The organism is Winogradskyella sp. (assembly GCF_028282165.1).
Lineage (GTDB): Bacteria > Bacteroidota > Bacteroidia > Flavobacteriales > Flavobacteriaceae > Winogradskyella.
In genome coordinates, this window is record NZ_JANQIM010000006.1 from 57,672 (window position 1) to 115,342 (window position 57,671).

Consider the following 57,671-nt stretch of genomic DNA (forward strand, 5'->3'; position numbering starts at 1 on the left):
TGTTCTTTTAAATGGATATAATCCTGAGGCATATGGAAATTCTCCTGGAACATTTTCTTGCAAGCTCCATCTTAAAATATCTCCCCAAGCTTGATACTTTGGTAAAGCTACTTTTGGAATATCCGAATGTGATAATGACTTTGTATGGGTTTCAATCTTAATCTCTTTGTCCCTTACTTTAAACGAATAGATCGGTGCTTTATATCGATTGACTTTTTCCTCCCATCCTGTAATAATTTCCCAATTATAAGGATCTAAATTGAGTTTAACACGGTCGAATTCGGCTATCAGTAATTTTATAAAATCTTTTTTATCATCCTGAACTAGATTCAGGATCTCATCTTGCTCAAGACCTTGTTTTCCTAAAAAAGACCTTTCGACTGCGCTCAAGGTGACATCTCCCACAGAACATATCGTTTTAAAAATGCCATAAAGCTTTTGAGCTACTTCAACTTGTGCATTGACCGTCTTATCATAGGCACGATTATTCTCTGATATTTCAGATAAATAGCGCACACGTGCTGGCGGGATAACAAAAATCTTTTCGCTCATTTCCTTAGAAATCTCAAAAGTCGATTGTAAATCCGCCTCTGTCTTCTCTACAATTTTATCCATAATAGCTTTGTAGAGCGTATTCATTCCTGGATCATTAAATTGTGATGCAATAGTCCCAAAAACGGGCATCGTATCTGGATCGGCATGCCATAGATTATGGTTGCGCATATACTGTTTCTTTACATCACGCAAAGCATCTAAAGCGCCTCGCTTATCAAACTTGTTAATGGCTACCAAATCCGCAAAATCGAGCATATCGATTTTCTCTAATTGCGTAGCTGCACCAAATTCTGGTGTCATCACATAAAGTGACACATCACTGTGCTCCAAAATTTCGGTATCGGATTGTCCAATACCAGATGTTTCCAAAATGATTAAGTCGTATTCCGCAGCTTTTAGAACCTCAACGGCCTCGTTGACATATTTAGACAATGCCAAATTAGACTGTCGGGTTGCCAAACTGCGCATGTAAACCCTGGGTGAATTGATTGCATTCATTCTAATACGATCGCCTAACAATGCGCCGCCCGTTTTTCGTTTGGATGGGTCTACGGAAATCAATCCGACTGTTTTCTCCGGAAAATCAATTAAGAATCGTCTCACCAATTCATCAACTAAAGACGATTTCCCAGCGCCTCCAGTTCCTGTAATTCCTAAGACTGGTGTATTTGAGTTTTTACTTTTTGAGTGTATGGTCTCTAAAGCTTCTTTGGCAATCTCTGGAAAATTCTCGGCAGCAGAGATGACCCTGGCAATAGACTTTGGGTTTTTTTCGTGGAGGACTTTTACCTCGCCATTGAGTTGGTCACCAATCGCAAAATCAGATTTTTGTACTAAATCATTAATCATACCCTGTAGCCCCATTTCCCTACCATCATCTGGAGAGTAAATTCTTGTGATGCCATAATCCATTAAAGTCTTTATCTCTTCGGGAAGAATAACGCCGCCGCCGCCGCCAAAAATTTTGATATGACCAGCCCCTTTTTCCTGCAACAAATCATACATGTATTTAAAATACTCATTATGACCGCCTTGATATGACGTCATAGCTATTGCATTCGCATCTTCTTGAATGGCAGTGTTTACAACTTCTTCAACACTTCTATCGTGACCCAAATGAATGACCTCTACTCCGGTAGCTTGAATAATTCTACGCATAATATTGATAGCAGCATCGTGTCCATCAAAAAGAGATGCCGCTGTAACGATTCTTACTTTATGCTTTGGTTTATAGGGCGCAACTTGTTCCATTCGTAAAAATATGACTTAATTTGATGGCAAATTTACGGAATATTCAAAAAAGTATAACAATAATTAACAATTATCTAAAACTTTCACAAAGTCCATGCCGCAAGGTATTTTGATTAAATTTATCAGCTCAATTAAGCTCAGTTGTTATGAATAAAATTACCTTATTAATTCACTGTGATGACCAGCCAAATATTATTGCTTCCGTAACCAATTTTATGGCTTTAAATAATGGTAATATTGTTTACATTGACCAACATGTTGATAGGGAACAAAATATTTTTTTTATGCGTTTGGAATGTGAATTTGCTTCTAACGCCTTCTCCATTGAAAGTTTTAAAGAATTATTTCAGAATGCACTAGTCGACAAGTTTGGATTTGAATGGCGCATGTACTCCGCCGAGAAAAAACCAAAGATGGCCCTGTTTGTGTCTAAGTACGACCATTGCCTGTATGATATTTTGGGGCGTTACAATTCTGGGGAACTCAACCTCGAAATTCCTTTTATTCTAAGTAATCATGATGACTTAAAATCAATTGCAGACAGTTTTAAAATTCCGTTTTATCACATACCTGTGACAAAAGAGACCAAAAAAGAGGCTGAATTGAAACAATTAGAACTTTTAAAGTCCCATAACATTGATTTTATAGTCTTGGCTAGATACATGCAAATTGTCTCTAACCTGCTTATCGATAAATATCCTAATAAGATTATTAATATCCATCATTCGTTCTTACCCGCTTTTGTTGGTGCCAAACCTTATCATTCCGCCTATAAAAGAGGGGTTAAAATAATCGGAGCAACGAGCCATTACATCACAGAAGAGCTAGATGCCGGACCAATCATAGAACAAGACGTGGCGCATGTGTCACACTCCTACTCGATTAAGGATTTGATTGCCAAAGGTCGTGATTTGGAAAAAATTGTACTCTCTAATGCCATAAAGCTACACGCCAACCGAAAAGTAATGGTATTTGATAACAAGACCGTAATATTTTCATAATCAATTAAATACATTGTATTTATTCTAACACAGCAGCGTACACTTTTAATCTTAAGAGTGACTTTTTTAATTCTTATGTTTCATAAGGAATAGATGCAAGAAAATTTCTTGTAATGCTATAACCATTAACTATTTATTTTTATGAAACAAAAACTATTAGTATTAGTTTGCTTTGCTGCTGGGATAGGATTTTCCCAAGCACAAGGCCTACCAACAAATCCCGAGCCAGGGAAATGTTATGTAAAATGTATTACCAAAGATGAGTTCAAGGATGTTGAGGAAACCATTCAAACATATCCTGCTTACAGTACTCTAAAGGTTATTCCTGCAACGTACAAAACAGTAGAAGAACGTGTTTTAGTAAAAGAAGCAACAAAAAAGTTTGTTTATGTACCAGCTACCTACGAAACCGTTGATGTGCCCTACGTTAAGCAAGAGAGTCGTACTGACTTAAAAGTTGTTCCTGCAACTTTTGGAAAAGACTCTAAAACATTCGAGATCTATCCAAAAACATCAGGATGGGAATATAAAGTATTAGAAGACTGCCCATCTGTAAACAAAGACGATTGTGTTGCTGCTTGTTTTGTTGAATATCCTGCACAACAAAGGGATGTTAGCTTTACAACCCTATCATCTGATGCAAGTACTAATTCTATCCCAGTACCTGAGGAAAAGGCTACTTACAAAAAACGGGTTATTAAAACCCCTGCCAGAATGGACGAAATAGAAATTCCTGCCGAATACAAAACAATTAAAAGACGTGTTGTAGATACACCAGCTAGAACCGAAACAACTACAATTCCAGCTCAGTACCAAACTGTAACACGTACTGTATTAGATAAAAAAGGAGGTATCACCACTTGGGAAGAAGTAGATTGTGAGTTATTAGATCCAAACGTATTACCTATATTTTATGAGCTAGGCAGTGCTAGATTAACGCCTGCTTCTAAGAAAACCATTGACGATACTTTATTACCTATCTTAAATGGTTCTAATGTAAATATCGAGATCATGTCTCATACGGACTCAAGAGGTAACGATGACTTTAACCAATCTTTATCTCAGCAAAGAGCAAACTCTGTAGTTAACTATTTGGTATCCAAAGGAATCTCTAGAAGTCGATTGACCGCAAGAGGTTTTGGAGAATCTCGTTTAACAAACAGATGTTCTAATGGCGTAGATTGTTCTGAAGCACAACATCAGAGAAATAGACGTACTGAGTTTAGAGTAATCAATAACTAGTACTAACCATACTTGTTATAAATTGAAACCTGCAAAAAGCTCCTTTAGGGAGCTTTTTTTTGTATGTGATATACTGGAAATGTTACTTTTTTCTTTTCGACTTTAATACCATAGTTATCTTCGAGATCTGTTTGCATCAACTGGAAGAATTTGTAATGAAAGTCCCAATCATGTAATTCTAGATTTAGTTGGCTATCCTCTGATAATATTACAGGCATATCAAGAATATGGGCCAACTGGTATGCAATTTCTTTTAAGGACACATTGTCTGCTTTAATCTGAGCGTCTCCAATTAAATACTTGGGATTATTTTTCCCCCAATTTATTTGATTAGTATCCCAAAATTTGGGATTTTCTATGGCTAGACTAATACCCTCTCCTACATCAGATTTTCTATCTATTGTAAGGCCCATTTCCATAATAAGCTGAAAAGCCAGATTTTTATTTGGCTGAAATGGTTTTTTTAAAAACACTTCATAACTAGTATCTAATCCCTGTTCTAGAACAATTTGCTTTTTGTAAACCTTTGCTAAATATCCCAAAATCGACCTTAAAGAACCTGTTAACTTCAAATAACTCTCACCATCTACTACATCTAAGGTTTCAAAATAATCAGCGATAGGTTTTATTTCTAGTGGCTTGGATGGTATGTATTCGACCGTACTTACTTCTGCTGAGCTTATTAAATCAAAAAAAGAACTCAAAGTAGCACTAGTAGTCTGTTGATTCAAAAATCTCGAGACTGCTTTCTTTTTTAAATCTGGTGCTCCACCTCTCCAAAGTATTTCTCCATTAGCATTAAATAATATGCCGTCAGGAAGGGTTTTTACACTAAATGCTTTAAATGTTTCTTTGTTATAATCTATAGCGACAGCTAGATCGTTTGGCTTTTTCTCTAAGAATCGTTCAACTTTAAGAGGATTTTCGCTAGATAAGGATACCACATAGAACTCGTCTGGAAACTGATTCTGCAACACTTTTAAATGTTCTTTTGCCGTTATGCATGGTATACACCAAGTAGCCCAAAAATCCACAAAAAATAACTTGTTACCTTCTGAGGAAGCTATTTTAGATTCTTGAATAAACTCCGAAACTTTTATTTGACTATAAGAATAAGTTGCCGTTAGGATGCAAATTATAATTAATGAAAAGTGTTTCTTATTAAAACATTTCATGTTGAATTATATAATTTACTAATGGTTTATCAAATACTGTGCTAAAAATAGTAATTTTAACCTACAATAACTTCTCTATTACTTTTAAAGCATATCTTTGTTAGAAATAAAAACCTAAATCCATGATTAAGAGATTTTTTGCCCTACTTATTGTATGCAATCTCACTGCTTGTGCAGAGTTACAAAATGTTATTAACGATTTACCACAAGGTGGAGGGCTCAGCAATGCCGATATGGCTGCAGGATTACGTCAAGCTTTGGATTTTGGAATTGACAAACAAGTCACAAAACTCACTCAAAGAGATGGTTTCTATAAAAATGAGCTTGTTAAAATTTTACTTCCCGAAGAGCTACAAAAGGTTGATAATGCCTTACGAAAAATAGGTTTGAGCAGTTTAGCCGATGAGGGTTTAAAAGCACTTAACAGAGCTGCGGAAGATGCCGTTAAGGAAGCTACACCCATTTTTGTAAATGCTGTTAAGGATATTACATTTGATGATGCCAAAAACATTCTCTTGGGCGAAGATAATGCGGCTACGAATTATTTAACATCAAAAACCCAAACGGCGCTTTACAATAAGTTTAAGCCAGTTATCAGCAATTCATTCAGTAAAGTTGGTGCTGACCAAATTTGGACCAACCTTATTACAAAATACAACAACCTTCCTCTTACCAATAATGTTAATCCTGATTTAACGGATTATGTTACGACAGAAGCTTTGGAAGGCGTCTATACCATGATCGCTGTAGAGGAAAAGGAAATTAGAAATAAAGTATCCTCACGGACCACGGATCTATTAAAAAAGGTATTTGCTCTTCAAGATTAAAAATTCTATTGTTCTAATTTTTTAATAAATTTTCAAACAACTTGTTAATTTGTATTTGAATATTTATTAATTTAACATCATTAACTTATAATTTTTTGTCGTGTCTAATTCAGAAAAGTTGCATCAAAAAAGAACCAAACTAAAGCAGCAATACCTACAACTTATTGAAGATGCCTACAATCTTAGGCAGACGGATCACGCCCTCAGTGATATTTCTGAATTTAGAGCCACTAAAGTACTCCATGAGATTAACAAGCTTAAGTTCATTATTGGCGATTCGCAAATCCAAGCCAACTAATTCTTCTTCTTATACAAGCCATCAAAAGCAACCGTAACCTCTTTATCCTCGGTAATGGTTTCCCATAATTGCCTTACGGTTCCATCTTCGTTATCTGTCCAAGTAACGCGATGAAAAAACGTTTTTCCTTCTGCATTGGTTTCGTCATCAGTTCTCAAAATCATTTGGTTTCCGACTTTATTACCTTTAAGGTGTAGACTCTGCCCTTGGTTATCGATCCAAATTTGCTCCCATTGACTGGTCTTATAATTATAGAAGTTATTACTGGTTCCTGTATAACCTGGTGTAGCGCTTGTCCAATTTTCGCGTAGAATACAATTATCTTGCACTTTTTCAATAACGTTGACTCCTGCTTTTGTACCATTTGGGTTCGTTACATCCCAAGTACCAATCCAAAAATCAAATTCAGAATGTTTTTCTGTGCAACAATTACAAGGCTTGTTCTGAGCAAATAAAAATACAGCAAATAATAGGGCTAGCATAAGGAAAACGGATTTTTTCATGACTGATATCGTTTCTAATAAAGTTATTAAACTACATTTAATTATATGCTAATATTAACATAACATTTAAACCACAGAAAGTCAGCATCTTTGCAATGCAAAAGAGATTAAGTCTTAAAAGAGATTAGAACAGTTAGTTAGATTAAAGTCGGTATTTTAGTTAGGTACCGACTTTTTTTATTCACTCATATATAGGGATTCGAAGTATCTGTACGACTTCTGCAATCGACTTCCATACCAAGAAAATAACTCGCCATCGACAATCTCGATATTCTTTTTTGGAAACTGGGCCTTTAATTCTAAAACATGCTTTTGCTTAAAAGGGTAAGGTTCACTTGATAAGAAAATGCTATCTACATCATTCAATTCAGGGCAATTTAAATCGATTTCTGGATAGCGTTTTTCGCTTTGAAATACATTTATGTAACCCGCATCATGGATCATGTAATCTATAAAAGTATCAGAAGCAGCTACCATCCAAGGCTTTTTCCATATGAAATACGCCACTTTATATTTCTCATAACTAGTTATCTTATTATGGAATAGCTTCCGCTCTTTTAGAATACCATTAATAATTTCTGAAGCTTTTGCCGACACTTCAAACAACTCACCATACCTTTCAATAAGATTGAAACAATCATCAAGATTATTTATATCACTGATATGAACGGGAGCGATTAAGTCCAATTCTCCTATCATGTCTTTTGTATTCTCTTCTTTGTTACAAAGAATGATATCTGGATGAAGCGCTTCTATTTTTTGAATATTGACTTGCTTAGTGCCGCCTACAACTGTTTTTTCTTTTCTAAGATGCTGTGGATGGACACAAAATTTGGTAACACCAACAACCAAATCTTCCAAGCCCAAATCCACTAACAATTCCGTTTGGGATGGCACTAAAGAAATGATTCGCTTAGGGGTTTTCTTAAGTCGGAGTTTACGATTAAGTTGGTCTACAAATATCATTATCAAGAAAATTTGTGTTCTGCTATAATCTCATTTTTAAAGAGATTACTTCATCATCCTTCATCATAATACCTCAATAGTTCTGTCTTCATCTGCATCTGAAGTCCTCTAGCTGTCTCAGCAGCAGCTTCAGCAAAATCGTCATTTTGTGATGCATAGATGATTCCTCTTGAAGAATTAATCAACAAACCAACGGAGTCATTCATCCCAAACTTACACACATCTTGCAAATTTCCACCTTGTGCGCCAACACCAGGCACTAGCAGGAAACTTTCGGGAATAATTTTACGTATATCTACCAGGTACTCAGCTTTGGTAGCACCAACCACATACATTAAGTTTTCTGAATTATCCCAGGTTTTCGAAGTCTCTAAAACTTGCTTGTATAATTCTATGCCACTAAGAGTCTTGGTCTGAAAATCGAACGCGCCTTGATTAGAAGTCAATGCTAAGAGTATGGTATGTTTGTCCTTAAAGGCCAAAAAGGGTTCTACAGAGTCTTTTCCCATATAAGGTGCGACCGTTACACTATCAAATCCTAAATCCTCAAAAAATGCTTTAGCATACATGGAACTTGTATTACCAATATCACCACGTTTAGCATCTGCAATGGTAAAAATCTCTGGATAATTATTATTAAGGTATTTGATGGTCTTTTCTAATGCTAACCAACCTTTAATACCATAAGCCTCATAAAATGCTGTATTGGGCTTATATGCCACACAAAAATGATGTGTCTTATCGATAATCGCTTTATTAAACGCAAAGATTGGATCTTCTTCTTCTAGTAAGTGCTTCGGAATTTTATTCAAATCGACGTCTAAGCCTATACAGAGGAAAGACTTCTTTTTATGGATTTGTTCTATGAGTTGATTTGTTGTCATATTTGTCATTCCTGCGAAAGCAGGAATCTAATTAAAGAATAGCAATCAGTTTGAATGTGAGATTCCTGCTTTCGCAGGAATGACAGCTCTAAATTATATCTCCACTAGCTTTTAAGAGTTCAGTATTTTCAGCCAGCATTAATTCGTCTATGATTTTTTGGATATCACCGTTAATGATATTCTGTAAGTCGTAAAGGGTCAATCCTATTCTATGGTCTGTAACACGCCCCTGAGGATAGTTATAGGTCCTAATCTTTGCGCTTCTATCACCTGAACTCACCATACTTTTACGTTTCTCTGAGTCAGCTTCTTGGCGCTTTCGCATTTCTTCTTCATACAATCTAGAACGCAATACTTTAAGGGCTTTTTCTAAGTTTTTGTGAGACGACTTCTGATCTTGACAACTAACAATCATTCCCGTGGGTTCGTGGTGTAATTTAATTGCCGAATATGTTGTATTAACGGACTGACCACCTGGCCCTGTAGAGGTTGTACGTTCAATACGTACTTCAGTCATATCGAGTTCAAAATCGAACTCTTCAGCTTCTGGCAAAACAATTACAGTTGCAGCACTTGTGTGTACGCGACCCTGTGTTTCGGTCTGTGGCACACGTTGTACACGGTGCACTCCTGCTTCAAACTTCATGGTACCATAGACATCTTCGCCAGTAACCTCGAATATAATCTCTTTAAAACCACCCGAGGTGCCTTCATTCATACTTACTACACTAGTACTCCAGCCTTTATCACTGCAGTATTTAGAATACATTCTGTAAAGATCACCTGCAAAAATGCTGGCTTCGTCACCACCTGTTCCGGCTCTTACTTCGACCACAACATTTTTTGCATCATCTGGATCTTTAGGGATTAACAAAAACCTAATTTCTTCTTCAAGATTTGGTAATGCTTCTTTGGCTTCGTCAAGTTGCATTTTGGCCATCTCTACCATTTCTGCATCAGACCCATCTGCAATAATCTCTTCAGCCTCAGCTATATTATCCATAAGCGTTTTATACGCCTCTCCTTTGTCAACAATCTGCTTAAGGTCTTTGTACTCTTTATTCAACTGAATATAACGCTTCTGGTCGGCTATAATATCTGGTTGTATAATAAGGTCGTTAACCTCATCGAACCGTTGTTTTACAATCTGTAATTTCTCTAACATCGCTCTTCAAAAAATTGAAGTCAAAAGTACAATTTTTTACGGATTTCAAAGAAAATGAAATTTGTCTGCTCATCAGAAAAATATTTTTGAATGGTCTGACGTTGTATGTATATGCTAAGGCAATTCACCTCTATACTAAACTACTACAAGCCTTTAGCGCTATGGTCTTTTTTAGTAACCATAGCGATTACGGTTATTAATCCAGAACTTATACTGGCACTCTGTACAAAGTTGTTCTTGGTCTTTTTGTTATGGATAATGATCAGCGATAGAAGACTTAGACAGCGCTTAAAGTTTTATAAAATAAGAGGTGTCTCTAACCTCAAGTTTTTTAGTACTATATTTATTTTCGATGGCTTATTAACCTGTATTTTCTTATCGCTTATTAAAGGATTTATATAAGCTAATATTCAAAAGTACCATATTTGCTTTTTATGGTAAGTTTCTTTGTTTCTGAAGCTTCAACCCTCCCAATTACCTGAGCATCTACATTAAATGATTTTGATATTGAGATAATATCCTCAGCTACTTTGGGTTTAACGTAAAGTTCCATTCTGTGACCACAGTTAAAGACTTGGTACATCTCCTTCCAATCTGTTTTTGATTGCTCTTGTATTAATTTGAATAAAGGAGGAATCTCAAACATATTATCTTTTATAATATGTAGATCATCAATAAAATGAAGAATTTTAGTTTGCGCTCCACCACTACAATGTACCATACCATGAATAGAGTTACTATTATATTTATTCAATATCTCCTTAATAATTGGAGCATAGGTTCTGGTTGGCGAAAGCACTAATTTACCTGCATCTATGGGTGAATTATCTACATTATCCGTCAATTTTGTGTTACCTGAATACACTAATTCTTCAGGAACAGCAGCATCAAAGCTTTCTGGATATTTTTTTGCTAAATATTTTGAAAACACATCATGCCTAGCAGATGTTAAACCATTACTGCCCATACCACCGTTGTATTCGGTTTCGTAGGACGCATGCCCAAAGGATGCAAGTCCAACAATGACATCGCCAGCCAAGATATTAGCATTGTCGATGACGTCAGTACGTTTCATGCGTGCTGTTACCGTGGAGTCTACTATAATGGTCCGCACCAAATCTCCAACATCTGCAGTTTCTCCTCCTGTGGAATGAATGGTGACTCCGAAGTTTTCCAAGTCTTTAATTAACTCCTCTGTACCATTAATTATAGCAGAAATAACCTCTCCTGGTATTAAATTCTTATTCCTTCCTATGGTCGAAGACAACATAATATTATTCGTTGCTCCTACACATAAAAGATCATCGATATTCATTATTAATGCATCTTGGGCTATACCTTTCCAAACTGAGATATCTCCAGTTTCCTTCCAGTACATATAAGCCAAAGACGATTTAGTCCCTGCGCCATCGGCGTGCATTATAAGACAATATGCATCATCATTAGTTAGGTAATCTGGAACTATTTTGCAAAAAGCCCTAGGGAATAAACCTTTATCAATATTTTTTATAGCATTATGGACATCTTCCTTTGAGGCAGAAACTCCTCTTTGGGCGTATCTTTTACTAACCGAATTACTCATTGAAACTAATTATGACATTGGTCTTGCAAAAGTAAGAATAGAATTGGATTATTTAATCAAATTGGAATTTATTACCGTCTTCACATTCTCTAACAAGCGTTCTCTTTTTTTATTCCCTCCAAAATATACATTAATACCAAAGGCAACTCTAATGAACGACTCGTCAGTGTTTGGAGCTATAAGACCTTCTAACTCGTTAGAGAGTGTATAATTGTAATCTCCAAAAAGCTTAACTCCAACCCCATCTACAACAATATACTCTAAACCTACTCCTACTTGTAATTTAGTTTGGGTATTCTCAAAATCATTTGATGCATTGTAGCCATAGCCACCAAATATGAAAGGAGAGAATTCATCATATGGTAATATGAGACACTCTAAATTTAAATCGAAAGACATATAGCCTTCATTAAAAGTATCGTTAAAAGCTAAGTTATACTTATTGTATGTTAAGCCAACATTTAAGTATTCTGTAATGTATTGTTTAAAACCAATTCTAAAATAGAAATCAAATTCAGGTTCTGGATAATCGCTAGTGATTAAAGATGTACCAAAACCAGTATCGACTGCACTGGTTCCTCGTAAATCATAAAATCCTAACTTTTGGTAAAGACTCTTATTGTCTTGCAGATCTTTTTCATCTTGGGCATATCCAATTTGACTAAAAATAGTTAGAATAACTATTAGCAATTGATTTTTAGATATGGCAATCATATAACCTTAATTAGCAAATAAGCTTATGTCATTTAAGATTATGGAGCTTCACAATATAGAAAAATAATATTCAATTCATCTTAAAATATAAGATTAACGGTAATAAAAATAGGATAAAACCAAAATAATGGTTTTATCCTATGAAATCTAAACAGGCCTGAAAGCCTTATAATAATGTCTTTAATTTTAAGATTCTGTCTGTAGCTCAGATTGTATATTGACAACCTCTTCTTTTACAACATCTTTGATATCTTCGGAATTATCCTGAGAAAGAATTAAAGTCGCACACACAAGAATAGCTACACTTAATAGTAACTTCTTCATTTTAAACAAATATTGATTAATAGCACTACAAACATACTAAATAAACTCCTTGAGAAAATGTCTTCAACCGCTTTTTTAAGAACAATTAACAGGGTTTTCGATAACGCGACAATTGTCATCGACAAACGACATAAAAAATAATTTTAGATTTTATTTTGTACGTATAAATACTTACATAGCCTTTAACGGAAAGTAGTCCTTTGTTTAATTAATTTAAATTATTTGGTAAACAAAAGCTCTCTATATTTAGTGAGTGGCCAGAGTTCATCGTCTATCATAAGCTCAAGCTTATCACAGTGGTACCTAATATTATCAAAAAAAGGTTTTACTTTTTGGCAATAACCATTTGCTTTTTTTTCTAAATCTTTTTGCTTATTAATTTGTTTGCGCACATCTATCATTTTAGTCACCGAAGAATTTATAGCTTCTATGTGCTTTGAAATCTGCTCGATTAAATTCAATTGCTCTTGAGCCAAATCTTCAAATTTAGTACCATAAATAGTCTTTAAACCAGTAACATTTTCTATAAGCATGTTTTGATATCTCACTGCTGTTGGCACAACATGATTACGAGCTATATCGCCAATAACTCTACTTTCTATCTGAATATGAAGAATATATTCTTCCATTTCAATTTCATAACGCGCTTGCGCTTCAACTTGGTTCATTACCCCAAGATTCTCAAAAAGCGCGATAGACTGTTTAGAAACCTTTACTTTTAAAGCTTCTGGTGTCGTTTTATTGTTGCTCAACCCTCTTTTTCCTGCTTCCTTTTCCCATTCAGCGCTATACCCATTTCCTTCAAAAAGGATTGCTTTTGATGTCTTTATATATTCTCTTAAAACGTTAAAAATGGCATCGTCCTTTTTCATTGATTTCCCATCTATCAAATGATCTACTTCTGCTTTAAAATCCATCAATTGTTTGGCGACTATCGTGTTTAAAACTGTCATTGGATTTGCACAATTCGCCTTAGATCCGACCGCTCTAAATTCAAATTTGTTTCCTGTAAATGCAAAAGGTGATGTTCTGTTTCTGTCTGTATTATCGAGAAGTATTTCGGGAATCTTACCCACAACATTAAGCTTTAAGTCCGTTTTTTCCTGTGGTGACAGTTTTCCTTTGGTAACGCCTTCTAACTCTTCTAATACCTTAGATAATTGCGCTCCAATAAACACTGAAATAATTGCTGGAGGCGCTTCGTTTGCACCCAAGCGATGATCATTACTTGCAGAAGTTATAGCAGCTCTAAGCAATTCTTCATAAGTTAAAACGGCCTTAATTGTATTAATAAAAAATGTTAGAAACTGAAGATTACTCATTGGTGTTTTTCCTGGTGACAAAAGGTTAATACCTGTATCGGTACTTAAACTCCAATTATTATGCTTGCCAGAACCATTAACCCCTGCAAATGGCTTTTCGTGTAACAGCACCTTAAAATCGTGGCGTCTAGCAACTTTTTGCATAACGTCCATAAGCAAGGAGTTATGATCAACTGCTAAATTGGCCTCTTCATATATGGGAGCCAACTCAAACTGATTAGGCGCCACCTCGTTATGCCTAGTTTTTACTGGAATACCCAATAGCATACATTCATTCTCTAAATCGCGCATGTAGGCCATTGCCCTTGCCGGAATCGTTCCAAAATAATGATCGTCTAGTTGTTGTCCTTTTGCTGGCGAATGCCCTAGTAAAGTTCTACCTGTTAGTACTAGATCTGGTCTCGATACTGCTAGAGCATTATCGATTAAGAAATACTCTTGTTCCCAACCCAGTGAGGCACTTACTTTTTTAACATTTTTGTCAAAGTATTTACAGACTGCCACCGCTGCTTTATCTACAGCATGGAGTGCTCTTAATAAAGGTGTCTTATAATCTAGGGCTTCGCCCGTATAGGATACAAAAACAGTAGGAATGCACAATGTTGTACCATATATAAATGCGGGCGATGTAGGATCCCAAGCTGTATATCCTCTGGCTTCAAAGGTATTTCTTATACCACCATGTGGAAAACTAGACGCGTCCGGTTCTTGTTGCACCAATTGGCTACCTCCAAATTTTTCAATGGCTAATCCGTTTCCAATAGTTTCAAAAAATGCATCGTGCTTTTCTGCAGTAGCTCCTGTTAATGGCTGAAACCAATGGGTATAATGTGTAGCACCTTTTGAAATTGCCCATTCTTTCATCGCTGTAGAAATATGATCTGCTAAAAGCCTATCAATCTTAGAACCTTTTTCTATAGCAGCCATGATACTTATTAGAGCATCCTTAGTTAAATACTGACGCATAGCAGTCTCGTTAAAGACATTTGCTCCAAAAACTTCTGAACGTCTCTTTATTTCTTCAATATCTATTGGTGTTCTTTTTAAGGACTCTTTTACGGCATGAAATCTTAATGTTGACATATTCACAAAATTTTGGTTCAAAAATACGAATTTATTAAAATCGTACATTTAACCCTCCAAAAAATAGGGTTATCAACAACTATTAATAACATTTTATCTAAAAGACCCTGTATTTTTTGACCAATTAAAAAAAAAGACAATCTTTGCATGGTCAAATTATAAACTATATAATGATGAGTAAATCTAAATTAGAGTACATATGGCTAGATGGTTATAAGCCGACTCAAAACATGAGAAGTAAAACTAAAATTGAGGAGAATTTTAGTGGTAAATTAGAGGATTGTCCGATTTGGTCTTTTGATGGTTCTTCAACTAGACAGGCTACTGGTGATTCTTCTGATTGTTTATTAAAGCCTGTGGCTATTTATCCAGATCCTGCGAGAAAAGATGGTTATCTAGTAATGACTGAGGTTTTAAACGCTGACGGAACTCCGCATGAGTCTAACGGAAGAGCAACTATAGATGATGATGATAATGATTTCTGGTTTGGTTTTGAGCAAGAGTACTTTATAATGGATAGAAAAACTCAATTGCCTTTAGGTTTCCCTGTAGGTGGTTATCCTGCTCCTCAAGGCTTGTATTATTGTTCTGTTGGTGGACGCAACACTCATGGTAGAGAACTTGTTGAACGCCATGCCGATTATTGTATAGCTGCTGGGCTAAACTTTGAAGGTATTAACCAAGAAGTAGCTTCTGGTCAGTGGGAATTTCAATTATTTGCCAAAGGTGCTAAAAAAGCTGGTGATGAAATTTGGATTGCACGTTACTTGTTAGACCGTTTAACCGAAGAATATGGTTACTACATAGAATACCATCCTAAGCCATTAGGAAAAGATATGGACTGGAATGGTTCTGGTATGCATGCCAACTTCTCTAACACTACATTAAGAACTTGTGGAAGCCAAGAAGTTTATGAAAAAATTTGTGAAGCATTTAGACCTGTAGTTAAAGATCACATTGCAGTATATGGTGAATTTAACGACCAACGTTTAACTGGTGATCATGAAACCCAATCTATCGATGAGTTTAGTTATGGAATTTCAGATAGAGGTGCTTCTATACGCATCCCTATTATTACTGTAGAAAAAGGATGGAAAGGATGGTTAGAAGATCGCCGTCCAGCATCTAATGCAGATCCTTATAAAGTTGCAGGAAGAATCGTGAAGACCGTAAAAAGTGCAGATGTTTAGTTTATTTGCAGTTAATATTATATAAGAAAGTCCGCGATTGCGGGCTTTTTTATTTTAGAGCTAAAACGATAAAAATAACGTAAGCGCCAAATAAAAGAAAACCTTTCAGTCGATTAATCTGAAAGCGTCGGGGTATAAGAATCAAAGGCACTAAAACTGCTGCAAAAGCGATCATCCAAAAAATATTAGTTGATAATATTTCTGGTGTATTCGGATTAACTTCTATAGGTTTTATAATGGCCGTTAAACCTAAAACAGAAGCTATATTAAAGATGTTAGAACCTATCAAATTACCTAAGGAAATAGCTTTTTCTTTCTTAAGTGCAGCAATCACGGAAGCTGCCAATTCTGGAACACTAGTGCCTATAGCAATCACTGTAACAGAAATAGCATAATCACTTACGCCCACTGCTTTAGCCAATTGTTTTGCGCCTTCAACTAGCCATTCTGAACCAAAATATAAACCAGCCGCTCCGATTAATAGCCAGACTACTATCTTGAAATTTGAAACCACAGCCAAGGTATCATCGACATCTTCCAAATTGGCCTTTATCGACTTCCTTGAACTTCTGATTAGTATAAAGAGAAACAGAGTTAGGGCAATAAATAAAACAGCCCCTTCTAAAGGAGACAACAACTCATCGTTTTTTAAAAAAAAGTAAAGTGCAAAAGAGACCAACATCATCATTGGCCAGTTGAGCTTATAAAAATCCCTATCTACGGCCAAAGGCGAAATGATTGCTGTAATTGCTAACACCAACCCGATATTTGCAATATTTGATCCTATAACATTTCCCAGGGCAATATCAGTAACACCATCAAAAGCAGCCTGTAAACTTACAAGTAGTTCTGGAGCCGAAGTAGCAAATGATACAACGGTCATACCGATAACCAATTTAGAAATTTTGAGCTTAAAAGATAGTCCGACAGATGCCCTCACCAAAAAATCACCACCGACAACTAGAGCCACCAAACCAATAATAACAAGAAATACACTCATCTATCAATCAAATATTTAATCGCTTTTTTAATTAAATGGCGAAGATAGCATTTCATTTTTAAAGCAACGAAAAACTAAAATTTTCGTTAAATAACTATTATTTTAGTTTTATAACTATAAAATTAGTTATATTTGAATTCTAAAGCATAAATTTTAGTATCAAAATGCAAAAGTTAACAAATAAAGAAGAAGAAATAATGCATATTCTATGGAAGCTCGAAAAAGCTTTTGTAAAAGATGTCTTAGCTGAGATTAAAACTGAAAAACCACATTACAATACCTTATCTACTATTATTAGGAATTTAGAAGATAAAGGATACGTAAGCTATAATGCATTTGGGAAGACACATCAGTATTATCCTATCGTTTCAAAGGAAGATTACAAAAAACGCTTTATGAACACTGCCATCGAGAATTATTTTAATAACTCTTACAAGAATGTTGTTTCTTTTTTTGCTAAGGAAGAAAAGATAAGCGTTGATGAGCTTAAAGAAATTATTTCATTAATTGAAAACAAGAAATAGCTATGGAATATTTATTAAAAGCATCGGCCGTAATTGCTATATTTTATATGTTATATAAATTGTTTTTACAACGCGAAACTTTCTTTCAAACCAACAGAGGCTATTTACTAGTTGGCCTATTGGCTTCTGTTTTAATTCCATTGATTGTTATACCAATTTATATTGAATACACACCGATAGTTTTAGAAGGCTCTTTATTATATATGAACTCACCCGAAGCATTAGAAAATTCTAACGAAGTAGTGTTTGACTGGTTTGTATTGGCATCAATAATTTATACTGTAGGTGCTATCTTCTTTTTAGGTAAATTGCTCATTGAATTTGCCTCTCTTAAATTTTTATTTAAAAAACATAAGTTTTTCAAAAAAGGATCCTACATTTTTGTTGAAACCGAGAATGATATCGCGCCTTTTTCATTTTTTAATTGGATTGTCTACAATCCAAAGAAATATGCACCAGAAGAATTACAGCACATTCTTAATCATGAAAAAGTACATGCAAGCGAATTGCATTCCATTGATGTCATTTTAACTCAACTAGCTTGTGTGTTGCTTTGGTTTAATCCACTAGTATGGTTATACAAAAAAGAGATACATCAAAATTTAGAATTCATAGCTGACAAAAAGGCTCAGGACTTTTCTTCTTGTGAAAAAAGCTATCAGCTTATTCTACTGAAAGCAAGTGTCCCTCAGCATAAGTTTTTAATCACCAACAACTTTTATAATTCACAAATCAAAAAAAGAATAATTATGTTACACAAATCAAAATCAAAAAAAGTAAATGTCTGGAAGTACGGCTTAGTATTACCAATCCTTGCACTTTTTTTAATGAGCTTTAATACCAAAGAAATTTTCATTGAAAAAGAACGACCAAAGGATTTTAGCAATGCGCCACAAACTGAAGCCTCAAATGCGTTAAACAACTTGTATAATGCCGTAGAGTCTGATGACATCTCAGGTAAAACAGTAAAAGAGAAAGACAATAATCTAAAAGTTAACACTACTGAAAAAAGTCAGTTAAATAATAAAATAATTGCCACAAACCAAAATAGTTTATCTAACAAGCTTAGTGATATTTCAATTACAGTAATTGATAAAAACACTACTGACTCAGAACTCGATAAGATTAAAGACGATCTAAAGAAAGAAGGCTTGACTATAAAAATCAAAGGCGTTAAACGCAATAACAAAGGAGAAATCACAGCTATTAAAATTGATGCAAAATCTAAAAACTCTAACGCAAATTACAACGTTAGTTCTGATGAAGCTATAAGCCCTGTAACAATTATTTATGAAATCGAAAATGAAAGTATCTCTATAGGCAATGGACATTCGAGACGTGGCAAAGACACATTTTTTTATGAAATTCATGAAGATGGAGACTATAAAATTCACAAATCTAAAAAAGGCAATAATGTATATGTTATCACCGAGGAGCATGATAGTGATATGGATGTAGTACATGAGTCTAGAGTCGTTGTTAAGAAAAACGGAAAAAGGGAAAAAGCAAAAACTATCAGAAGATCAAAGAATGTCGAAGTTATCTCTGATGATGACGATATAGTTGAAATTATTGTTGAAGAATTAGACAATGACAATGATGAAACCATAATAATTGAAAGCGAAGAAGATGTAAATGTGAAAGCAGATATTATTATAAAAGAAAAAGGGAGAAATGTTTGGGTTAGTGATGACGATGAACCTAAAAATACCTTAGTTATTGGGGATGAAGATGACAGTATTTACATCTCCGGCCTCGAAGGAGAAGATCCATTGTATATATTAGATGGCAAAGAGGTCTCGAAAGAGCAATTCACCAAATTAAATAAAAAAAGAATTAAATCTGTAACTGTGCTTAAAGATGAAAGCGCCATCGAGAAATATGGTGATAAAGGAAAAAATGGTGTAGTTATCGTAACAACAAAAAAGAATTAGTCTTTAATTTCATCAATCAATCAAACGGAAAAGCCAAATTCTACTATGAAATGAATTTGGCTTCTTATTTTAAGATAAAACTTTACTTCACCACCAATTTTTGCACAAATGATTCTCCTTTGTCAATCATCTTGATGATATACAAGCCAGAACTCAAATTAAGATCAATAAAGGTAGTAAAACCAGTAAATCGTCTTAAGAGTTGACCTTGCAAAGCGTAGACTTCTACTGTAGCAACAGAGCTACTGTCTAAGTAAACACGTCCATTAGTAGGGTTTGGATACAATGTAACATCAGAGTGTTTGTTTTCCTCTAAACTCAATGATTGATTCCAAATATCACCAACATTGTTTCCCCATATATATTCCACCAAGAGCGGCTGGTCTATGAAAGGATTCCTATTTCTTTGCCAATTATAGATAATATTGTTTCTATTCATTTCAAAATCGTCTGGAGGGTCGTTTCTATGCCAATCTAAAAGTGTAGTTAAATCTCCCAATTGACCAACTGTATCTGGAAACCCATCAACCACTTGCAAACCATTATATCTAATTTCCATATACAAAACACTTCGAGCTACATCACCTCTAAAACTTCCTAAAGTACCATTTGGACCTATGTATTGTCCATAATGTTGATTTCCTCTTGAGCTGTTCTCAGCAGCATCAGCAGCTCTTAATGCATGTGCATCTGAGTTTCCATGCCTAAGCGAATCTGCTTTAGTAGTCCAAAAAACATCAATACCATCCGCTATTTCGTCGGCTTCAATATCATTAAATCCACCTCTCGATCTTGGATAGGTATGCTCCCTATTCCATTTGCCTATATTACTGCTACCAGTCTGCAAATCTAGCTTTGCTCGTCCCTCTTCGGTATACAATAACCAAACTTGATTACTGTTTTCAGGATTTTGATCGGCTTCTTTTAATATATCAATAATATCTGCGTAGGTTTGAGCCCTTACAGTATTTGGATCTGCAATAATATCTTGCAATGCTTGTCTTAAAGCCGCATCAGCTAAACCATCTAAAGTATCATAATACCCCATAGGTTGTGTACTTTGTACAATTCCTGTTGTAGGATTTACAGGAGTTCCCCAAGCAGCAACAGTAAAATCATTATCCACTACCCTAACCTCTATATTATTATTTGATGCTACAATAGGTTCAACCAAGTTTATAAACCGAATTTCCATCACCTCATCGCCCTCATCATCTGCATCGTCAAGGATCGTTATCGTTGTGCTCGTCGTATTTTGACCATTGGCAATTGTAAGATTAACATTCCCAGTATAATCCATTGTATCGAATGTAAAATTATCTAAGCTAATGGTGAAGTTTAAGTCTGAAGTTACATTGCTCTCCGCTGTGAAAGTGATTTCAAAAGTAGCTCCTTCATCAAATTGAGTATCATTTACTGAAATCGAAACCGGATTTATGGGGTTACCAGAGCCGTCATTCTCACGTCTTGGCGTAGGCGTAGCCGTGGTATAAGATTCATTATCCATGACATCCACAAATCGCTGAATAGACCTTGGGTTGGCTGTTGTGCCATTATCATTATACTGTATCGTTTCCCCCAGTAAACCTAAAAGCACAGTATCGTCAGGATCATTAGTACCATAGACCATAGCATCTACCAGATTGTCTTGAGTAGCTAGAGTTCCTTCAGGAAAATCATTAACGCTGGCTTGATATATGCCTACAGCATCTGCACCGTTCTGTATAACATTTTCTGATATAAGAATCTGAGGAAAAGGGGATACTCCTTCACTACCAACAACCAACAATCCATTGTCATCGGTCTCATAACCCTCTAGATCTATGACCATATAACTAGAATCAGCACCACTAGTGGAGCCATTAAAAAAGACCAGTATAAAACCATCAGTAGAAAAATTTGGTATCTGAGACTTCAGTTCAATAAATTCTGCCGTGTCTGTACTTGGGGAATCAGGATCAAACTCATTAATGACCAAAACTTGTGACCAAGAAAAACTTGACATTAACAAAATAAGAACGGTAAAAATTTTATTCATTTTTTTCATTTTCCACAAAGATAGCTGTAAATGCTGCTTTTAAGGTTATGTAAAAATTATTTACAGAAATTGAATTAAAAAACTATGATAATTATTTAGTAAAACCAAATTGAAAAAAGACGAAAAGTCCGAAAATCGATATTTTAAAGATGAAATGGCTCTACGTTTTCAAAAACCAGTTCAAAAACCTCCTATAAATATGATAAAATAAAACATTATAATGCTTTTTCAATTATAATTAAAAACTAAAATAAAGATAAGTCACAAATTATAGTAATCATAATCATTTTTTTGCTTATAAATTTAAATGCAAATTTGTCGATTTTTACAAAAATGCTTGGAAGATTATTTGTTGCCGATATATATTGAAAACTCAATCAAGAATTTAAAGCAAATTATTAACCTCTAAACCAAAAAATTATGATGACATTAGCAAAGTTGATTATTGATATTATATTTTCAATATTTTAAACAACAACCAATCAGACAATCAATCAAAAAAATGTAAAACTTAGTTCTAGAATAAGTTTTACTATTTTTGCTCCCAATTACAATCTACAAAAAACTATTATTTTCTTTTGGCATCGATTAAAGCATGAAGAAAACCATTTTTAAGATTATTGCAAAAATCAATAAAGCTATTCTTCCCAGCTACACAAAAAGAAGATTAGACCTAAGCAAAGCCACAAAACTGCAGCTAGCAATAATTGGTTGGCGTGCCTATATCACCAAAAATGCTCTGGATGATTTCTAATGGTGAAATATCATCAATGGAAGAATCAGATTCTTACTAATTTTTGTTTTACTAGAATCACTAAACAACCGTTCAAAAAAGCCTTTGAATTGACCTACCAAGGTAATTATACCAGCGTCTTTTGACAAGCTTTCATCCACTAAAATATTAGATAGCGGAACATTGGACACGGTTTTATACGTAAACTTATTTTCGTTTATAAGTTCTAGCAATAACTCTCTATCGAGGTTGATCTTAGATTGGATGTTATTATCTGATGAAATAAACCTTACTACATTAATACTAGCGCCTAAGTTCCGTATAAGTTCCATAATATCTACAACTGTTTTATGGTCTGCATAGTCATCGGTATCCAAAGCTAATAGAATCTTGTCAGGCTTTTTATATTGGTAACCCTCTGGCACCACCAAAGTATTACAATCAATATATCTTAATATTTTAAGAGCGTTGCTACCCATAATAGCCTCACTTAGATTAGAAGCGCCATTGGTTCCCATAACTACATACCCAATATCCTCCTTAGCTACTGTTTGCTTTACCGCATCTACAAACACATCGTAATCTATGATAGATTTAAATGTATGCAGTCTATCATTAGCATTTAGTTTTAGATGATTTACTATGCGCTTTAATTTATTCTTATTCTCTAAAATCAAAACCTCATAAAGACTTTCGCCAGATTTACTTGTTATTAAATCATCGGATGTGTAGCTCAACGAATCCTGAACATTGAGAACAAAAAAATCGCAAAAGTCATTATAGAACAATTTCAAGGCATAATTCATTGCATTAATAGAGTTCTCTGAAAAATCGGTTAAAAGAAGTATTCTTTTCATCGTATTCTACTTTCTATCAATTTAAAAAAACAATATGAATAAGCCCATGACAATTATCAGTAAATAATTTGCCACACAATTTTCTTTACAAAACTGATTTATATCATTAAAAAGTAGTGTTTTAGTTGGTATCTTTTGGCTTAAATACTCTACTCATGATTAAAAGTTTAGACAACAAAAGATGCTCAGATCTATTGAAAAGTAACTATATAGGCTATCTATCATACATAAGTAATAATAGACCTTATACAATTCCTATTACTTTTTTCTTCAATGATAAGGAGGATTATATTATCTGCTATTCGGGTAATGGCCATAAGATCGATGCCATGCGAAGGCAACCTAATGTTGCTCTTGCAATAGCAGACATAGCTACAAACAATCAATGGCAATCGGTTTTGGTTCATGGTCAATACAATGAAATTGATGGGGGTACAGCCAAATTATATCTACATGAGTTTTCCTTAGGTATAAAAGAGATCGTTCTAAAAAAGGAGCGCAAAGACCTAGACTATATCAGCGAATTTTCAAATAGAGTTTATAATCAAGATACGCCTATTGTTTTTCTTATTAAAGTGGAACATATGACTGGAAAAAGTAGATCGTAGCATGTAAACTCTACATTGAATACTAAAATATTCTATCAATATTGGCTTTTAACAGATCAATGACAACTTTGGCTTTGTAACTTAAGCAATAATTACAGCAGATAAACATGGCACCAGCATTAGTATTTAGTTGGAAGATGAAGGAATGAGAGACAATCAATTTTGATTAACATCTTAATCCTATAAGTATTTACAATTCAATACCGCTTTTTACCCACTAAATTAAGGTTTGGAATTTTAATTGTTATTCTCTATTTTTAATGAAATTCCCTCTAATACTATTTAATAGCTCAGTAAATAAACGACTATTAGATGAGCTATATTACTGATTTTCATACACACATTGGCCTAAAACTGGCTAATAACGAGAACATTAAAGATCTTTGGGTATTTGAAGAAAACAAGCCCCCAAGAAGATTTTTCTTTTTTTTTAATTTTTGGAAAAACTTTTTTCTTAAACAGACCTATACCCAATATGCCACTTTTACCCAATGCAATTTGGAAAATTGTGTAGATGGGCATTTGAGGGTACAAATATGTTCTATTTATCCCATTGAGAGACAATACATAAACCGAAAGAACTTTTGGTTGCTGCTAATGGCGTCACTAACGTTTTTCACCAAGACCTTCCCCTTTATTCCCATCTTTATGAAAAAACGAAATGTACTGTTCTCTCTTGCTCAGATTGTAATAGGCATTTCAAAAAAACGATCAGAGGAAATTTGGAAAGAGCAAAAGAGCTTGGATAATCGTATAGATTACTTTAAAGACTACCTTAAAGAGCTTCAAGTATTGAAAGATGCGCAAAATTCTAAATCCAACAAGCCCCAATATGCCCAAAATACATTTAAGCTTGTTCGTAATTATGAAGAATTTCAAGCCAATATCCAAAATAAGAATGTGCTTTTAGGCATCATTTCGGCAGAAGGCATTCATAGTTTTGGAGACTACAAATTGAAACATCTTTTTAGAGATACCAGCATAGAAAGTATTTCTGATAGCGAACGCCAAAAATTACTATTATCTATGCGTAGAAACATAGACAAGGTTAAGAAAAAAGATGCTTTTTCTCCTTTCTATGTAACATTTGCCCACCACTATAACAACTTATTCTGTGGGCATAGCAAAAGCTTTAAATTTCCAATAACACTGTTTTTCAAACAAAAGAATGCATTAGACAAAGGACTCTATTCCTATGGAGAACAGATTATACGTAGCTTACTTGAAAGAGGGCCCGAAAAAAGAAGAGTGTTGATCGACATTAAACATATGTCTATTGAAACGAGGAAGGACTTCTATAAAATCATTGATGAATACAATAAAGATGTTGCATTCGAAGATTTTCAAAATAAAGTCCCCATAATCTCCAGTCACACAGCGGTAAATGGAAATACTACATGGGAAGCGTCGGTAAAACTAGCTTGTAAAAAAGAGGCAAATAAGGGATACGTTAGCAGATGCGATGTTAACGTATGTGATGAGGACATATTACAGATTTATAAATCCAGTGGTATCATCGGAATTTTAATGCACGATGGAAGAATGCCTGGCAAAAAGTATTTAAAAAAGTTAAAAGCATTGAAGGAACAGCCCAAAGAACGCATGCTTTTGCAACAACAATTGTTCCTAACAAATGTTTACCATATAATCCATGTGCTATATCAAAAAGACCTAAAAGATGGGATGTGGGATATTATAACTCTTGGAAGTGATATGGATGGTCTTATAGACCCTTTCGATGATTACACAACTGCGGGTGATTTGTTGGCATTCAGAAATCACATCTGGGAATACCTAGACAATTATGAAACCATACCTGAAGATTACCACATCGTTAATCTTATGAAGTCACCAGATGGCAATATCAAATTATCCTTAGATGAATTGAATGCGTTGAATATGGGACTTTCTACCACAGAGATAGTCAACAGGATTTTTTACAAAAATTTCGATCTGTTCCTAAGTAGATATTTTACAGACAATTACTTATTTGGCAATTAAAAACTAGAAATAATGGGAAAAACATTACGTGTATGCCTAGCCATGGGAGGCGGCGTTTCATTAGGGTCATTTTCAGGGGCTGCTCTTACCGAAGCTTTGAAACTTCTGATTTTGTATGGACATGATCCTAAAGGCCAAAAGTATGATAAGGTTGTCGTAGATGGTATGAGCGGAGCAAGTGCAGGGGCAATTGCTTTGGTTATTATGTTAAAATCATTGATCGATTATAAAGCAATGATGAAAGAACTATTAAAAGGTTATACGGAAGACAAACTGATCGATGAAATTGCCAAGAGTTATTTTAACTCTAAACAAGAAGCAGAAAACCACCCCAATATTAAAGAACTTAAAGCCTTACAAGTGGCACAAAAACTCCAAGAAGAACTCTGGGTAGATAAACTTAATGCGAAACAATTATTTGGAGACAAAAAAATCAAAAATTACAAGCTTAATATTCATGAGTCTTTTGGGCTTTTGGATAGGCAACTGCTAGAAGAATTAGCCAAGGAGTATATTATAGACCCTAAATTTGATTCTTTGGACAATATACAGGTACTGGACAAGGTTAGAGTGCCGTTTGCCTGTTCTCTAACCAATTTGGCTCCAATTGAAATAAGGAAGGATGAAAATGGAATGACGGAATTAGAGAAAAACGTCATCCAATCTGTGGGCTCCCATAATCACAAAGAATTGCGAATTATGGACTTTGTTTTTGATAAATCTCAACTTGATAAGGACACCGATGATCGGTGGCTCCAATTTGGTAATGAAGAAAAAGAAGAAGAGCGAAAATTCAAACTCAATAGTAGAGAAGGATGGTCTATTGTTTGTACATCCGCTCTTGCCTGTGGGGCATTTCCAATTGCATTTGAGCCTGTGGTCTTAAAACGCTATAAAGAGGAATACGGTGAAAACAATAGTCGGTATTTTGGGCAATGGCCCAAACAGTTCAATGATCTCAATAATGAATTCAATAATCTCGAAGAAAGTGGCCGTACCTCAAGATTCAATGAAAACAAAAATAATGTCCTTGATTATAGTCAGTTTAATTTCCCTTATATAGATGGCGGGACTTTTAATAATGAACCCATTAGAGAGGCGTTTAGAATTGCGGCTTTTCAAGATTTTGGTAATGAACATAAATCTTCTGACCGTTTGGTTATGTTCGTCGATCCCATTGTGCGGACAGATAGATACCAGCCATTTAATTTATCATCGCTTGCTTCGGTATCCATGGATAAAAAGAAGGCCGAAGTCAATTCTGAACTAGACAAGCTTATTGGTGTTACTAGTAGTATCTTAAACTCATTGACAAACCAAGGGAGAATCAAGGAGGAAGACAAAATTCGAGATGTTAGCGAGAACCTCAAATTAAGAAAAACGATCTTTAATTATCTCCAAAACAACAAACTGCTAGGAAGTAATTTGAGAGTAGATATTTTAACTACCGCATATAACAAAGTTGAGTCTAATTTACATGACGATATGATTCCTTTAGGAACTCGTAATGTCATCAGATATTTCAAGAATGAACTGATAAAAACGTGCAATTCTAAGACCGAAGATGATGACCAATGTCTTTGGATTCCTAGTGATAAACTGAATGAATTAATTTTAAAAATCAATTCGGGAGAAATCAATGATAGTAATTTTAATACAATGGGTTACAAAGTTCTAGGAATCGAACGCGAGAAAGATAAAAATACTTTTGCTGCTGCGGTTTTTAAAATAATCTTCGATTTCTCACTCAATACAGATGGTAAAAACGAAATGGCAGAACGGGTTGCCATTCTTCCACTAAGTGATGTACTAAAAGTAACCAAATTACCTGGTGAGGAAGTTAGTGCATTTGGAGGGTTTGTATCAAAAAAAGCAAGACAATACGCCTTTAATTATGCCAAATTAAGCGCACTGAAATCATTGGCAAAAAAACCAGATAACATATCTAATGATTATGGATTTAGAGGAACCTCAAACACCTACCCTTTCATAATTTCTGATGCTCTCGATTTATACGAAACAAAATTGATAAATTCTGTCAAAGACATAAAATTCTGGGATGATATTAATTCTTATCAGAATAACATTAGAAATGTGCTATTGAAATTAAGCTTTAAACGTTTAGGTGTGGTCACAAAAAATCTAACTAATCGTTTTAATCTATTTATTACAGCTATTGGCGCAGCTATTCTGTCTGTCTTTCGATTTTTTAGTAAGGTAAATTGGTTTGTAAGGACAATTGCTTACTTACTGAATTTATTTTTAGGAAAAAAAGTTCAGATCACCCATAAATATCTTACTCCTGTCACTATTTCCATTCTGAGTAACCAAAGGTTTAGAAGAAAAATAAAGCTCACTACGGCCGATAATAAAATAATTAGGATAAAAAAGGTTACGCACAAACTTAATGGCACTAATAATTACCAGTATTTATTTCAGTTGTACCAAGCCATGTACACTCAGGAAATGGATAAAAAAATGAAGATTGAAGATTCAGATTCTGAGAGGTATAAAATTCAAAAGGAAATGAAAACCGTATATACGAATAATATAAATAGTGCTATTCTAAGTCTTCAAAGCAAAGTCGAACTCCCTACTGGTGTTGATAGAAACTTAAATTCTAAAAAGTACAATGAATATTTTGAATCTAATTATGAGAATATTGTGAATAGCATAAATATTGGCAATATACAATTGCCATTAATAAATAAGGCCTTACTAGATAAATCGAACATGTTATTTCATTCTTTCAACAAGTTGAAATCGCACCTAAGCCCCATGATTGAGATTGACTTGAACAAAACAAATCCGGAGTGGTACTTTAAAGAAAACACAAAAGCTTTATCCAAGCAGTTTTTAGAGAGATAGTAGTTAAATAACAAAACCTGTAATAGTTTACAGGTTTTATGTTTGATGTAACTTTAAGCGGAAAGAGTTCAGATTTTATTTAATAGGGGGGACAAAAAATCAAACCTTTTAATACTTAAAATCGGTAACCAATACCAAATTGTATGCTTCCAAGGTTGTCATCCTCAAATGAAATGGTACGATATCCAATAAATATGGGCATGTTGCCATTAACCATATAGGTTAATCTCGGTGAAGCATAAAACCCTCCATCGTTACCCTCATTAACACCAAAAGCATAACCAACATCCGCACCAACTAAAAAATTCCTAAAAGGTGAAAATCTGACACTTCCTGCTAATGGTATAAATTGAGCATCATCTAACTCAATGGTTCCCGAGCCTAACCGATTGATTTCTTCTCCAAAATAATTAGCAAACCCTGTTGAACCTCCCAAATAGAAGCGTTCAGATATACTATAGAGATAGAATAAATCTATGCCTATGTTAGATGAATAGGCATCTTCAAAATCACCAACCGTTACCCCGGCATTGAGGCCAATACCATAATTGTGTTGCCCTTTTTGCACATCTTGAATTTGTGCTGTGACTAGATTAACTGAGGCCAAAATGGTTACTACTAAAATTACTACTTTCTTTTTCATTTTTGTTTGTTTTAATTGTTATTATGATTATTTAATCTAGAATCTAGAGTCAATTCTTCATTATATTTTAGAATGAGAAAATCGGGGGTGTTATCATTTTACCATTCAAATTGTAAATGTTCATGACCAATATGAACGTTATAATTATGGCTCTAAGAAAATGTCTGACCCTTTATTAGAGAACAAATTTGAGTTTCATAGATTTTTGTGGTTGGTCTAATTCAAATTTGCATTTCCTATAGGATGGCTTACCAAAACTCGTCATGTTAGATGCACCCACAGGTTCTTTTGGAATACCAATGAGGTTGCTATCGAGCTTTCCATTTTCATTTTCATCTTGAAAAAAAGCAACTGCATACACTCCATACGGGACATTCTCGAAAGTATAACTGGCAGAATCATCGTAAGAAGACAACCTCCCTACTTTTAATGCTTTTTCCTTTTCTTTCGGGAATCCGTCTTGTTCATCATAAAGAAGAAAATATAAATCCCCTTCGACCTTTTTAATATCTGATATTGTTATGGATATTTGCCCTGTTTGAGCTGTTCCAATAAAACAACCTAGAAGTATTATTGCCGCTGTAAAAAGTTTTTGTTTCATTGTATTTGTTTTAATTAAAAATTATATTTAAGTCCAATACCATTACCTCCAAACGTTAATTCTATTGACGTTTTATAACGTTTGTTGCTATTGTATTTTTCACTATATTTTTTATCTAAATAGATATCTATTGCCTCTACCACGAAATAACTCAATGCCCAACTCAAAAAAACATCACTTGCCCAATGTGCATCTTCATATATTCTGCTAAGACCAGGCATTAAACCTATTGCATAAATTGGAGCTTTTATCCACCAACTTTTAAATTGTTTGGCTATTACATGAGCATTTGTAAATGTTAATACGGCGTGACCAGAAGGCAACGACCTGTAAGCCACACTGCCACCAAAAGGACGAAAATGATTTTTACCGAAATCTGCTCCAGGTCGTGCTCGACCAGTAACCGATTTACTAAATTGTTGCAAAAATCCTGTTGCTGTTGCCGATGATAGCAACAGAACACCTGTACGTCGCAATTTTTCGTTTCTTGTAAATAAGCCTGTTAAATAAACTGCTCCTGTAAATCCATAGTTGTTTTGTGGACTGCCAGCATACCAACTATACTCTAAAAGCATATTTGGAATGGCATCCTTATGCCCAATAAATTCTGTCCTTATATCTTCGTCTACTAGGTATAAGCCAAAGGCTGTTGTTGTTACCCCGCCAAATAATAAAAAATCCTTTCCTTGCCAATATAAAGGTCTTGAATAGGCATGACCAACACCCTTAAAGACATTGCCCATATCATATGTAAAGTCTTGCCATAGTGTTTTATCAGAAGGGATTTTAGATTCATTGAAACTCTGGCCAACTAACAAATTTGTAATTAGAACTGCTATGCATATATTGAGAGAACTCTTCATTATTATACGAATACTAAAAACACCAAAGCGCCAATAATAAAACCTAGTGCCGCTAGCATACCCTACTATTAATTTGTATACGAACTTTGTGACTTTCTATGAGTTCTAAATATTTGCTCGATATAAAATCCTCTTCACTAAATTCTTCGTGCCTCTGCTTTTGCATGTTCTGTCGCACTATACTTTTGGTAAATCTTCTTATATCAGTCTCAGTTTCTAAAATCAAACCAGGCACATTCACTTTTTCATTATTATCATCAAGTGCTACCATAGTAAAGTATGACGAATTGCAATGCTTAAAGTCTTTATCACCATGAATAATGCTTTCTGAAACTACTCTTATTCCTACCACCATTGAACTATTTCCAACATAGTTTAGTGATGCCTTAAGTGTCAGTAGCTCCCCTACTTCAACTGGTTTTAAAAAATCAACCGTATTCACAGATGCTGTTACACAATAATGCTCAGAATGTTTTGATGCACAAGCAAATGCTATTTGGTCCATCATTGAAAGAATAAAACCCCCATGAACCTTGCCGTTATAATTTGCATGTGTTGGTAGCATAAGTTGCGATAATTCGACACTAGACTCTTTCTTATATTTATATCTCAGCTTTTCCATAGCACTTATATTCGTTTATTAAGTTTATTATTTTCTAATTTGAAAAAATTTGGGATTCTCATAACGCATTCCAATCCACATTAAAATCATAACCAAAACTCCAGGAATTACAGGTTCATGTGCCACCCATTCTGCAGCGATTATTCCACCTGTGTAGGCAACTATTAAAAGAAACCCAATATTTCTAGTTCTTGGAATTAAGAAAACGATGGCGCATAATAATTCTATTACTCCGACGAGGAAAGTCATATGCCCCATGCCAGCATTAGTCATATTTTCTATCATAAAATCCATACCTATTACCTTTGGTATAGCAGTTACAACTAGAATTATAATGGGTATCACCCAAACAAATCTCCACTTACTCCTAATTCTTGGTTTACTAATTTCTAATGTTCTCATGGTTTATATTATTTATATTACTTAATCGTTTTATGAATTCTGTCTATCACTTCTACCCTATACTCAAAAAAGGCCGTAACGAAACTCAACACAATTCCAAGACCAGAAAAAATATACACCGTGGTAAATATTTTTGACAGGTCATTAGTTGGATGCATTTCACCATAACCAACGGTTGTTAAAGTCATTACCGAGAAATAATAGGAATCAATCCAACTCCACCCTTCCAAACACCTGTACACCAGCGTCCCCAATAGTATAAAAGCAATAGTCATTATTACAAGACGACCTGAGTTTTGCCATCTAAAGAAGCCTATTATGTAATAGAAATATCTAGTCATGGCTAACAGATATAAGGCTTCCATATAAGAGAAATATCAAATCATCAACATAACCAGTTTTAATGGATTGCTGTAGTATTTGTGATTCTGTATGGAAATAGTAGTTTTCTAGACTATTGACAATGAAGTTGGTTATTTCGTCACTTGATTTTCCATAACTAGACAACGCTTTTGAATATGGGTTTAAACCCGATTTTAGATATTCTTCAATAATCTCAAAACGAATACTGAAGTACTCTTCTTGGATATCAGGATATTGTTTTGCGTGTTGGTACCATCTCGACAATCTTATTTCCCTCAGAGTGTCATTGATAAGATATATATATCTGATTAGCTTTTCAATTCCCAAATCTTCTTCTTTGGAAATTTTTTCAAAACTCACAACTAGTTCGCTTTTATGAATGACCAAAACCTCTCTTATTAATTCATACTTTGATTCAAAAAATCTGTAAATAGTTCGCTTACTTCTTTTTAAATCCTTGGATAAGCTATCAATCGTATAGTCATGTTGAAACTCCTTCATTAAAAGCTCCTGAGATTCTTGTAAAATATGTTGTTTCGTTGTTATCATGCTTATAGTTTTTAAAACCTTTGAGCAAAACTCAATGAGGCATACCTATTAATCTCCGAACTCTTTAACTCTCCAGTTGCCAAGTGGTATTTAAATTCGATACTTGTGCGGTTTTTTAAAAAACAGAATCCGAAATAGCCATTAAACACCAGGTTATTAATTTCATCTTGCTCAAAAAGTGAATCGTTATTAAATAAATTACCTTGTATAGTTGCATTAAAGGCAGAGACCTTAGCACCAAAACCAGTGTCGAAGTAAAACTCTACTTGTTGTTTAGACCCCAATAGCTGATTGTCTTGACCAACCGAGTTTTGAATTGGAACGAACTTACCCAATCTAAAATGAATCATTGGTCTCGTATTGATATAAATATTTCCAATTGATACTTCTATCGTACTGTAGATGTCAAATGAACTGCCTTCTAATACCTCGAAGCCATAGCTACCTCTAATATTTACTCCTAATTGATTGGGTAATTGATTGACCCATCCTTGCAGCTCTGGGTCTCCAGTAATCTCACTATGAAACCAGTTTTGAATGTCACCAGCTTGGGAAGCAGGCCCCATTACACCAACATCTAGCCCCAACCTTAAATAGGATACTGAAAAAGCCATGACTACAGAATAGTTAGCATATGACCACCCGGCATAAGGTCGCTCTTCATTAGGGTCGATACTACCATCTGATAGATAATCTGGCGTATAGGCTTCAACGTTTACATTTATTTCTGAATAAGATTGAAGGGATTGTTTAAATTGTTTTGAGATGAAATGATCGTCATTGTTTAACCAGCGAAAAGCACCATTAATTCCGTAGGTGTAATAACGGTCAGTACCTGTATAGATGATTAAAAAATCATTATCTGTACCAAGCTCTATTTCATACTTATACTGATTATTCGTTTGCCCAAAAGCTGTTTGCGCAATTAATAAGACCAATATGTAAACTGCCCGAACCATCATTGATTGTAAAGATTAAATAGTGGTGTACCATAAATGAGGCTGGTATTATTTTTACCCCTAAGCTTTAGTTCGGTCATTAGGCTCATCTCAAAAGTCAGAGGTGATTTTAAAGACCTTAAATAGAAATCCGTACATAAAAAAAGAGTGCCAAGCTTTTTGCAATGACCAAGTAAACGTGCCGTTGTGTTTAGCACATCTCCATGATAGGCCACCCTTTTTTGTTTTCTTCCAACGAGAGTTGCAGATACGGCACCACTACTTACTCCAGCCTTAAAAACCGGCACTATTCCAAATTGTTTTTTAAAGCTCTCTTTGTTGACGTTTAGTTTGTGCCTAACAGCCTCAAACATAACCATGGCTTTTCCGTCTAAATCATTTTTGGTCTTCCATGTTAGCACAACCTCGTCACCAACAAATTGATAAACCTCATACTTGAAAGGCTTCATAGCCTCTAAAATGTTATCAAAACACTTATTTAAAAAGCGACTGTACTTTATATGACCTAAGGTTTCTGCAATTTGTGTACTGTTATTTAGATCCAAAAACATAAAGGTGCGATGCTCCACCAAAGGTTTAGAATACTTTCCTGAGAGGTAATTCAAAAAAACGGTTTCACCAAATGTGATGCGTAATTGGCGTATAAAACTTACTGCCAAGCTTAAGAAAAAACAATGTACAGTAAATGAAATGAAGATTCCAGAGGTCAAAAAACTATATGCTCCTGATACTGATTTGTAAAAAGTATAGCTCTCTACAATCCATAAAAAAAGAACATTTGCAATAACGCCAATTATGTAAATAAACAATAGAATACTTAATACCCAAAGTATTCTTCTTTGCCATAACACGAAATACTTTGACAATAGCGGCTGAACTTTTGTTTCTAAAAAAAGCACCAATAACCCGAATAAAAGCCCCCCAAGAGTTGCCTTAATATGTGCCTCTTTTAATTGAAATGGTCGCAATTCGTCATCATCAAAAATCCAATCCAAACCAGATGTTTTAAAATACACGAACAAATTGCATCCGATAATGAAAAATGCTAGAATCAGCGAATATTCTAAGACAATTGATATTTTTTTCCTTTTTCTCATCTTTATTTATAATTGGCAGTCGGTTTGGCTTTCCGGCACAGAGGAAAGCCAAGACTGCACTTTTCAGGGATGAACAAAAACTAACTAACCTACTTTACCTAACTTTACTATGAAAAATGAAGTTGTTCATCCCTTTGTGGTGACCTGTGGCTTCTATTAAGGATTTTAACCACAGGTCAGCTGAGTATTACGCTATTAATCAACTCAACCTGTTTTATTTATTATTATTTAATATTTAACATGGCTCCAGACAACTGAAGCAACTCTGCTTCTTTCTGCTTAACTGTATATTTTGCTGTTATTATTCTAAATTTTGCTGACGAAAGGTCTAATTGGGCCTCGCGCAATTGCGTATTAGTTATTTGCCCATTCTTATAATCTAAAGCACTTCGTTCGTAGTTTTGCTGAAAAGTTTGAATATTGGAACGTTCGATTTCTAAATCGCTAAGTGCTTGAATATACTCTGTGTAACTATTCTCAAAATCCCTAAGTACCAAAAGTCTTGTTTGGTCAGTTCTTAACTTTTCCTGATCAATTGCGATTTTAGCATTTTGGATTGAGCGCTTAACACGGTTTCCATCAAAAATATTTATCCTTAAACCAAGTCCAACATTCCAACCATCTAATTGCTGACCTACTAATAGACCTGCCTCATTGGTTTGGTCTAGATAACTATATCCACCATTTAAAAATAGTTTTGGATAACGTTCTGCTTTATCGACCATCAATTCATTTTCTGAAATCTCCAAGCCCTCTCGGGTTAATTTTAGTCTTATATTATTCTCTAAAACTTGTTTCTCCAGAGCTTCTTTATCTATTAATGGGAAAAAGTCTATGTCCTCAACAACCGAAAACGCATTCTTTGGGTCTCTTCCCATATAAGCGTTGAGGTCTGCTTGTGCTGTTTTGTACTTCAGCTGGTTTTGGCGCAATGAAGCACTATCATTTTTCACAGCTACTTGAGCATTTAATACTGAAGTACGATTTCCAGCTCCAAAATTAAATTGACTCTCAGCTCGTTTAAGCCTTTCATTACTTATATCCAACTGTTCACTTGATATCGTTAAATTTGCCTGTTGAGTCGCTACATTGAGATATAGAAATACTGTATTTAATACTGTATTTTCTATGAGAAACTGCGTCTGCAATTGTGTGGCTTCATTAACATTCTTAAGTAAGCTTAACCTGTGATAACCTCCAAGCCCATCGAACAAAGTATACTCTACATTTATTGACGCCGAGAGCGTTTCTGTTTCCGCGTTATCTACACTTATAGAGGTTAAGGTTTGGCTGCCATCGGGATTAAACAATGACACATCAAGGTCTGTATTGTTCTCACTATAGTCATATCCGCCAGTTGCATAAACTCTGGGTAATAAACCTGCGTTACCTGCTGTAGCATTATTTGCTGATACTAGAGTATCTAATGCTGAAATCCGTATGTCATGATTTTTTTCAATTGTAACTCTTATGGCATCTCCCAAAGTCAGAAGCTCTTGGGCATTTAAAACCCCAAATGACATTAAGAGAATAAGTATTTTCAATATCTTTTCCATTTTTATTTGTTTTAATGGTTCACTATAGAACTTTTAAATTTTGATACAACAATCCCTACTATTATTGCATTATTATGTCTCTTATTTATTCTTGACTTGTACTCATTAGCAGTCTTACGGCCGGCTCAAGCTCTTCTGGACTTATTTGCTGATTCTTTTTGAAAACTCTTGCGTAGAACTGCCTTAGTTTATTAAGGTTGATTAAAAATATTGGCATTAGTATTAAAACATTAAACAAGCCAAATAGTAAACCATAGGCTATTGCTATTGCCGGTCCTTTAAGAAATTGAGCACTTAAACTTGTTGAGAAAATAAGTGGACCTAAACCTGCTACAGTAGTAATTGTAGTAAGCACTATTGGTCTAAACCTGCTGTATGCCGCATCCTTCACAGCTTTAGTGAATGAAACTCCTTCTTGCAGCATATCATTTAAGGTGGAAATATATACCAAGGTATTATTAACAAAAACCCCAATTAGCGCAATTGTTCCAATTAGACTAAAAATATTTAATGCTGTAGCATGTATAAAGTGGCCTATAATTACACCTATAAGAGCAAATGGAAACAATAAGAAAATCATTCCAGCCTGTGCAAATGAATTACAGTTAAATACAATAAGTGCAAAAATGAGTAGCAAAATTATTGGACCAACTATCGCCATTGCGTCAATCAACTTAAAAGCTTGCCTACTTTGTCCTTCAACTGAATAAGTAACTGTTGGGTACTTCTGCAGTATTTGAGGAAGAATTTCACTTTCTATTTGACCAATGACCTGAGGGGCAGAAACATCTTTATTTGCCACATTGGCCTCAACTCTTATTTCACGTTGGCCATCCAAATGGTCAATGGTTAAATTGCCTATCGCCTCCTTGATATAGGCAATTTCACTTAAAGCATAAGTACTTCCATTTTTACCATTAATTCGCATATCCAATAGTTGCTCTTTACTTTGACGACCCTCCTCTGGATATCGCAACCATACCTCAACCTCCTCATCTCCCCTTTGTAAACTCTGAGCTTCTACCCCAAAAAAAGCCGAACGCACTTGCGACATCACAGAGGATAAGCTTAAGCCAAGCAACTCTGCATTAGGTTTAAGTTTAATTTGATACTCTGTAATACCATTTAAGTCCGTATCAGATACATCCCTTAAACCATCTACTTGACGCATGGCACTTTTCAATTCGTCTTTAGCCGCTCTAACTTCATTTAGGTCATAGCTTTTTAAAGCAAAAGATATAGGAAGTCCGAAAAGGGATGAGGTTGCTCCCAGACCGTAAATAAGTCTTGTCGCTTCAGGGATGTTTGGTGCTTTTTCAGCAATAGCATTGGTAATCTCAAAAGAACTTATACCTCGCTCTTCGCCATTTAAAAAAGTGATTTTCAACTCACCTTGATTGTCAAGCGGTCCTGTTATCACCTCAACAAATCTAATTATCTCTTTTCCATCAACGCGACTCTCTGAATAATCCTCGTTAACATGCCAAACTGCTTCTTCAATAGCCAACAATTTCTTTTTGGTTTCTTCCACTGGCGTGCCTGGTGGCAACTCCATCTCAACAAAGATGGCATCATCATCTATGTTTGGAAAAAAGGTAAATCCAACACTTAATGGAATAAGTGCAATTGACCCAACAAGTAGAATTACAAAAACTATAATCGTTAAATTTCTTGTTGGCCTTCCTTTTAGTACATTGTAATTAAACGCTGGCATAAATAGTCTATCTCTTAACCAGTTCATTACTCCAGTAAACCAACGTTCAATTTTGGTGAGCTTTATATTCTTCCTAATGCCTTTTGCATGACCCACATGACCAGGAAGGATAAAAAATGTCTCTATGATTGCAATAGCTAATACCGCTATTACAACAAACGCAATTTCTTGGAAAAACTCCCCCACTTGTTGAGGCAAGAAAAAGAACATTGCAAAGGCCGTGGCTGTTGTAGAAAGTGATATAATGACTGGTGAAAGCATTTCCATTGTGCCATCTAAAGCAGCTTTAAGCGGTGGCTTTTTTAATTCTTTAGCATGCCTGTAGATATTTTCGCCCACAACTACAGCATCATCAACCAAAATACCCAAAACCAAAATGAAGCCAAATAGTGATACCACGTTAATGGTCATATCTTGCATATCAGTTAAAAGAAACATACCCAAAAGAACGATTGGTATTTTTACCGCCAGCCAAAATGCTAAGTAACGATCAAGAAATAAAGCCAACACCAACAATACCAAGATAACACCAGTAATACCGTTCTCTATCATAGTGCCTATCCTACTTTTGAGGTTAATAGTACCATCCTCAAGTATCATTAGCTTAACACCTGAATGTAAAGCGTTAAATTTTTCTGTGTACTGTTTTACAAATTCAGCATTGGCTAATATATCCTCAGAATTCAAGGTATATGTACTTATAGTCACTATAGGCTTATTTTTAAAATACCTACCAGTAGCGCTATCTTCAAACTGGTCTTTTATATCTGCAACATCCTTTAGATATACTGTCTGCCCATTGTCTTTTGCTAATACTATAATGTTTCTTAAATCTGAAGCATAGTAACCCTTGTTGTCCGCTTTTATGTTTATTACCTGTTCTTGGTTTTCGATAGTACCACCGAAGGATTCTAAATTAGCGCTTCTAACAGCATCGCTTACTTGAAGAAAAGTAATATTGTATCGGCGTAAATCATTTTCCCTAATCCTGATTTCTATTTCCTCATCAGGAATTCCTTCAATAAAAACTTGTGATAACCCAGGTTGCGCTAGAAAATCGTCTTCAATGTTCTTAGCAATATCTTTGACCTCTGATAGTGGAATATCATCTGCCATGATACCAAAACTAACGGTCAGGTCCATTGGGTCTCTCTTCTCTATTGAAGCAGGCTCAACACCAGCTGGAAAATTTGTGATTTTATCTACCGCATTTTTTACTTCAACGAGCATTTTATCAGCATCCGCCTTTTCTGTAAGCTCAACCGAAATGTTAGCCATGTTATCTTGAGACGTGGAAGATACGCGGTCAATACCTTCTATTCCTTCAAGGTTATCTTCTACCTTGATGGCAACACCCTCTTCGACTTCTGCAGGACTAGCACCAGGGTAAGCTATAGCCACATCGATAAATCTTGTCTTTTGTTTTGGAAAATTTGTATTCTGGGTTTGTGATAGTTTCAAAACACCTAACCCTAAAAACAAGAACATCATTAAATTGACCAAAGTTGGTCTATATATAAAAAACTTTATTAATCCTCTCATCTTACTGTAGTTTTGGAATTGCCTTTATACCTACAATTTGTTTATTACTTACTTCGGTTACCAACACATCTCCTTTGTTTAAACCCGCAACAATACTTTTTGCCTCTTTAACTTTGAGTACCTTAACCGCTTTAGAAACCACCATAGAATCTTTGATGATATGAACTCTATTTTCTCTCGTTATTAGATTGTTTTTTATTGCTACAACCTCTTTGAACACCCCTATTGGATAATCAGCCTCTACATACATCCCCTCTTTAAGATTATGATCCGAAACCCTGAAGTACACATTGACAGATTGCGTATTGACATCTAATGACTTGCCTATACGTTTAACAACACCTTCTACTTTTTTGTTTATGTTCCTGGCGAAGAACTCAACTTTTTGACCGATTTTAAACTCATCTATTTTATCTGCTGTTACTGCAGATTTAATTTCGTAACTGTCTGTTCTAATAAACTCTCCTAACTTTACACCCGGTCTTACAAGGTTGCCTTCATCAATAAAAGTGGATTTAAGTGTACCCGAAAAAGGTGCGTATAAATAGTAATCCTTTAGTTGTTCTTCTTTACTTCTTATACTGTAAAATAGATTATAAATATTTCTACTATTTAGAAAGTATCGTAATTGTTCGTTCTTAGTTTTGGGAAGCTCAGGCAATCGTTCTTCTACATTAATCTGTTTTAGAAATCTATTCCATGTAGGAAATTCATTTGGATAATCTAATTGAATATCTGATATGGTATTTACCATAGAGCTAAGAAATTGACTTCGTTGTGAATTTAGATTATACCTAAATTGGCTATTATCTAAACTCAACATCAATTCCCCTTTCCTAAATGACACGCCTTCCTTAAATGGTTTTAAACCTAAACTTGCCGTACCTTGTACCTCAGCAATGATATCCACTTTTTGAATCGGCACTATTCTTCCCGTTAAGTTGATTGTATTTTGAATCTCTGCAGGAGACACCTGAATGGCCTGAAATTCTTGAAAATCCGTACTCTTGTCACTAACCAGTTTTTGTTGTTTTCCACAACCCAAAGTTGCTATGGCTGTTAGCGCAATTAAATAATGTTTCTTTTTCATAGTTTAATTTGTTTTTGATACTAAATAATATGATGATGTTTAGACAAGATTTGTTTGACTTGCAATAGGGAAACATGGTCTGAAATACTTCGTATATATTTCTCCCTATCAACTAATACCATTAATGGATGGTCAGTTATATTGAAATTCTCATACAAGGCACCATCTAAGTCAAGTATTATTTCCCGGCCTTTCAACCCCATTGGAACTAGATTCGTGACAATTACAGCTTTAATCGTTTTTCTGTATTCAACTAATAAATTATCATAGAGGTCATAAGTGCCATTAGCCATCTTCACAGAAGGCCTTTCGCCCGTGAACAATAAAATATATGGAAACTCTGAGAGGAATTGATACAATTCCGTTGCATCTCCATTACAAGCGATTCTTACATTAGGAATTTTATTACCTATAACATTTTGCATACCATTTGCGCTAATTAGATTCATGTTAAAATTATTTAGTTCTATATAGAACCATTAAGATTTGACAAAAAATTTTAAAGCATTTTTTCTGTAAGCTCCTGCATTATCTTAATCATCATCTTCAACTTTTCTTTATCCTGCCCCTCTAATACTTTTTTTCCTTCCGCTATTATTATTGATTGTCCTTGTCCAACCAGTATCTTTCCTTTTTCTGTTAAATATACTTTTTTATTACGTCCATCCTTTTCGTCTGCTATTCTGGCAATAAGACCAGCTTTCCCCATTTTAGTAAGTAAAGACGTGATTGCAGATTTCACCTTTAGCGTTTCATCTGCTAAGAATTGCTGGTCTGTACCTTCATTATAACTGATTAACATGAGGAGACGCCATTGTTCAATGGTTAAACCAAAAGGTTTTAGTAAAGAGTTCAACTTATTTTGAAAACTCCAAAAGAAACGCGTACTTGTTCTACCTATTTCTATTTCCAGAGGTAATTCCATTGTTTTATTCGATTTGCTTACAAATTTAAAATATTAGTTCTATATTGAACTATTTTTAACAAAGTTTAACAACTTACTGGAAAACTTCGCTCATTTTGAACATAAAAAATTTTGGACTAAACTTCATAATGTTATCTAATTTCAGGGAATGGCATGCGGATTTGCCTTTAGTGCTTTTAAACCTTACATATAAATTATTTAATTGATTATTAGTTATTTACAAAATACACGTTCTAACTTTATCAAGCTAAGTGACTTACAAATAGTGCTTTATTTTCACATATTCTATACTCACTCGAAAAGATTTCCAATCACAATAAAAGCCACTTAACATGTTAGCCTTTATTGGTTTTAAATGTTAAATATAAATTATTTTTAGTTCATTTATGAACTTATTTGTATATTTGAAAACAAATTTAGATTAAACATAAATCTATATTTTAATGAAATCAACACATTCAAGATGTGTTTGTTATAAATAAATATAATTTTTGTTCATTAACAAACTTTTTATGAATAAAGAAAAAAAAATAAATCAAAGCAAAAACGTAACGAGAAGGGATTTCTTTAAAATTGGTGCCGTTGGCGCAGCACTGGGACTGACAAGTGTCTCAAAGGCAACGGAAAACACCATGGCCAATGTAATAGACAAAGCCACTGATTCAGCTGTTTTCAATGAATTAGACGAAGAGCCTTTTGACTTTAAGCCTGGGTTTGAATATAAACGGTTTGATGAAATAAATACGTTTCAGTCTACTGGACCAATGAGACGAGATGAAAAGGTCATACCTAAAATGATAAAATTCATTTGGCCTGGGTTTGACAATAATCAACCAGGCTATCGTCAAGTAGATTGGGCACTTTCCAAAGCGGGACAGTCCTTGAAATTTAAAATGAAATCCTTAGAAGGCAAATGGGAACAGGATAGATTTGACTTTACAATATTGGATATGAAACCATCCGACATGGAGGACGATAGTAAAGAAAAACCAGATATCCTTAAAATCCTTGAGGGCAATTATGTCTATCCTGAAAAAGCGCCATTCCAGACTAAACAGGAAGCCACCGATGCCATAAAACGTGCAGCCAGACTATATGGAGCTGATTTGGTAGGTATAACCAGACGTGACGAACGTTTTGATTACAAGGCTTTCTTTGACCCTAAAAATGGAAGACGTGATTGGAATGATATCCCATTTGAACCAAAAACGGTAATAGTTATGGCATTTGAGATGGACTACGAAGCAATGACCGCTGCACCAACCCACGTAGCTGATGGTGCTACAGGAGACGGATACTCTCAAATGCATAAAACTTCTTATCAAATGGCAGTATTTATGAAATGCCTAGGTTACCAAGCTATCGCATCTAATAACGACGTTGGATTAAGCATTCCTTACGCAATAAAAGCAGGTCTAGGAGAATTAGGCAGACATGGCCTATTAATAACCTATCAGTATGGTCCACGAATACGACTTGCGAAAATTTATACCGATTTCGATTTTGTTGAATATGATAAACCTGTAGAGTTTGGAGTACAGGAGTTCTGCAAGCGATGTATGAGATGTGCTGATGCTTGTCCTGCTAATGCAATTACAAAAGCCTTGGAACCAACTTATGAACCAGAATTTGAAGACGAGGGTAACTGGTTTGTAAATCCAGGTATAAAAAAATACTACAATAATCATAAAAAGTGTTTTGACTTTTGGGTAGAGAATGGTAACGGGTGCAGCTCTTGTATATCTGTTTGTCCATATAACAAACCCGATTTTTGGCACCATAAACTGGTTGATAAAATTTCCGCAATGCTTCCTGGTCCGGTTCATAGCTTTATGCGCGAAATGGACAAAATTTTTGGTTATGGAGACACCTATGATGAAAAGGCCATTAAAAAATTCTGGTCTAGTAGAAACCGTAAATATTTAGGGCATAAATGAGGATTAAAAAGAACATAGCAATTTTTCTCATTGTTATTGCAGTGATAGGTCTTCCAGTTTCAGTTTTACTGAATCAAGCTGTTGGTAAATTCTTTTCTCAAGATTATACCAAAGAAGTACTCCGTAGTAAAGTTTTCAATACGAAAGACCTTGCCTACCTATTACGAGCTATTGCTAATGAACGTATTAAAGATGTTGAAGATTTAAAAACTGGTATGATAATAGCCATTTTCTCAAAGGCGGATTCTCGGAAGTATGAAGAATTACTTAAGACACTCCTCCCTCAAGAGCACTTAGACACTTTAGTGGATACCGGGCTTAATGGTCTTTACAAATGGCAGAATAATAAAGAGGATTATCCAGATATTAGAATTAAAACCAAACCCCTAGTTCAACATCTTTCATCAAATACAGAATTCCTTTTTCGATGGGCACACTCAGTTACAAAACCCCCACAATTAAAACCAAAAGAACTCGAAAAGCTAAGGGCACAGAATTTTGGTGATAGTATCCCACCTCTATTAATGAGTGGAATTCCAGATTCAATATATGACGGATTTGCCAAAAGAGGTGCAGAATTGATGAGGTTAGAATTACAAAAAGCCAATCCACCCGACTTGGTAGATGTTACTCAGTTAATGAAGGAAAGAGTTAGCGCTCAAAACTCTCTAAAAATTAAAGAAAAGCTAAACACATTTAAAAATATTTCTAAATGGTTATGGTTAATTTTTACAGTTGTTTCAATATGTGGGTTTTGGATATATGGTATTAAAGCAAAAGGCTTTTTAGTTTTTACTGCAAGAAGTCTATTTGGATTTGCATTAGGACTGTTTGCTGTAGCATGGTTATCTGGCCATTACATATTAGAGAATTTAGAACTCGAAATTCATGCAAATGCTGTTTCTGCTCCTAGACCTATAAGGAATAAGATTATCGAACTGATATCACATTATTTAGACTATGCCGGTAACAGTATGTACACTATTGGCTGGATTTTATTGACTTCTTCTTTAATTCTTTTCATCATGGCAAAAATTAAGAATAGACAATTGAAACCTATCAAAGGCTAGACATATAAAGCGAACTAACAATCAATAAAAATGAAAGAATCAGAAACCAATAAACAAAGTAAAAAAAGTACCAATGCTTTTAACAGAAGGGACTTCATAAAAATGGGAGCCGCCGTAACAGCAGTTGGTGCTGCTAGCGTAGCTGCTGCAAAGTCCAAGGCAATTGAAAAAATTGTAGAAGACAACAAAAATGCAAACATTAATATTAAAAGCGTAGATGACGTTTTTGAATTTGACGAAAACTATAAACCATTTAATCAAAAGGATAACATCTTTATGGCAACGATTACTGGTAGGCTACCAGAGTTGCAAAAAAAAATGATGGGATTTCATGGACCTGGAGATATTGACCCAGACACACCTGGTATGGGAAGGCTTGATTATGCTTTAAAAGAAGGTGCTTATGCTGGTGTAGAGTATATGGCACCAGGTACACCTGCGAGTATACCCAATACTGGGGTAAACTCTTGGAAACAAAAAACAAAAGAAGACAAACATCATCCTTTTGACTATCAGTATTTATTTGAAGACCAGTATAAGTTTGAAAACAAAAACGAATCAACTAACGCTATAAAGAAAGCAGCAAAGTTATATGGTGCAGATTTAGTTGGTATCGCCAGACGAGACCCACGTTTTGATTATGGTAAATTCATTGACCCATTACATAAAAAAGAGTTTGGATGGGAAGAATTTCCTTTTGAACCTAAAAGTGTTATTGTAATGGCATTCGAAATGGACTACGAAGCTTATTCTACAGCACCTACTTATGTTTCTGAAGGTGGAACAGGTGACGCATATTCAAGAATCACCAAAACTACCCATCAATTGGCAGTCTTTTTAAGAATATTAGGTTACAAGGCTGTAGCCTCCTGTAATGATACTGGACTTAACGTTCCTTATGCTATTTCGGCTGGTCTCGGCGAGGGCTCAAGGATGGGACTACTAATAACTCCGAAATATGGACCGAGAATTCGCATTGGGAAAGTATACACTGAATTCGACTTCTGTAATTACGACAACCCTATTGAGTTTGGCGTGACCCAGTTTTGCGAAAAGTGTAAAAAATGCGCAGATGCTTGTCCAGCGAATGCAATTTCAAGGGATGAAAAACGCTCTTTTTATCCAACTCATGGCAATAAAAACAAATTCTTTAATAATGCAGGTGTTAAGAAATGGTACTTAGACGCTGAGAAATGTTTCGGTTACTGGATGCAAATAAACGCTGGATGTGGCGCATGTATTTCTGCCTGTCCTTATAATAAACCTGATTTTTGGCACCATAGATTAGTCGATAGACTAACGGCCGCAACACCAGGTCCAATGCATGACGTTATGCGTGAGATGGATGATATTTTTGGCTATGGTAACACTCATGATGGGGAAGCCGTAGAAAAATTCTGGGCTAATAAAGACGAATAAAACTATTGTTAACATAAATCTTATAACATGGATATTTTTAAAGGTGTTGAAATTATGTTCTTTTGGCTTGGAGTTCTTTCGACCCTGGCCGTAGTCATTATGGTACACTTACATAAAGTGTATGGTCTTAATTGGAAAACTTGGATTACATCTGGGTTTGGGGCTTTCTTTTTCGTTTTCTGTGTGGCATGGTCCGTTAGTTCAGTTCTCGAGGGAGAACCACAGGCAGCAGCCTTAGGTTTAGTATTCTTTGGTTCTCCTGCAATTGTACTTTTTTTAATTACACGCAGAATGATTTTAAAAAAATCAAATAAAAATTCTTAATCATGTGCCCAGTAAACTGTAAAGGTTGTGATATAGCAGCTCAAAGTAAAAGGGACATAGCCAAAAAAAAGGAAGATAGGCTAAAGTCATTTTTACTATGGTTTGGAGTATTGACACTTTTTGGAGCTTACATTTATGGTAAAGTAGCCCATCAAATAGATTATGAACATTTTTTTGAAAAGAATCTGCAAACATCATCAGTTACCGAGTTACGAGATAACGTATTTGACCTCAGCATGTCAGACACTCTAAAACTGAAAATTCAAACAGCAAAAAATCAAGGTTATGGAGGCCCATTAGAGGTTGGTGTTGTAATAAATAGGGATTCTACTATTTTAGATGTTATTGTTGTTGAGGAGAAGGAAACCCGTTCTTTCTTAAACAAATTGGTACAACAAGACTTTTTCGAGCAATATAAAGGAAAGTCTGTTTTGTCATCGTTTGTAATTAATGCTGATGTGGACGCTATTTCTGGAGCAACTGTTTCTTCCATTGGGTTCAATAGCGCCATAAAGGACGCAGCTCACGACTATGCCAAACACACTTACAACATTAGTGGATTAGCAGAAATACCAGAATTTAATTTTGGCACAAGCGAAGCGGCAGTACTTGGGCTGATGATTTGGTCTATTGCACTCTACTATAAAAGAATTAAATGGTTGCAATATGCGATGCATCTATTTTCACTCGTGCTAATTGGGTTTTACCTAAACTTATCCCTATCCATAACCAATTTTGGTAGTGTCTTACAGGGTTACTTTCCTCAAATCCATGATTACTTAGTTTGGTACATTTTGGTAATTGGTGTACTACTCGTGGCAATCGTTTTTGGAAAAAATATTTATTGCTACCGCATTTGTCCTTTTTATGCAATACAGTGGTTGGCTAATAAAATATCTGGTATTAACCTCAAGCTTCATTCCAAGCAAGGTAAAATTGCCAAGTATATCACTGGTGTTCTTCTATGGCTCTCCCTCTTAGTTGGATTTTTAACGGCAACTCCATCAAGTGGCTCTTTTGAACCTTTTGCAACAGCATTTTCTTTTGATGGAGAAGGTATTCAATGGTTCATATTTCCTGCTATTTTTTTCTCAGCATTTTTTATTAAGGACGTATTTTGTAGATACTACTGCCCTGTAGGTAGTTTTCTAAAGTTTTTAATAATCCGAATTAGGAAACCCATCATAAATCAATTTAAACTATGGAGAAACGAAAGAAAAGGAAGACAAGTCATTTCCTAGCTGGTGGTATTTACTTCTTGATTTTATTTTTTATTCTTATCTTTTTGTATGAATCAATCAAACAATTATGATTTTAAAAGTTTATAAAATGTCAGCATAAACGATATATAAGAAATGAAAAACGTCCTTGAACATATTGTTATTTTATTTTCTGGAGATTCCGGAGACGGAATTCAATTAACTGGTAGTCAATTCTCGGGCACGTCGGCAAAAATGGGCAACGATATTGCTACATTTCCAGATTATCCGTCAGAGATTAGAGCACCTTCGGGAACAACATTTGGCGTCTCAGGATTTCAAGTGCACATTGGAGCTAAACAAATATACACACCTGGAGACCGCCCAGATGTTCTAGTCGCAATGAATCCCGCTGCATTAAAAGTGAAGCTACCTTTACTAAAAAAAGGTGCTACAATTATAATTGACGATGATGCCTTTAATCGTTCGGGATTTAAAAAGGCAGGCTATAACATTGAAACTTTAAATGATTTAAAGGAATTACAAAATTTTAAACTCATTCATGCACCAATCACCTCTCAGACCCAAAAAGCATTAAGTCAGATTAATTTGGATAATAAATCTAAAAGGCGGTGTAAAAACTTTTATGCATTGGGGCTTTGCTACTTCATGTTCTCACGAAATCAAGACACAACAAAAACCTGGATAAAAGAAAAGTTTAAAGGTAATAAGGCATTGATTGAAGCTAATATCAAGGCCTTAGAAGCAGGTTACCATTATGCTGAGACCATCGAAACATCTACATCTGTTTACCATATCCCAGAAGCACCTTTAAAAAAAGGTATTTACAGACAGATTAATGGCAATTTAGGAATTGCATGGGGATTAATGCAAGCAGCCGAAGCATCGGGCTTAGATTTATTTTTGGGGTCATATCCTATAACACCTGCTACCGAAATTTTACAAGAGTTATCAAAACGCGGTGATTTTGGTGTTAAGACATTTCAAGCAGAAGATGAGATTGCTGCAATCTGCGCTTCAATTGGAGCCTCATTCTCTGGTGCTCTTGCAGCTACAACGACATCTGGGCCAGGTCTCGCTTTAAAGTCCGAAGCTTTAAATCTGGCGGTTATGCTCGAACTTCCAATAGTTGTGGTCAATGTACAACGCGGCGGACCTTCAACAGGTTTACCTACAAAGACTGAGCAAGCAGACCTCTTACAAACCCTCTACGGGAGAAATGGGGAATCACCACTTATTGTTGTTGCAGCTTCTGGGGCGGGAGACACTTTTGACATGGCATTCCATGCAGCAAGACTCAGTCTTGAACATATGACTCCTGTTGTTTTATTGAGTGATGGCTATATCGCCAATAGTTCCGAACCATGGCGCATCCCTGACTTTAAAGAAAATTACAATCATATTAATACTAACTTGGTTGAAACCCCATATAAGGCTTACAAACCATATGCTAGAAATAAACAAATGGTCAGACCTTGGGCTATACCCGGAATGCCCTTTATGCAACATCGAATTGGAGGACTAGAAAAAGATTATAATACTGGTGAAGTAAGCTATGTGCCAGAAAACCATGAAAAGATGGTTGAAGCAAGAGCAAAAAAACTTGATTTAGTTACGTCGAATATCCCTAAGCAAACATTAGAAGGTAAAGGACAAGGAAAATTGCTTATTATATCTTGGGGCAGTACTTATGGAGCAATAAAAACTGCCGTAAACTATCTACAAGAAGAAGGCCACGAGATAACTCTAGCTCATCTAAAGTATCTTAATCCTTTTCCAAGTAACCTTAGTGATATAGTCGAACGTTTTGAAAGAATTCTCATTCCTGAACTAAACAAAGGCCAATTACTCAAGGTTATTAATGCAAAGTATCATTGTAATGCAAAAAGTTACAGTAAGATTCAAGGGCTACCTTTTACTATTACAGAACTTATTAACGTTTTTAAGAGTGAACTAGAACATGAAAAATAACAATTGTAAAGCAAAAGATTATGATTCTGATGAAGTTATCAGATGGTGTCCTGGTTGTGGAGATTATGCAATACTAAGTTCAGTAAAAAAGGTATTGGCTGATTTAGGAAAGAAAAAAGAGGAAGTTGTATTTATTTCTGGAATTGGATGCTCTTCTCGCTTCCCTTATTATATTGACACCTATGGTATGCATTCGATACATGGCAGGGCTGTAGCTATAGCTACTGGAGTTAAAATCCAAAACCCAAAACTTAGTGTTTGGGCTATAACGGGTGATGGTGATGGACTTGCCATTGGAGGAAATCATTTTATTCATGCTATTAGAAGGAATATCAATATCAACATATTGATATTTAATAATGAAATTTATGGATTAACCAAAGGTCAATATTCGCCTACTTCAAAGCTGGGACTCAACACTTCTACCAGTCCAAATGGAACCTTGGAAAAGCCTTTCAATCCAGCTATTCTTGCCTTAGGCGCTGGCGCAACCTTTTTTGCACGCTCTACAGCCTCTGAACCAAAACATTTGTATGAAGTTTTAAAAAGAGCTGAATCTCACTGTGGTACATCTGTCGTAGAGATTTACCAAAATTGCGTGATTTTTAACGATGGGGCCTTTGAAGATTTTCTAGGTAAAGAAAACAAGGAAAATAATACTATTTCATTAAAAAATGGTAAACCAATGGTTTTTGGAAAAGAGTTTAATCAAACATTACAGATTGTCAATAATAATATTATAGTAGGAAATAAAATTGAAGATGCAATTATTCATGATGAAAAAAACCTAAGCCAATCCCTCTTGCTAGCTACACTTGATGAAGTAAAACCATTGGGTGTTATTAGATGTATTGACGATACAGAGTATGCGACTAGCATATCAAATTCAATAGAAAACAAAACTCAGAAGACTACCAGTGAGCTTTTATATTCTGGGGCAACATGGAGAATTAACTAGAACAGGTAAAGGACTCACAAGTCATTCAGTACAGTAATGAACTAAATTGTATATTTGACTAATAAACACTTTATCATAAGTTCACTTAGAGTCATTAAAGATTAAATTATGAACGTATCAACTAAAAAGATTAAAAATGAATTACCGTTGGAAATTGAATTAGGAAGGACTGTTAGTCGTTTCCATTGGACGCTACAGAATAAAAGTAATAGATTGTTAAAACCGCTTGGCATAACTACAGAGCACATGCGTTTGCTCACTCTCATTTCATACAATGAAGGGTGTGACCAACGTTTTTTGGTAGAAGAAACCTTAAAGGCCAAAAGTGGAATTACAGCATTACTTGATACTATGAGTAAGGCTGGCCTTTTAGCTAGAGTTCCTAGCCAAAAAGATGGAAGAACCAATCTGATATATTTAACTGCAAAAGGCAAAGAACTTCAAGAAAAATCAATTAAGGTTCTAATTGAAGCAGGTGAGTCAATAATAGGTGATGAAGATAGAGATGTTTTAAAAAAAGCAATTGAACAAATACAACTATTCACTGAAAGAATGCTCAAAAGTCTTTAAAGCTTTCTATATGTTGCACAGTTTTCACTCATTTATATCATTGAATTACTCTAGTTCACTAAAATAGTGTCATTAATAGCATTATCGATTACATAATTAGTAAGCAAAACATCCCTGACTATTTGAATACATATATTTCATTTACACATGTGAGGTCTAAAGTCTTTTTAATTTCTACTTATAGCGATATATAATTATTGGCATCAAACAAAACCCATATGACGAGTTTTAGGGAAAAAGCAATTTTGGAAGCTGCAAAGTCTGTTTTTATGGAGAAGGGATATTCTGGGGCACGAATGCAAAAAATAGCCGATAAAGCAAATATTAATAAATCTATGCTTCATTATTACTTTAGAAGTAAAGAGCAGTTATTTGGAGATATTATCGAAGATATGACACTAAATATAGTAGCAAAATACTCTTGCATTATAGATTCTGAGATAACCGTTATAGAGAAGTTCGATAAAATAATAGATGAGTATACAGATTTGATGGTTCAAAACCCATATGCACCTCTTTTTCTACTAAACGAAATATCCCAAAACAACTCAAAGCATATAAATACAATGAAAGCAGCTATAAGTAACAGCAGAAGTTCTAATAAATTTTTAAAACAGATTTTAAAAGAGCAAAAACTGGGATTAATCAAATCAACCCCCTCAAATCAAGTTATATTTACAGTTTTATCACTTTTGGTTTTCCCATTTATAGCCAACTCATTTGTTAAAAACATCTTAGAAATAGAAGACGAATCCTACACCCAAATAATACTTGAACGTAAAGCACTAATCAAAACAGTACTGAGACAGTTTTTGATGACTTAATCTTAGTAAAACTGATAGATAGAATATCCTAAACCGCTGCGAACAACAAAGGGCAAATTAACAAACCCACTGAAGATGAATATTGAAATCAGAATTAAAACAAAAACGACCTCCAACAGAGGCTATAATTCATTGTATCCAACTATAGGAAAGATTTTAATGATACTTACTTTATTTACAATTATGATAAGTTGTAAATCGGAAAAAGAGAAGAGTCTTAATGTTACTGTTTCAGGTGATTTGCACGAGCAGAGAATTGATACGATTAAAATGACTAATGGATTTGATTTTCCGGTAGGAAAACCAGATGCTAAAAAGTATTACAATGCCCAAAAGTTTGGTGTTAATGCACACTTAGGAGATGATTGGAATGGAATTGGAGGAGGAAATACCGATTTAGGAGATCCCATTTATTCCATAGGAAATGGATATGTTTCTTATGCCAAGAACATCTATGGGGGTTGGGGAAATGTAATTAGAATTGTTCATTACATAAATAAAGACAATAAGGTGGAATCCCTTTACGCTCACTGCAATGAGATATTTGTTAAAAAAGGGGACTACGTCGAAAAAGGACAAAAAATAGGAACAATTGGAAATAATGATGGGTTGTATTTAGCTCACTTACATTTTGAGTTGAGAAGTAAAGTCGGAATGCCAATTGGAGGAGGATATTCATCAAATACAGAAGGGTATTTAGATCCAACAAAATTTATTAAGAACAATAGAACAAAAAAATAACCGCTTACATAGAAGTAAAACTACCGACCTAATTTAGACTTAAACACAAACAGTATTAATTCGATACAGCTAGAATCTAAATAAATCCAGAATCACAAACAAATCATTAAAACTAGTTTTTTTTAATTTTGCCATGTGAAAATAGAATATATCCTTACTCTCTTAATTTGTGGCCTTGGTGTTTTTCATGGATTTTTTCTTGGGATTTATCTTTTAATGAAAAATAATTCCAAGTTATTGTCCAATAAAATCCTAGCAATTTTATTGCTTTTTTTTGGACTTCGGATTAGCAAATCAATATTTCTTTATTTTACTACCGATCTCGATTTTATGCTTATAAGCCTAGGATTGACGTTGATTCTTATTCTAGGCCCTCTGTTTTATTTCTATGTAAAGAGTTATTTAATAAAAGACTTCAAGATTAAAAGGACAATGTTCCTTCACGGCATACCATTTTTAGCATTTTTGACTTTAAATAGTCTCTCGCTCTTACCAAGAGAATTCTATGTTTTGTTCGGTATTTATGCCATATACCTGCACTTCTTTGCATATATCCTTGCTTCAATTATTTGGAAGAACAATCACTTAAAAACGAATGATGACGTTTCTGTCATAAAAAGAAAGTGGCTGCACTACATTCATATAGGTATCCTTCTTATTTGGGCTTCGTACTTTGTTTTTCTTTTAGGCGAATATATCCCTTATATCATTGGGCCACTTACCTACTCTATTACTATTTACTTTTTAAGTTTGTGGGCAATAACCAATAAGGTTTTACTAGAGGATGAAAAAAAATACCAAACATCTAACCTAGATAGTGAAAGATCTAGTGAAATATTCAAAAATCTTGAAAACTATTTTATAAAAGAAAAAGTCTATCTAAATCCTAACTTAAAATTACAGATGGTTGCTTCAAAACTAAAAGTAACCACACATTCCCTTTCCCAATCCGTTAATGAAAATTGCAAGCAAAATTTTCAGCAGTATCTAAATTCATATAGAATCAAAGAAGCGAAACAAAAATTATCAGCCTTAGATCATAAAAAAGTTACCATATCATCGATTGCTTATGATTGTGGTTTCAATAGTATTTCTGCTTTTAATACCGCATTTAAAAAAATAGCCAACCAAACACCTTCACAGTTTAGAGATTCTGTAAACAACTAATACTTTTACACTAAACAATTGGTACTCAACTATTCTGTTTTATAATATAATATTACTCAATTATAATTCAGATAGATTTTGATACTTCATATCATTTTATTTGCAACATAAAATCAAATAAATTATTATGAAGAAAATACTATTTCTAATTGTTTTCATTCTTCCACTATCTAATGCGGCACAATCTAATAAAGAGCAAAAAAAAGTCTTAATGGTAGTAAGTAGCTATGGAAAAGATATGGGTGAAACAAGACCTGGTTATGAATTTGATGAATTTTCACAAGCCTATATAATTTTTAAAAACAATAACCTTGCAATATCTATTGCAAGTCCTAAAGGCGGAAAGCCAGAACCTGATAAATTCAACAAGGAAAAATTATACAACAAAATACTTTTGGAAGATAAGGAAGCTCTAAAACTTTTAGAAAACACCATAGCAACAGCAAACATAGAACCTGATGAATATGACGCAATTTACATAGTTGGTGGAAAAGGAGCCATGTTCGATTTACCTTACGACGCCTCCCTTCAAGATATAATATTGAATTTGTATAAGAGAGAAGATACAGTCATAGCTTCGGTATGTCATGGTCCTGCGGCTTTTGCAAATGTCAAAGATGGTGAAAGTTTTATTCTCAAAGATATTGAAATCACAGGCTTTTGTAATGTTGAAGAAAACCTATTCGGAAAAAAGTGGGTAAATGAATTTCCATTTAAGCTCGAAGATCAACTCATTTCTAGAGGTGCAGTTTTTAAGCAAGCCGATTTTATGCTGTCTAATGTGGTTGTCTCTGGGCAATTTGTTACAGGTCAAAACCCTTATTCAACAACAAAATCTGCTGAAGCTGTGGTAACACATCTTGGGTTCACTCCCTTAAAAAGAGAACTATATAATGATGAGAAAAGTGTTTACTTTATTCAGAAGATCTTAGATAATAGAAAAACCACCGAATGGGCTGAAAAAGAATTGCAAAACAATAAAACAAGCTATGATATTCCACTAATTGCGACGTATGGGTATTATAAAATTCTAGCTTCAAAAGAGAATAACGAAGAATTATTAAAAGGAATTAAATTGATAGAGCTCACCTCTCCGCACTTTTTTCATGAAAAACTACAAATATTACTGGCGCAAACCTATATCCAAATTGATAAAACCGAAAAAGCAAAAAGCATTTTGAAAGATCTTATTGGTAAGAATATGCTAAAAGAAGAGGCAGAAAAACTTCTCAAAGACATCAAGACAAAATAAGCTTTGAATACTACCCAAACAGTAATCGCAAATAGAAAAAACCTGCATTTATCAATCTAAGACAATTAAAAACTAAAACAATTATGAAAGTTAAACGTACGATGAAGAATATATTACTACATATTTCATTTCTTATGATAATTACTGTTATAGTCGGATGCAGTAGTGGCATAGAATCATGGATAGATGATGATGTAGATGAAAAGTTCATTAACCAAACTTTTAGCAAGAAAGCATTAGCAGAAGACCTGGACTACCTACAAGAACAGATGCCTGCCATACATCCCGTTTTTGAAAAAAAAACTGATCAAAAAGAAATTAAATCTCAGTTTGAATCTTTTCGTGACCAAATTAAAAACGGCATGAATCGCAAGGATTTCTTTCGTTTAATTGGCAAGATTAATCCATACTTCAAAGATGGGCATAGTTTTATTTTCCCACTCCTTGCAGAAGGTACATACGCTGAAAATAATGGGCAGCATCTATTCCGTTTTGGTGTTTCAGTTAATGGTCAATCCTTATATATTAATAGAACTTACACGCATAAAACTAACGGTAAAATCATAAAAAAAGGCACAAAAATTTTGTCTATCAATGATATACAAACCGGTTCTATACTTAATGAACTCTCAGAATACGGTCATGGTGAAACAGCCAATTTGAGAATGCATATGAGTACACTTTTATTTCGTTATTGGTTATGTGCAGTATACGACTGGAAAGGTGAGTTTTTACTTTCCTTAGAATATAAAGGAGAACAAAACAATATAGTAATCTCTAATCCAAATAATTGGGAGAGTAAACAAGATAAGCTAGGCGATAATTGGTTAGAAGTATTACCAAATCAAATCGCTTACTTAAGACTGGGAACCTTTGATGTGGACGAGGATAGCAGTTATGAAGACTTTATAAGAGAATCGTTTGCCGAGATTCGAAGAAAAAAGCTATCCAAGTTAGTTATTGATGTAAGAGGTAATACAGGAGGACAATCTGATGCTGGTGCAGAAGTAATTAAATATCTGACTGATAAGAGTCTTAACCAGGCATCTTCTGCAATTGAAAAACTCAATAAAGAGAATAATGGATTATTTGGATATAAAGGTGAACCTGGCGAAATAATCAATTTGGATGTTATAGAAGATGAACTTATCGAGCCTGTTGAAATATCTAAAAGATTTAAGGGTGAAACTATAGTCCTCATAGACGAAATGACCTACTCCGCCGGAATTGTTTTCGCTACGACTATTCAAGATCATAAACTCGCAAAATTGGTAGGACAACCCACTGGTGGACATGCTAATCAAACGGGTAATATGACACCTTTCTATCTTCCTAATACAAGATTACTTGTACTAGCTCCTAGTCTTTATATTACAAGACCTTCAGGCGATCGTAGTAATAGAGCCCTTCAACCAGATGTAGTTGTAGATAAGGATGTAGATGCTTCAACAGACAGAACCTTAGAATTGAGCCTTGATTTATTCTAAGTTGATTAGTTTTCATTAGGTGATACTCCAAAACATTCAGAAAATGAAAACCCAAACCCTGATCCACTAATAATTCATGACTAGTGATTTATTTGGATCTCGACAGGATTTTCTTCAAACATCCTGAATAAACTCCCTTACGCAAATACAAAACCCAAAAGCATACGCTTTGTCTTTTGCCATTTTCTAAAGTCTCAAAATTGAAATTTTGATCTTTTTGAAAATAACAAAACCTGCAATAATTTGCAGGTTTTGTGCTTGATGTGACCTCGACAGGATTCAAACCTGTAACCTTCTGAGCCGTAATCAGATGCGCTATTCAGTTGCGCCACGAGGCCTTATTATTTAGGATTTTGGCGATTGTCCTTATCAATCAGCGCTATTCATCCCGATAGCTATCGGGAGCGCCACGAGGCCGTTTTTTACCCCTATGGACTTGCCCGCCTTTAGAACACTAGGTGTTCTAAAGGCGGGTGCAAATATAAGACATTTATTAAAAAACAACCAAACTATTTATTTCAAAATTCTATTTGATTATTTTTGAATTATGGTCGACAAAGAACTCCTTCAGCCTTTCAATTATCAATTTGATTCTGAAATCCTAAGCAGTATTGCTGATGCGGCATTTCTTAAGGTTTTTAGAAAAAACGATATCATCATAGATATTGGGCAAGCCCTCAATTTTATTCCGCTTTTAATAAGTGGTAATATAAAGGTACTTCGAGAAGATGATCACGGTAACGAACTTTTGCTATACGTTTTAGAATCCGGGGATACATGTGCGATGTCATTAACATGCTGTATGGCAAAGTCCGCTAGCAAAATAAGAGCAGTTGCAGATGAAAATGTTACTGTAGTGATGATTCCTATTGATAAAATGCAACTTTGGTTTCAGAATAACGAAAGTTGGCAAAATTTTATATTACAAAGTTATCAAATCCGTTTTGACGAAATGCTAGAAACCATAGATACCCTTGCTTTTATGAAAATGGATGAACGTTTGTATAAATATCTTACCGACCAAGTAAAACTATCAGCTTCAACCACTTTAGAGATAACGCATCAGGATATTGCCGAAGATTTAAATACGTCAAGGGTCGTTATTTCACGATTATTAAAACAATTAGAAAAAGACCAAAAAATTATATTAGGACGAAATA

The 57,671-nt window shown here is 34.7% G+C and carries 53 protein-coding genes and 1 tRNA gene (2 of these 54 cut by a window edge); 26 read left to right on the top strand and 28 right to left on the bottom strand.

Translation table 11 applies throughout. The features are described 5' to 3' along the window. A protein-coding gene (locus tag Q0972_RS03505) for a methylmalonyl-CoA mutase family protein (RefSeq protein WP_299362658.1) crosses the window boundary here: on the bottom strand, positions 1–1,806 show its 5' portion. Its footprint begins 1,632 nt before the window's first position; 1,806 of the gene's 3,438 nt are visible here — the first part of the coding sequence; its start codon is at positions 1,804–1,806; the stop codon falls past the left edge of the window. A 146-nt stretch (positions 1,807–1,952) separates the two neighbouring features. Here Q0972_RS03505 and purU point away from each other — a divergent pair, with 146 nt between their 5' ends. After that, the gene (gene purU / locus Q0972_RS03510; RefSeq protein ID WP_299362660.1) at positions 1,953–2,807 is read left to right on the top strand and encodes a formyltetrahydrofolate deformylase; all 855 of its coding nucleotides are present in this window, start codon (positions 1,953–1,955) and stop codon (positions 2,805–2,807) included. A 141-nt stretch (positions 2,808–2,948) separates the two neighbouring features. Further along, on the top strand, positions 2,949–4,049 hold the full coding sequence (locus Q0972_RS03515) for an OmpA family protein (protein ID WP_299362662.1): 1,101 nt from the start codon (positions 2,949–2,951) through the stop codon (positions 4,047–4,049). 44 nt (positions 4,050–4,093) lie between these two features. Here the strand turns inward: Q0972_RS03515 and Q0972_RS03520 are convergent, their stop codons facing one another. After that, positions 4,094–5,224: a TlpA disulfide reductase family protein gene (locus tag Q0972_RS03520; protein ID WP_299362664.1), complete on the bottom strand. Its 1,131-nt coding sequence runs from the start codon at positions 5,222–5,224 to the stop codon at positions 4,094–4,096. 122 nt (positions 5,225–5,346) lie between these two features. Here Q0972_RS03520 and Q0972_RS03525 point away from each other — a divergent pair, with 122 nt between their 5' ends. Continuing rightward, positions 5,347–6,051 (top strand): DUF4197 domain-containing protein, encoded by a 705-nt coding sequence (locus Q0972_RS03525; protein ID WP_299362666.1) that lies wholly within the window; start codon positions 5,347–5,349, stop codon positions 6,049–6,051. A 100-nt stretch (positions 6,052–6,151) separates the two neighbouring features. Then, positions 6,152–6,349 (top strand): Lacal_2735 family protein, encoded by a 198-nt coding sequence (locus Q0972_RS03530; RefSeq protein WP_299362668.1) that lies wholly within the window; start codon positions 6,152–6,154, stop codon positions 6,347–6,349. Here the strand turns inward: Q0972_RS03530 and Q0972_RS03535 are convergent. The 4 genes from Q0972_RS03535 to prfA all read right to left on the bottom strand — a co-directional run bounded on the left by Q0972_RS03535 (position 6,346) and on the right by prfA (position 9,867). Further along, positions 6,346–6,831 carry a hypothetical protein gene (locus tag Q0972_RS03535; RefSeq protein WP_299362671.1) on the bottom strand — a complete coding sequence of 162 codons (486 nt, stop codon included), beginning with the start codon at positions 6,829–6,831 and terminating at the stop codon, positions 6,346–6,348. The two genes, Q0972_RS03530 and Q0972_RS03535, sit on opposite strands and share 4 nt — an antisense overlap. Before the next feature lie 198 nt (positions 6,832–7,029). Beyond that, positions 7,030–7,818: an ABC transporter substrate-binding protein gene (locus Q0972_RS03540; RefSeq protein ID WP_299362674.1), complete on the bottom strand. Its 789-nt coding sequence runs from the start codon at positions 7,816–7,818 to the stop codon at positions 7,030–7,032. 53 nt (positions 7,819–7,871) lie between these two features. Then, positions 7,872–8,702: an orotidine-5'-phosphate decarboxylase gene (pyrF, locus tag Q0972_RS03545; protein WP_299362675.1), complete on the bottom strand. Its 831-nt coding sequence runs from the start codon at positions 8,700–8,702 to the stop codon at positions 7,872–7,874. Between the two features lie 88 nt (positions 8,703–8,790). Further along, on the bottom strand, positions 8,791–9,867 hold the full coding sequence (prfA, locus tag Q0972_RS03550; RefSeq protein WP_299362677.1) for a peptide chain release factor 1: 1,077 nt from the start codon (positions 9,865–9,867) through the stop codon (positions 8,791–8,793). 111 nt (positions 9,868–9,978) lie between these two features. Here prfA and Q0972_RS03555 point away from each other — a divergent pair, with 111 nt between their 5' ends. Then, complete coding sequence (locus Q0972_RS03555) at positions 9,979–10,269, top strand: hypothetical protein (RefSeq protein WP_299362680.1); 291 nt, start codon at positions 9,979–9,981, stop codon at positions 10,267–10,269. 1 nt (position 10,270) lies between these two features. Here the strand turns inward: Q0972_RS03555 and Q0972_RS03560 are convergent, their stop codons facing one another. The 4 genes from Q0972_RS03560 to Q0972_RS03575 all read right to left on the bottom strand — a co-directional run bounded on the left by Q0972_RS03560 (position 10,271) and on the right by Q0972_RS03575 (position 14,892). Next, positions 10,271–11,449, bottom strand: a complete 1,179-nt coding sequence (locus tag Q0972_RS03560; RefSeq protein ID WP_299362682.1) for an AIR synthase related protein — start codon at positions 11,447–11,449, stop codon at positions 10,271–10,273. A 48-nt stretch (positions 11,450–11,497) separates the two neighbouring features. Further along, complete coding sequence (locus Q0972_RS03565) at positions 11,498–12,163, bottom strand: Curli production assembly/transport component CsgG (protein ID WP_299362685.1); 666 nt, start codon at positions 12,161–12,163, stop codon at positions 11,498–11,500. Between the two features lie 186 nt (positions 12,164–12,349). Further along, positions 12,350–12,487, bottom strand: coding sequence for a hypothetical protein (locus tag Q0972_RS03570; protein ID WP_299362687.1), 138 nt, complete (start codon positions 12,485–12,487; stop codon positions 12,350–12,352). Positions 12,488–12,705: 218 nt separating this feature from the next. Continuing rightward, positions 12,706–14,892 (bottom strand): glutamine synthetase III, encoded by a 2,187-nt coding sequence (locus Q0972_RS03575; protein WP_299362690.1) that lies wholly within the window; start codon positions 14,890–14,892, stop codon positions 12,706–12,708. A 173-nt stretch (positions 14,893–15,065) separates the two neighbouring features. Here Q0972_RS03575 and Q0972_RS03580 point away from each other — a divergent pair, with 173 nt between their 5' ends. After that, a complete protein-coding gene (locus Q0972_RS03580; protein ID WP_299362693.1) occupies positions 15,066–16,082 on the top strand; it encodes a glutamine synthetase beta-grasp domain-containing protein in 1,017 nt (338 codons plus the stop codon). A gap of 49 nt (positions 16,083–16,131) precedes the next feature. On the opposite strand, the gene Q0972_RS03585 is transcribed toward Q0972_RS03580, so the two are convergent. Continuing rightward, a complete protein-coding gene (locus Q0972_RS03585) occupies positions 16,132–17,082 on the bottom strand; it encodes a calcium/sodium antiporter (protein WP_299362695.1) in 951 nt (316 codons plus the stop codon). A 164-nt stretch (positions 17,083–17,246) separates the two neighbouring features. Here Q0972_RS03585 and Q0972_RS03590 point away from each other — a divergent pair, with 164 nt between their 5' ends. After that, positions 17,247–17,606: a BlaI/MecI/CopY family transcriptional regulator gene (locus Q0972_RS03590; RefSeq protein WP_299362697.1), complete on the top strand. Its 360-nt coding sequence runs from the start codon at positions 17,247–17,249 to the stop codon at positions 17,604–17,606. A gap of 2 nt (positions 17,607–17,608) precedes the next feature. After that, positions 17,609–19,540, top strand: a complete 1,932-nt coding sequence (locus Q0972_RS03595) for a M56 family metallopeptidase (RefSeq protein ID WP_299362700.1) — start codon at positions 17,609–17,611, stop codon at positions 19,538–19,540. Positions 19,541–19,622: 82 nt separating this feature from the next. On the opposite strand, the gene Q0972_RS03600 is transcribed toward Q0972_RS03595, so the two are convergent. Next, positions 19,623–21,578: an endonuclease gene (locus Q0972_RS03600; RefSeq protein WP_299362703.1), complete on the bottom strand. Its 1,956-nt coding sequence runs from the start codon at positions 21,576–21,578 to the stop codon at positions 19,623–19,625. A 595-nt stretch (positions 21,579–22,173) separates the two neighbouring features. Between Q0972_RS03600 and Q0972_RS03605 the strand changes: the two genes are divergently transcribed. Further along, the gene (locus Q0972_RS03605; protein WP_299362705.1) at positions 22,174–22,332 is read left to right on the top strand and encodes an SsrA-binding protein; all 159 of its coding nucleotides are present in this window, start codon (positions 22,174–22,176) and stop codon (positions 22,330–22,332) included. On the opposite strand, the gene Q0972_RS03610 is transcribed toward Q0972_RS03605, so the two are convergent. Beyond that, entirely contained in the window at positions 22,329–23,168 is an 840-nt protein-coding gene (locus Q0972_RS03610) for a universal stress protein (RefSeq protein WP_299362707.1), read from the bottom strand. The genes Q0972_RS03605 and Q0972_RS03610 overlap by 4 nt on opposite strands. A gap of 155 nt (positions 23,169–23,323) precedes the next feature. On the opposite strand from Q0972_RS03610, the gene Q0972_RS03615 reads away from it, so the two are divergent. The 3 genes from Q0972_RS03615 (at position 23,324) to Q0972_RS03625 (ending at position 28,645) form a co-directional block, all read left to right on the top strand. Continuing rightward, the gene (locus Q0972_RS03615) at positions 23,324–23,776 is read left to right on the top strand and encodes a pyridoxamine 5'-phosphate oxidase family protein (RefSeq protein WP_299362710.1); all 453 of its coding nucleotides are present in this window, start codon (positions 23,324–23,326) and stop codon (positions 23,774–23,776) included. A gap of 312 nt (positions 23,777–24,088) precedes the next feature. After that, positions 24,089–25,777, top strand: coding sequence for a hypothetical protein (locus Q0972_RS03620; RefSeq protein ID WP_299362713.1), 1,689 nt, complete (start codon positions 24,089–24,091; stop codon positions 25,775–25,777). 12 nt (positions 25,778–25,789) lie between these two features. Then, a complete protein-coding gene (locus Q0972_RS03625) occupies positions 25,790–28,645 on the top strand; it encodes a patatin-like phospholipase family protein (protein ID WP_299362715.1) in 2,856 nt (951 codons plus the stop codon). A 115-nt stretch (positions 28,646–28,760) separates the two neighbouring features. Here the strand turns inward: Q0972_RS03625 and Q0972_RS03630 are convergent, their stop codons facing one another. The 14 genes from Q0972_RS03630 to Q0972_RS03695 all read right to left on the bottom strand — a co-directional run bounded on the left by Q0972_RS03630 (position 28,761) and on the right by Q0972_RS03695 (position 41,571). Beyond that, on the bottom strand, positions 28,761–29,288 hold the full coding sequence (locus Q0972_RS03630; protein ID WP_299362718.1) for an outer membrane beta-barrel protein: 528 nt from the start codon (positions 29,286–29,288) through the stop codon (positions 28,761–28,763). A 175-nt stretch (positions 29,289–29,463) separates the two neighbouring features. Further along, positions 29,464–29,889, bottom strand: coding sequence for a DUF2141 domain-containing protein (locus tag Q0972_RS03635; protein WP_299362720.1), 426 nt, complete (start codon positions 29,887–29,889; stop codon positions 29,464–29,466). A gap of 14 nt (positions 29,890–29,903) precedes the next feature. Then, the gene (locus Q0972_RS03640; protein WP_299362725.1) at positions 29,904–30,752 is read right to left on the bottom strand and encodes a phosphatase PAP2 family protein; all 849 of its coding nucleotides are present in this window, start codon (positions 30,750–30,752) and stop codon (positions 29,904–29,906) included. A gap of 52 nt (positions 30,753–30,804) precedes the next feature. Beyond that, positions 30,805–31,374, bottom strand: a complete 570-nt coding sequence (locus Q0972_RS03645) for an acyl-CoA thioesterase (RefSeq protein ID WP_299362727.1) — start codon at positions 31,372–31,374, stop codon at positions 30,805–30,807. Between the two features lie 27 nt (positions 31,375–31,401). Continuing rightward, on the bottom strand, positions 31,402–31,776 hold the full coding sequence (locus tag Q0972_RS03650) for a hypothetical protein (protein WP_299362730.1): 375 nt from the start codon (positions 31,774–31,776) through the stop codon (positions 31,402–31,404). A 17-nt stretch (positions 31,777–31,793) separates the two neighbouring features. Next, complete coding sequence (locus tag Q0972_RS03655; RefSeq protein WP_299362731.1) at positions 31,794–32,117, bottom strand: potassium channel family protein; 324 nt, start codon at positions 32,115–32,117, stop codon at positions 31,794–31,796. Next, the gene (locus Q0972_RS03660) at positions 32,110–32,688 is read right to left on the bottom strand and encodes a TetR/AcrR family transcriptional regulator (protein WP_299362734.1); all 579 of its coding nucleotides are present in this window, start codon (positions 32,686–32,688) and stop codon (positions 32,110–32,112) included. The genes Q0972_RS03655 and Q0972_RS03660 overlap by 8 nt, the downstream gene beginning before the upstream one ends. Positions 32,689–32,699: 11 nt before the next feature. Continuing rightward, a complete protein-coding gene (locus Q0972_RS03665; RefSeq protein ID WP_299362736.1) occupies positions 32,700–33,650 on the bottom strand; it encodes a lipid A-modifier LpxR family protein in 951 nt (316 codons plus the stop codon). Continuing rightward, the gene (locus Q0972_RS03670) at positions 33,647–34,744 is read right to left on the bottom strand and encodes an adenylate/guanylate cyclase domain-containing protein (protein ID WP_299362738.1); all 1,098 of its coding nucleotides are present in this window, start codon (positions 34,742–34,744) and stop codon (positions 33,647–33,649) included. Before Q0972_RS03670 ends, Q0972_RS03665 begins: the two co-directional genes overlap by 4 nt. Positions 34,745–34,968: 224 nt before the next feature. Then, complete coding sequence (locus Q0972_RS03675; protein WP_299362741.1) at positions 34,969–36,300, bottom strand: TolC family protein; 1,332 nt, start codon at positions 36,298–36,300, stop codon at positions 34,969–34,971. Positions 36,301–36,385: 85 nt separating this feature from the next. Continuing rightward, complete coding sequence (locus Q0972_RS03680) at positions 36,386–39,556, bottom strand: efflux RND transporter permease subunit (protein ID WP_299362743.1); 3,171 nt, start codon at positions 39,554–39,556, stop codon at positions 36,386–36,388. A gap of 1 nt (position 39,557) precedes the next feature. Further along, positions 39,558–40,646 (bottom strand): efflux RND transporter periplasmic adaptor subunit, encoded by a 1,089-nt coding sequence (locus Q0972_RS03685; RefSeq protein WP_299362745.1) that lies wholly within the window; start codon positions 40,644–40,646, stop codon positions 39,558–39,560. A gap of 20 nt (positions 40,647–40,666) precedes the next feature. Then, entirely contained in the window at positions 40,667–41,095 is a 429-nt protein-coding gene (locus tag Q0972_RS03690; protein ID WP_299362747.1) for a hypothetical protein, read from the bottom strand. 50 nt (positions 41,096–41,145) lie between these two features. Beyond that, positions 41,146–41,571 (bottom strand): MarR family transcriptional regulator, encoded by a 426-nt coding sequence (locus Q0972_RS03695; RefSeq protein ID WP_299362750.1) that lies wholly within the window; start codon positions 41,569–41,571, stop codon positions 41,146–41,148. A gap of 512 nt (positions 41,572–42,083) precedes the next feature. Here Q0972_RS03695 and Q0972_RS03700 point away from each other — a divergent pair. The 13 genes from Q0972_RS03700 (at position 42,084) to Q0972_RS03760 (ending at position 56,511) form a co-directional block, all read left to right on the top strand. Further along, positions 42,084–43,508, top strand: a complete 1,425-nt coding sequence (locus Q0972_RS03700) for a reductive dehalogenase (RefSeq protein ID WP_299362753.1) — start codon at positions 42,084–42,086, stop codon at positions 43,506–43,508. Then, entirely contained in the window at positions 43,505–44,578 is a 1,074-nt protein-coding gene (locus tag Q0972_RS03705; protein ID WP_299362755.1) for a hypothetical protein, read from the top strand. Before Q0972_RS03700 ends, Q0972_RS03705 begins: the two co-directional genes overlap by 4 nt. Before the next feature lie 30 nt (positions 44,579–44,608). Further along, complete coding sequence (locus tag Q0972_RS03710; RefSeq protein ID WP_299362757.1) at positions 44,609–45,997, top strand: reductive dehalogenase; 1,389 nt, start codon at positions 44,609–44,611, stop codon at positions 45,995–45,997. Between the two features lie 27 nt (positions 45,998–46,024). Continuing rightward, a complete protein-coding gene (locus Q0972_RS03715; RefSeq protein WP_299362759.1) occupies positions 46,025–46,321 on the top strand; it encodes a hypothetical protein in 297 nt (98 codons plus the stop codon). A gap of 2 nt (positions 46,322–46,323) precedes the next feature. Then, positions 46,324–47,562 (top strand): FMN-binding protein, encoded by a 1,239-nt coding sequence (locus Q0972_RS03720; protein ID WP_299362761.1) that lies wholly within the window; start codon positions 46,324–46,326, stop codon positions 47,560–47,562. Positions 47,563–47,676: 114 nt separating this feature from the next. After that, complete coding sequence (locus Q0972_RS03725; protein WP_299362763.1) at positions 47,677–49,512, top strand: 2-oxoacid:acceptor oxidoreductase subunit alpha; 1,836 nt, start codon at positions 47,677–47,679, stop codon at positions 49,510–49,512. Continuing rightward, positions 49,502–50,470: a 2-oxoacid:ferredoxin oxidoreductase subunit beta gene (locus Q0972_RS03730; protein ID WP_299362765.1), complete on the top strand. Its 969-nt coding sequence runs from the start codon at positions 49,502–49,504 to the stop codon at positions 50,468–50,470. Before Q0972_RS03725 ends, Q0972_RS03730 begins: the two co-directional genes overlap by 11 nt. A gap of 108 nt (positions 50,471–50,578) precedes the next feature. Then, the gene (locus Q0972_RS03735; protein WP_299362768.1) at positions 50,579–51,040 is read left to right on the top strand and encodes a MarR family winged helix-turn-helix transcriptional regulator; all 462 of its coding nucleotides are present in this window, start codon (positions 50,579–50,581) and stop codon (positions 51,038–51,040) included. A 218-nt stretch (positions 51,041–51,258) separates the two neighbouring features. After that, the gene (locus tag Q0972_RS03740; RefSeq protein ID WP_299362771.1) at positions 51,259–51,864 is read left to right on the top strand and encodes a TetR/AcrR family transcriptional regulator; all 606 of its coding nucleotides are present in this window, start codon (positions 51,259–51,261) and stop codon (positions 51,862–51,864) included. Positions 51,865–51,939: 75 nt separating this feature from the next. Beyond that, the gene (locus Q0972_RS03745) at positions 51,940–52,605 is read left to right on the top strand and encodes a M23 family metallopeptidase (protein WP_299362773.1); all 666 of its coding nucleotides are present in this window, start codon (positions 51,940–51,942) and stop codon (positions 52,603–52,605) included. A 330-nt stretch (positions 52,606–52,935) separates the two neighbouring features. After that, positions 52,936–53,772: an AraC family transcriptional regulator gene (locus Q0972_RS03750; protein ID WP_299362777.1), complete on the top strand. Its 837-nt coding sequence runs from the start codon at positions 52,936–52,938 to the stop codon at positions 53,770–53,772. A 127-nt stretch (positions 53,773–53,899) separates the two neighbouring features. Beyond that, positions 53,900–55,024, top strand: a complete 1,125-nt coding sequence (locus tag Q0972_RS03755) for a DJ-1/PfpI family protein (protein ID WP_299362779.1) — start codon at positions 53,900–53,902, stop codon at positions 55,022–55,024. An 83-nt stretch (positions 55,025–55,107) separates the two neighbouring features. Beyond that, entirely contained in the window at positions 55,108–56,511 is a 1,404-nt protein-coding gene (locus Q0972_RS03760; protein WP_299362782.1) for a S41 family peptidase, read from the top strand. Positions 56,512–56,775: 264 nt separating this feature from the next. On the opposite strand, the gene Q0972_RS03765 is transcribed toward Q0972_RS03760, so the two are convergent. Further along, a tRNA-Arg gene (locus tag Q0972_RS03765) sits at positions 56,776–56,849 on the bottom strand. A gap of 209 nt (positions 56,850–57,058) precedes the next feature. On the opposite strand from Q0972_RS03765, the gene Q0972_RS03770 reads away from it, so the two are divergent. Continuing rightward, positions 57,059–57,671: the 5' portion of a Crp/Fnr family transcriptional regulator gene (locus tag Q0972_RS03770; RefSeq protein WP_299362784.1), read on the top strand. It continues 23 nt past the right edge of the window; the window shows 613 of its 636 coding nt (coding positions 1–613); its start codon is at positions 57,059–57,061; its stop codon lies off the right edge, out of view.

Excerpts from the sequence above, each read along its gene's own strand:
- purU (WP_299362660.1), top strand. The coding sequence starts at position 1,953 with ATGAATAAAATTACCTTATTAATTCACTGTGATGACCAGCCAAATATT.
- Q0972_RS03515 (WP_299362662.1), top strand. The coding sequence starts at position 2,949 with ATGAAACAAAAACTATTAGTATTAGTTTGCTTTGCTGCTGGGATAGGA.
- Q0972_RS03520 (WP_299362664.1), bottom strand. The coding sequence starts at position 5,224 with ATGAAATGTTTTAATAAGAAACACTTTTCATTAATTATAATTTGCATC.
- Q0972_RS03525 (WP_299362666.1), top strand. The coding sequence starts at position 5,347 with ATGATTAAGAGATTTTTTGCCCTACTTATTGTATGCAATCTCACTGCT.
- Q0972_RS03535 (WP_299362671.1), bottom strand. The coding sequence starts at position 6,831 with ATGCTAGCCCTATTATTTGCTGTATTTTTATTTGCTCAGAACAAGCCT.
- Q0972_RS03540 (WP_299362674.1), bottom strand. The coding sequence starts at position 7,818 with ATGATATTTGTAGACCAACTTAATCGTAAACTCCGACTTAAGAAAACC.
- pyrF (WP_299362675.1), bottom strand. The coding sequence starts at position 8,702 with ATGACAACAAATCAACTCATAGAACAAATCCATAAAAAGAAGTCTTTC.
- prfA (WP_299362677.1), bottom strand. The coding sequence starts at position 9,867 with ATGTTAGAGAAATTACAGATTGTAAAACAACGGTTCGATGAGGTTAAC.
- Q0972_RS03555 (WP_299362680.1), top strand. The coding sequence starts at position 9,979 with ATGCTAAGGCAATTCACCTCTATACTAAACTACTACAAGCCTTTAGCG.
- Q0972_RS03560 (WP_299362682.1), bottom strand. The coding sequence starts at position 11,449 with ATGAGTAATTCGGTTAGTAAAAGATACGCCCAAAGAGGAGTTTCTGCC.
- Q0972_RS03565 (WP_299362685.1), bottom strand. The coding sequence starts at position 12,163 with ATGATTGCCATATCTAAAAATCAATTGCTAATAGTTATTCTAACTATT.
- Q0972_RS03570 (WP_299362687.1), bottom strand. The coding sequence starts at position 12,487 with ATGAAGAAGTTACTATTAAGTGTAGCTATTCTTGTGTGTGCGACTTTA.
- Q0972_RS03575 (WP_299362690.1), bottom strand. The coding sequence starts at position 14,892 with ATGTCAACATTAAGATTTCATGCCGTAAAAGAGTCCTTAAAAAGAACA.
- Q0972_RS03580 (WP_299362693.1), top strand. The coding sequence starts at position 15,066 with ATGAGTAAATCTAAATTAGAGTACATATGGCTAGATGGTTATAAGCCG.
- Q0972_RS03585 (WP_299362695.1), bottom strand. The coding sequence starts at position 17,082 with ATGAGTGTATTTCTTGTTATTATTGGTTTGGTGGCTCTAGTTGTCGGT.
- Q0972_RS03590 (WP_299362697.1), top strand. The coding sequence starts at position 17,247 with ATGCAAAAGTTAACAAATAAAGAAGAAGAAATAATGCATATTCTATGG.
- Q0972_RS03595 (WP_299362700.1), top strand. The coding sequence starts at position 17,609 with ATGGAATATTTATTAAAAGCATCGGCCGTAATTGCTATATTTTATATG.
- Q0972_RS03600 (WP_299362703.1), bottom strand. The coding sequence starts at position 21,578 with ATGAATAAAATTTTTACCGTTCTTATTTTGTTAATGTCAAGTTTTTCT.
- Q0972_RS03605 (WP_299362705.1), top strand. The coding sequence starts at position 22,174 with ATGAAGAAAACCATTTTTAAGATTATTGCAAAAATCAATAAAGCTATT.
- Q0972_RS03610 (WP_299362707.1), bottom strand. The coding sequence starts at position 23,168 with ATGAAAAGAATACTTCTTTTAACCGATTTTTCAGAGAACTCTATTAAT.
- Q0972_RS03615 (WP_299362710.1), top strand. The coding sequence starts at position 23,324 with ATGATTAAAAGTTTAGACAACAAAAGATGCTCAGATCTATTGAAAAGT.
- Q0972_RS03620 (WP_299362713.1), top strand. The coding sequence starts at position 24,089 with ATGAGCTATATTACTGATTTTCATACACACATTGGCCTAAAACTGGCT.
- Q0972_RS03625 (WP_299362715.1), top strand. The coding sequence starts at position 25,790 with ATGGGAAAAACATTACGTGTATGCCTAGCCATGGGAGGCGGCGTTTCA.
- Q0972_RS03630 (WP_299362718.1), bottom strand. The coding sequence starts at position 29,288 with ATGAAAAAGAAAGTAGTAATTTTAGTAGTAACCATTTTGGCCTCAGTT.
- Q0972_RS03635 (WP_299362720.1), bottom strand. The coding sequence starts at position 29,889 with ATGAAACAAAAACTTTTTACAGCGGCAATAATACTTCTAGGTTGTTTT.
- Q0972_RS03640 (WP_299362725.1), bottom strand. The coding sequence starts at position 30,752 with ATGAAGAGTTCTCTCAATATATGCATAGCAGTTCTAATTACAAATTTG.
- Q0972_RS03645 (WP_299362727.1), bottom strand. The coding sequence starts at position 31,374 with ATGGAAAAGCTGAGATATAAATATAAGAAAGAGTCTAGTGTCGAATTA.
- Q0972_RS03650 (WP_299362730.1), bottom strand. The coding sequence starts at position 31,776 with ATGAGAACATTAGAAATTAGTAAACCAAGAATTAGGAGTAAGTGGAGA.
- Q0972_RS03655 (WP_299362731.1), bottom strand. The coding sequence starts at position 32,117 with ATGACTAGATATTTCTATTACATAATAGGCTTCTTTAGATGGCAAAAC.
- Q0972_RS03660 (WP_299362734.1), bottom strand. The coding sequence starts at position 32,688 with ATGATAACAACGAAACAACATATTTTACAAGAATCTCAGGAGCTTTTA.
- Q0972_RS03665 (WP_299362736.1), bottom strand. The coding sequence starts at position 33,650 with ATGATGGTTCGGGCAGTTTACATATTGGTCTTATTAATTGCGCAAACA.
- Q0972_RS03670 (WP_299362738.1), bottom strand. The coding sequence starts at position 34,744 with ATGAGAAAAAGGAAAAAAATATCAATTGTCTTAGAATATTCGCTGATT.
- Q0972_RS03675 (WP_299362741.1), bottom strand. The coding sequence starts at position 36,300 with ATGGAAAAGATATTGAAAATACTTATTCTCTTAATGTCATTTGGGGTT.
- Q0972_RS03680 (WP_299362743.1), bottom strand. The coding sequence starts at position 39,556 with ATGAGAGGATTAATAAAGTTTTTTATATATAGACCAACTTTGGTCAAT.
- Q0972_RS03685 (WP_299362745.1), bottom strand. The coding sequence starts at position 40,646 with ATGAAAAAGAAACATTATTTAATTGCGCTAACAGCCATAGCAACTTTG.
- Q0972_RS03690 (WP_299362747.1), bottom strand. The coding sequence starts at position 41,095 with ATGAATCTAATTAGCGCAAATGGTATGCAAAATGTTATAGGTAATAAA.
- Q0972_RS03695 (WP_299362750.1), bottom strand. The coding sequence starts at position 41,571 with ATGGAATTACCTCTGGAAATAGAAATAGGTAGAACAAGTACGCGTTTC.
- Q0972_RS03700 (WP_299362753.1), top strand. The coding sequence starts at position 42,084 with ATGAATAAAGAAAAAAAAATAAATCAAAGCAAAAACGTAACGAGAAGG.
- Q0972_RS03705 (WP_299362755.1), top strand. The coding sequence starts at position 43,505 with ATGAGGATTAAAAAGAACATAGCAATTTTTCTCATTGTTATTGCAGTG.
- Q0972_RS03710 (WP_299362757.1), top strand. The coding sequence starts at position 44,609 with ATGAAAGAATCAGAAACCAATAAACAAAGTAAAAAAAGTACCAATGCT.
- Q0972_RS03715 (WP_299362759.1), top strand. The coding sequence starts at position 46,025 with ATGGATATTTTTAAAGGTGTTGAAATTATGTTCTTTTGGCTTGGAGTT.
- Q0972_RS03720 (WP_299362761.1), top strand. The coding sequence starts at position 46,324 with ATGTGCCCAGTAAACTGTAAAGGTTGTGATATAGCAGCTCAAAGTAAA.
- Q0972_RS03725 (WP_299362763.1), top strand. The coding sequence starts at position 47,677 with ATGAAAAACGTCCTTGAACATATTGTTATTTTATTTTCTGGAGATTCC.
- Q0972_RS03730 (WP_299362765.1), top strand. The coding sequence starts at position 49,502 with ATGAAAAATAACAATTGTAAAGCAAAAGATTATGATTCTGATGAAGTT.
- Q0972_RS03735 (WP_299362768.1), top strand. The coding sequence starts at position 50,579 with ATGAACGTATCAACTAAAAAGATTAAAAATGAATTACCGTTGGAAATT.
- Q0972_RS03740 (WP_299362771.1), top strand. The coding sequence starts at position 51,259 with ATGACGAGTTTTAGGGAAAAAGCAATTTTGGAAGCTGCAAAGTCTGTT.
- Q0972_RS03745 (WP_299362773.1), top strand. The coding sequence starts at position 51,940 with ATGAATATTGAAATCAGAATTAAAACAAAAACGACCTCCAACAGAGGC.
- Q0972_RS03750 (WP_299362777.1), top strand. The coding sequence starts at position 52,936 with ATGCTTATAAGCCTAGGATTGACGTTGATTCTTATTCTAGGCCCTCTG.
- Q0972_RS03755 (WP_299362779.1), top strand. The coding sequence starts at position 53,900 with ATGAAGAAAATACTATTTCTAATTGTTTTCATTCTTCCACTATCTAAT.
- Q0972_RS03760 (WP_299362782.1), top strand. The coding sequence starts at position 55,108 with ATGAAAGTTAAACGTACGATGAAGAATATATTACTACATATTTCATTT.